Consider the following 57671-nt stretch of genomic DNA (forward strand, 5'->3'; position numbering starts at 1 on the left):
ATTAATAAACGTCCAATAACAGAAAGTAATGTGGATTTACCCGCGCCATTAGGGCCAATGATCGAAGTAATACCGCCACGCTGAATTGTTGTTGTTATATTATCGAGAACGGTTGTGTCTTGATAACGTTTTGATATTTTGCTGATTTCAATCATATTAAAGTCTTCTTAACACCAAATAGATAAAGAACATCCCACCAACAAACTCAATCACAACAGAAAGTGTTCCTGTCATTTTTAAGCCATACTCTAAAACCAGTTGCCCACCGATTAAAGCGATAGTACCTAGTAAGAAGGCTACAGGCATCAAGAAACGGTGCTGACTGCTGCCACTGATATGATAAGCAAGGTTAGCCACAATTAAACCCAAGAAGGTTAATGGGCCAACTAAAGCGGTAGAAACCGCAACTAAAACAGAAATCAGCAACAGGATATAAGTGGTCTGTTTGCGGTAATTAATACCAAGGTTAATGGCATTCGCTTGCCCTAATGCCATCACATCAAAGCTATAACGCATACGCCAAAGTAAAACACCAACAACTACAATAATCGCTAAGGCACAAAAGATAAGATCAGGCGTGGCACGGGTGAAGGTGGCAAACATGCGGCCTTGTAAGATGGAAAACTCATTGGGATCCATCAAGCGTTGTAATAATGTGGCGGAACTGCGAAATAGAGTCCCTAAAATAATCCCAATCATTAGGACTAAATTAATGTTAAAGCGTACAGAGCTAAACAGCCAACGGTAGAGTACAACGGAAAATAGTACAAGCAATGTCGATTCTAAGAAGAACTTTGATAGGTTCAGCATCCACGATGCAGGCATATCACCTTCAAAGAAGACAAACACGGTTTGTAGCAATACAAATAGGGCTTCTAACCCCATAAGTGAAGGTGTCAAAATGCGGTTGTTGGCAATGGTTTGAAACAGAATAGTCGAAACACCTGCGGCAAAAGCTACCACAATCATGGTGAGAATAATGTAAGCGCGGTGAGTCAGAATATAAGAGATATTGCCATTTAGGTTTATCGTCATAAATAACACAATGGATAATAACGATGCCCCTAATAATAACCAGATACGAGACATGGGGGAGAGGCGCGTTTTCTTATGTTCGACAGCGCCAGTACATTTGCTAATTATGGATGAATTAACTTTTTGCATAACGTTGCTGCTTTAGTAGTAAGAAAAGGAAAATAATGGCACCGACAGCCCCTAAAATAACACTGGCCGGAATTTCAAATGGGTAGCGAATAAGGCGACCAATCACATCACACAGTAAAACAATCCCGCCACCACTTAAGCAAACCCAAGGGATAGTTTTACGGATATTATCCCCCATCACTAAGCTCACTAAATTGGGCACAATCAAACCTAGGAAAGGCAATGCACCGACAACAGAAACCACAACACCACTGATAAGCGCGATAATCGATAATCCTATTATCATGACTTTGCGGTAATTCAGTCCCACGTTAATAGAGAACTCTCGCCCCATTCCTGCAACCGTAAAGCTATCTGCAACCCAACACGCCATGATTGCCAGCGCACCGACAAGCCATAACAGCTCATAGCGGCCTTGTAATACACTTGAAAAATCGCCACTTGTCCATGCGTCTAAAGATTGCAATAAATCGAAATAAACCGCTAAAAAGATAGTCAACGCACCGATAACAGCGCTAAGCATAATCCCCACTAAAGGCACTATTAATGTCGTTTTTAAGGTGATCCTTTGCAGAAGCAACATAAACAACAAAGTACCAAGCAGGGCAAAAACAGTGGCGACCATCATTTTGGTGAAGATGCCTGCCGCTGGAAAGAGCAACATGACGACTAATAATCCAAGACTTGCAGATTGCGTTGTTCCGGCAAGAGAAGGTTCGACAAAGCGGTTTTGGGTGAGCAGTTGCATAATCAATCCTGCAACACTAATGGCTCCACCGGCGAGTAATAATGATAGAGTTCTTGGAACACGGCTGATAAAGAAGATATCGCGCATATCGGGATCAGTAAAAAGCGAAGCAGGAGTAATATCTCCTGCGCCGACAAATAGACTGATCATTGAGAGGATAGCGATAACCCCTATCCCCAATGATAAATGGAACGTTTTCATTCAGTTACTTTATTTTTTTGATCCAAGGCCTGATTAATTGTATCCATTAAACGAGAGTAAGTTTGGATCCCGCCAGAGATATAAATGGAACTTGCATCAAGATAGATAACTTGGTCTTTATTCCAAGCATTTACTTTTCTAACTAGTGCATTATCAAGAACTTGTTGAGCTGGTTGTGAATCTTCACGACCAATTGCTGCATCACGGTCAATGACAAACAGCCAATCTGGATTAAGTTTTAACAGTAATTCAGAGTTGACAATGTTGCCGTGTGAACCTGGGCTATCAAAAACATAAGCTGGTTCAAAACCTAATACATCATAGATAAAGCCAAAGCGAGAGCTTGGGCCATAAGCCGAAATTTTACCGCCACTGACTAAAACCACCATTGCTTTACCTGCGTCTGGTGTTTTGGCTTTTACGGTATCAATTTTGCTATTGAAATCAGCCAGTAATTTTTTAGCTTGTTCTTCTTTGCCAAAAATTTGACCTAATGTTGTGGTGCGTTCAGCAAGGCTTTCAACGAAACGCTTCGGATCGATATCCATTGAAATCGCAGGTGCAATTTCACTTAATTTTGCATACGCATCACGAGCACGACTACCACTTAAAATTAAATCAGGCGCTGTTGTGCTGAGCTTTTCATAGTTTGGCTCGAATAAAGCACCTTCATTGATATAGTCGTTCGGATTGGTGTATTTCTCTAAGAATTTTGGTAAATGAACATTCGTTTGTGGAAGACCAACAATAGAAACACCTAATGCATCAATAATATCAAGGGTTTCCATATTCATCACAACCACTTTTTGCGGGTGTGCAGGGATTTCAGTTGTCCCTTGGAAATGTTCAATCGTGAGAGTTTGTTTCTCCGCTGATTGTGCTGTTGATGCGTCTTGAGCGTTATCACAACCTGCGATAACAAGTGAAGAAAGCAGTAAAAACAGTGGGCTTAATGACTTTTTAAACATTCTCTTTCCCATATTGTTGCAACACGAAATAACACGGATCTTTACAGCAGTGGCTTAAATGTCGATCCACAAAGAAGGCGATAATACCATCAAAAACATAAAGAGTAATGATACTAATTCACATTCTCATAATAATAAAGGATTAACTTGACTAAAATGGCGAAATCTTGTGAGAGATCATTAAAGGAAAATAAAGAACAAATTTTGTGACGTGAAAGAACTCTTAAGATTATTTGCTCAATTTGTGAAGAGTGTCAAAAGAGCAGGTCAAGGAGAGACAATTCTGAACCACTAAGAAATATCGTTAGCTAGTATCATTGCGTATACTTCATTCAAGCAGAAACAATCCTTATTTTAATCTTACTTCGGTTTCTGTACTGACACAGTAATGAATGCACAAGAGAAAGCCTTGTTATCTCTAGGGTAAATCGTTGCCAACTCAAGAGGGTTTTATGCAAAAGAAATATATTTACTTATTTTGTTCTGCTGGCATGTCAACATCTCTTCTCGTGACCAAAATGCGAGCACAAGCAGAAAAATATCAAGTGCCTGTGGTTATTGAAGCATTTCCTGAAACCTTAGCGGCACAAAAAGGACAGGATGCGGATCTAATTTTACTTGGTCCACAAATTAGTTGGATGTTGCCTGATATCCAAAAATTACTCCCGAATAAACCGGTCGAAGTGATCGATTCTTTGTTATACGGAAAAGTAGATGGCTTAAGTGTGTTAAAAGCCGCTGTCGCCTCTATTAAAAAAGCATCTGCAACAACAAATTAATTTTATTTTTTATTTTTTTATTATTTCTATTTCAGTCAAAGAGCGAATTTTTCAGCAAGCCGAGCAATTAGCGGCATTTTAAGGGTATTTTTCTATGAGTAAGTTTATTGGTTCACTTGAAAAGGTACTCCTTCCTTTTGCGGTTAAAATTGGAAAGCAACCTCACGTTAATGCGATTAAAAATGGTTTTATTCGTTTAATGCCGTTAACCCTTGCAGGGGCAATGTTTGTACTTATCAATAACGTTTTTCTTAGTTTTGGTGAGGGCTCCTTTTTTTATTCTTTAGGTATCCGCCTTGATGCATCAACAATAGAAACACTCAATAGTTTTAAAGCCATTGGGGGGAATGTCTATAACGGAACATTGGGTATCATGTCATTAATGACACCCTTTTTTATCGGTATGGGATTAGCCGAAGAGCGTAAGGTCGATCCTATCGCGGCTGGGTTACTCTCTATCGCTGCTTTTATGACTGTCACACCTTATAATGCTGGGGGGGCGTATGCTGTTGGCGCCAACTGGTTAGGGGGTGCGAATGTTATTTCAGGTATTATTATCGGTCTTGTTGTGGCTGAAATGTTTACCTTTATTGTGCGTCGTAATTGGGTGATCCGCTTACCTGATAGCGTGCCAGTTTCTGTTTCACGTTCATTCTCGGCCTTAATCCCTGGTTTTATTATCTTATCTGTTATGGGAATTGTTTCATGGGGATTAGGACATTATGAAACACATTTCCACCAAGTTATTTTGGACTCTATCTCAACGCCTTTAGCTTCATTAGGCTCTGTAGTGGGTTGGGCGTATGTTATCTTCACATCATTGTTATGGTTCTTTGGTATTCATGGTTCACTAGCGCTGACAGCGCTTGATAGTGGCATTATGACACCATGGGCATTAGAGAATATTGCGATTTATACAGAGTACGGTTCTGTTGAAGCTGCATTAGCGGCAGGTAAGACATTCCATCTCTGGGCCAAACCGATGTTAGACTCCTTTATCTTCTTAGGGGGGACGGGGGCAACGCTGGGGCTGATTCTGGCTATCTTTATCGCATCTCGTCGCGCCGATCATCGTCAAGTGGCAAAACTGGCATTACCAGCAGGTTTATTCCAAATTAATGAACCGATTATTTTTGGTTTGCCTATTATCATGAACCCAGTGATGTTTATTCCCTTTATTCTTATTCAGCCTATTCTTGCCGCAATTACTGTGACGGCTTATTACTTAGGGATAATCCCACCAGTAACAAATATAGCGCCATGGACGATGCCAACGGGATTAGGTGCATTCTTTAACACTAACGGCAGTATTGCAGCACTGTTATTAGCACTATTTAACTTGGGTGTTGCCACACTGATTTATCTTCCTTTCGTGATTATTTCAAATAAAGCTCAAACTGAAATTGAAAAAGAAGAAAGTGAAGAAGATATTGCCAATGCATTGAAATTTTAAGTGATAGAAAACACAAGTGCAGAGGCTTCTCTGCACTTGCCAGTGTCAAAGAGGAAATATGATGTTAGATATTGAAAATGCCGTTGATAGCAGTGCAACTGATGATGAATTTGAAGAGATCATCATGGGGCTTATCATTAATTCTGGCCAAGCCCGTAGTGTGGCTTATGGCGCATTAAAAAAAGCCAAAGAAGGTGATTTTGATGGCGCTAGAAAATTAATGGAACAGTCTCGTGAAGCATTAAATGAGGCGCATAAAATACAGACTCGTTTAATTGGTGATGACCAAGGTGTTGGCAAAACCAAAGTCAGCTTGGTATTAGTCCACGCGCAAGATCATTTAATGACATCGATGTTAGCCAGAGAGTTAGTGACAGAATTAATCGAGTTACATGAGAAGATAAAATAAGATGAATACTGTGGTGGAGTCATTGAGAGCACAAAGCGAAATACGCATGGTCTATGAAGATCAGCTATTTAATGGCAAAAACTTTCATGTCTTTATTTATAATAAAACAGAAAGTGTCAGTGGATTGCATCAACATGATTATTATGAATTCACCATTGTATTAACAGGGCGCTATTATCAAGAGATTAATGGTAAAAAGGTTTTATTAGAGCGGGGTGATTTTGTTTTTATCCCCATAGGCTCTCATCATCAAAGTTTTTATGATTTTGGGGCAACTCGCATTTTAAATGTGGGTATTAGTAAAGCCTTTTTTGATAAGCACTATCTCTCGTTATTGCCTTCTTATTTTATTGCTTCGCAAGTTTATGAATTAAAAAATGAGTTTCTTTCCTATATTGAATCGGTTATTGGCTCATTAAATTTCCGCCATACCGAATTTAATGAATTTATTGAAATTGTCACCTTTAATGTGGTGAATAGATTACGACACCATCGAGAAAATAGAACACAAGATGATATTCCTTTATGGCTAAGAGACACAGTTAGCGAGATGCATGACAAACAAAAATTTGGCGAAAATGCACTGGTTAATATGGTAATGCTATCAGGAAAATCACAAGAATATTTAACCCGAGCAACTCGGCGTTATTACGATAAAACACCAATGCAAATTATTCATGATATTCGAATTAATTTTGCGAAAAAACAATTGGAAATTACAAACTATTCGATAACAGATATTTCTTTTGATGCTGGTTACAGTAGTCCAAGTTTATTTATTAAGACATTTAAGAAAATAACTTCGTTGACGCCAAATAGTTATCGAAAAAATTTGTGCAGTATTAAAGAAACAAACTAATTCATTATTAAGCGTAAGAAATTAATCAACAATAAAGATTAATTTTATTGAAAATAGAGAGAAAGAAGAAAATAAGCTTATTTTCTTCAGGGCTCTTTACGCCTTAATTTCGCCATTAATACACAAATAACAGCACTATTACGCTGTATGGGAGTATTTTATGAGTCATAAATTAAAAGTTGTTACCATTGGTGGTGGAAGCAGTTATACGCCTGAATTATTAGAAGGTTTTATTAAGCGTTATCATGAACTACCAATCACAGAGTTATGGTTAGTGGATGTTGAAGAAGGGAAAGAGAAGCTTGATATTATTTTTGAGCTTTGCCAACGCATGGTAAAAAAAGCAGGTATTCCTTTAACCATTTATAAAACACTTAATCGCCGTGAAGCATTAAAAGATGCTGATTTTGTCACAACACAATTGCGTGTTGGTCAATTGAAAGCAAGAGAGCTTGATGAATCTATTCCTTTAAGTCATGGCTATTTAGGACAAGAAACCAATGGTGCGGGTGGTCTATTTAAAGGTTTGCGCACTATTCCTGTTATTTTCGATATTATTAAAGATGTTGAAGAAATTTGCCCTAATGCGTGGATCATTAACTTTACTAATCCAGCAGGTATGGTAACAGAAGCGGTTTATCGTCATACCAACTTTAAGAAATTTATTGGAGTTTGTAATATTCCAATCGGTATGAAGATGTTTATTACAGATGTTCTGAAGCTGACGGAAAAAGATGAACTCTCTATCGATTTGTTTGGCTTAAATCATATGGTGTTTATTAAAGATGTCATTGTAAATGGTCAATCCCGTTTTCCTGAATTATTAGACGGTGTGGCTTCAGGAACATTAACTGCAGGCTCTGTGAAAAATATTTTCGACCTACCATTTAGTGAAGGATTGATCCGCTCTCTTAATATGCTGCCATGCTCTTATTTGCTGTATTACTTCAAGCAAAAAGAGATGTTGGCGATTGAGATGGGGGAATACTATAAAGGTGGTGCTCGCGCTAAAGTGGTGCAAAAAGTCGAAAAACAACTGTTTGAATTGTATAAAGATCCTGATTTAAATATCAAACCGAAAGAGCTGGAATTACGCGGTGGTGCTTATTATTCTGACGCAGCCTGTGAAGTGATTAACGCTATTTATAATGATAAACAAGCTGAGCATTATGTGAATATTCCTCATCATGGCCATATCGATAATATTCCAGCAGATTGGTCAATTGAAGTAACGGCTATTTTAGGGCGTGATGGCGCTAAACCTCATCCACGTTTAACGCATTTTGATGAAAAAGTGATGGGATTAATTCATACCATCAAAGCTTTTGAAATCGCGGCGAGTAAAGCGGCTATTAGTGGCGAATTAAATGATGCTTTATTAGCAATGAACTTAACACCACTGGTACTTTCAGATAAAGATGCAGAAGTACTTACGCGTGAAATGTTATTAGCGCATAAGGCACATCTACCGAATTTTGCTAAAGCGATTGCTGTGTTAGAAAAAGTCTCTCATTAATTGCCGGTAGAGAAAAATAAGTAATAAGGAGACAGAATGGCTGGTTTATTAATTGTGAATGCGGATGATTTTGGGCTTAGTAAAGGCCAAAACTATGGCATTGCAGAGTGTTTTCGTCATGGTGTTGTTAGTTCAACAACGGCACTTGTCAATGCCGAAGGAATTGAACACGCAGCACAATTGCGCCATGAATTGCCCGGTTTAGGTGTTGGGCTTCATTTTACTTTGACGATGGGTAAACCGCTGTCTTCTTTACCTTCTTTAACGCGTGAAGGTGTATTAGGAAAATGGGTGTGGCAAATGGCAGAAGAGGGTGATTTACCGCTTGATGAAATTCGTATTGAGCTTAACGCACAATATCAGCGTTTTATTGAGATCTTTAGTTGTGCTCCAGACCATATTGATAGTCACCATCATGTGCATATGTTTAAGCAAATTTTCCCTATTGTGGCGGAGTTTGCCAAAGAAAAATCATTACCGATGCGAGTTGATAGGCCACTTGCACATAAAGAAGGAATTGATACTCGAGGTGTGATTAGTAGTGATGGCTTTGATAGTCAATTTTATGGAGATGAAATCACTCAAGCATTGTTTTTAAAGGTGCTTGATGAATCGAAAGCGCGTCATGAACATTCTATTGAAGTGATGACACATCCTGCTTTTGTGGATAATCCATTGCGTGCAAGTGGTTATTGTTTTCAGCGTTTAACAGAGCTTGAAGTATTAACAGATAGCGCATTAAAGCATGCGATTTTGGAAAGAGGTTATCAGCTAGGAACGTATCAAGATTTAATGTAGTGGGTTTTTAGACAATCGGTGTCTGTGTTATGCCCTGGTGTGGGTCTTTTTGAATTATTTTGCCTCTATTTTTATAAAGTAGAGGCATTTTTATTTTAAATAAAATCAAAACCGATAACCAATACTGGAGATAAATATTTTGCTTGGATGGACTTTTCCTTCCATTTTGAAATAATTGCCTTCATAGCCTAAAGTAAGTGTAATATTTTGTGGTGATGTTAAGGTGATACCTGTTCCCCAACTTACTGATTTAGAAGAATTATCTTTATTGATGTTTTCTGATGTTTGGTAACTCACACCACTTACCCCGATAATACCGTATAGTTCAACAAAAGGTGTTAATGAGTAAGCTGGGCCCATTGTAAGTGATGCATAACGTAATCTGCCATTATGAGATAATGCCTTCTGTGCCATTGTTCCTGAAAATTGAAGAGAGGTTTTTTTATAAGTATTGGGATTAAATTGGTATTTAATATTTATTCCGTTCGCAGTAGGTAAATCTTTTATTTTAATATAAGCGTAGCCAGCAGAGATGAGTGTATCACTATTTTTTGCATGGAGTGATGAGGTGAAAAATAAAAACAAAGGTAAATATATTAATAATATTTTTTTTATCATAATATAAAATCAAATTATAATTTAATAAAAAAGCACATACCATAAAATAATATGTGCTTAAGTTTATTTAAAAACGATAACCAATATTGGCAATAAAGCCATCTAAAATAATTTTACTATCGGCATCTTTAAATTTAAAACGGCTATTTTCATATCCAAGAGAAATAGAAACCATTTCTGCTGGGTTAACGATTAAACCTGCACCCCAACTAAATGCATTTTTCTTTAGTTTTTTTAATTCTGAACTTTCAGATTTAAATTGTATTTGGCTCATACCCGCAGCTCCATAAACACTAATAAAATCATTTAGACGTATTGTAGGGCCTGCCATAACAGAGTAATAACGTGCATTTACGTCTTTAAAGAAAGTATTAACCGGCTTATTTAAGTCGTATTCATTTTGAGCATAAGTAGCTGTTGCTAAAATACCAAATTGTGAATTGATTTCTTGGCGAATAGAAAAAACACCTCCATGCATTGGATTTTGGCCTGCCATTTTGACTTGTGCATAACCTGCTGAAAGTGTGGTTTTCTCTAATTTAAAATCGTTTTGAGCATAAACAGAGGAAGTGGCTAATAAACCAGTTATAAATAAAGTTGATAGTAATTTTCTTTTCATTAGTTATATCCCATAAGTAAAATAATAAGAACACGCTATTAAGCGGAAGGGATTATAATAATGTGTCTGTTTTTAATGGAATAAAAAAGAGCACTCTTATTGAAATAAGGCTTTTTTATTAAAGTGATCCGTTAATTATTATCAATATTATATTGTTAATTATATTATATAAATATAAATCACTATGAGAATATATAAAAGACAAGAATAAAAATAAAGAAAAGGCTCTCTAAATAATGATAGAGAGCCTTTTTAGGTTTATTTAAGCCCTAAATCACTTTGCAAACTAATTACTTGATTTTGTAAATTATCTAATTCAAGTTGCTTTTGCATGACTGATTTTGAAGGATTATTTTGCGCTGCCTTCATTTGTCTATCAATTTCATTGATCTGTTTTTGAATATCATTTTGCCCTTTCGTTTTTTGGCGAATTTGATTTAACAGATTATTCATTGATTGATTTAAAGCTTGTTGACTTGCTTGCTTACTCTTGAGAGAGGCATTAGTTTGTTGCTTTTCTTTCTCGATAGCAGCAAGAACTGCTCTAAACTCAGTATTTAATGCTTTCTCATTAGCAAGAATAGCTTGTTTTTGCTCAATACGATTGTCATAAGTCCCTGAATAATTACAATTAAACTTAGTAATTATACTAACATCACCGGTTGTTGGATCACAATCAGCGGGATTGGTGACACAACCACTTAATAGTAATGTCATACCAACAAGAGAAAGAGGTAAAAATTTCATTATCATCCTTTTTAACGTTAACTAAGTTTTATTGCTGTACGCTGAGTATAAAGGCTATCAAGTTCTTCTTGTAAAGAGGCCACTTGTTTCTTCATCCCATCAATTTGCTTATCAAGTTGAGCGGTTTTTAGGCCATCTTGGCGACTCTGTGCTGCGATATCTCGCCATTCAGCTTCGCGTTTTTTCATATCCGCTAAGCGAGAGCGCAGTGCTACAATATTGGCATCAATACCTTTCAGTTGTTTCTCAGCTGCGACTTTATTGAGACGTTGTTGCTTCATGTCTTGCTCAATTTTCGCCAGTGCTCTCTTATCGTCATTAATAACGGCTCTTGCTGTATTTGATGCTCGTTGTAGATGCTGATTTTCTTTTTTCACATCGTCTATCATCGAATTGAGCATCGATTCTTTAGAAGCATAGTTTTGGCGTTTGTTATCTAAATAGGCATTGGCACCAATACCGACACCACAACCAGCGACTGCCGCAATGAGCATACATGCGCCTTTATTGCTCGAATTTGAGACTAAACAGCCTAATGCACCGATAGCCGCCCCTCCTGCACAAGCTGTAATACCTGATTTACTGAAAAATTCCATATCGCTGTTATTTTTTAAACGGGGATCCGCCCCACTGTTACTTTGACATCCTGATAAAGCAAGTACGGCACTAATGCTAAGTACCGCCATAAGTCGTTTATTCATACACCTATCCCAAAGTCTCTGTTATTGTTTTTTGCACGCTTCAAGCCATTCGTTCCGTGAAACTTTACCGTTAGCCCAATATCCTTGGAGTCCCTGCATATATGTTGAAAGGTACGTATTTAAATTTGATTTACCTCTGGCTTCCATCAATTGGCGTACAACGTCAACTTGAGGTTTTACTAAAGAGGCATCATATGTGGTTGCCATATCCACTAATGTGTCTGCGTAATAACTCACGACAAAGTCGAGGGTTTTCTTATGTTCGTTTACTTGTTCTTGGCGTCGTTCACATGTGGCATCTTTTGTGCCCGCAGGGCAGTTTTTTTCATGCAGTGCAATTAATCGATCATAGAATTCGCCATCATCTTTTAATTTGGTACATAAAAAAGCGCCTAATTGCAGTGAAGTACGGATAGCCTGATCACGTTGCTCATCACGCAGTTGTGCATTTGCTCGAAGTGTATTTTTCAATTCAGCTAACTGTTTTTTCAGCGCTTCATCTTGTATTTGGGTTGAGAGCGTATTCAGGCTATTAATGGAGTTATCGCTATTAGTTTTTGAGTTATTGTTTGCTGGCTTCTCATTCCCTAATTGTTGCCACTCTTTTTCTATCTCTTTAATTTTGTCGCGTGATGTCAACGCAGGGGCAACAATGGCTAAACGAAAACCTGTATATTTATTTTTATTTGCACCAGTGTTGGTGTAATAAGGCTCTTCTTGACGCCATGAACTGCGCATATCGCTCTCTGGGGTGAGATAGCTACCACCACGCACAATAAAGCCACCCGCTTGTCCGTGTAAGCGGTCGAGTTTATTTAATCTAAAAGGCTCAAACATCATTTCAGCGACATTACCTAACATGTCATGTAAACCTAATGGATTGGGTGATAACAAACCGGTGAGTTGTAATGAGCCATTAGCAGATTGACTACCTGCTGACCAAATATAGTTTTTGGTACCTTCTGGCATTGGAAAACGTATATCACGAAACTCGGAGGCTGAGACTTTTAAACCGCCACGTGCCGCAAATTCCCACTCAGTTTCTGTCGGTAATCTTGCAAAACCTTTTGCGCCATCTTCAACAGGTAACGCTTCGGGATGATTGCTTCTTAGCCATTGGTTGTATTGGTCAGCAAATTGCATCGCCTCATACCAACTGATGTTCACTTTTGGTAACCGTAATTTATTTGAAGCAACGGGGCACTCTTTACCATTAATTACGCTCTGCATGGCGTTATATTGCAGATCGGTAACGGGGTATTTCGCCATAAGGTAGTAACGGCCTTTTTCTTTGCCTTTTAATGGAAAGCTACCTGCAATATGTTCTGCTCGAGATTGTTCTAAATAGCCCCATTCATCACCTTCTTGCCCTAAGGTCACACTGTAATCTTGTAATGGCTGGCTTAAGGGTATGGTGACTTGGCGAAAAACCATTGAACCTTCACAAGGGAAAGGCAAGGTAACATCATCAGGCAACGCTTTTGGATTAACGAATTTATCGTCCCATTTGGCAGATGCGGTAAAACTGCTAGATAACAGCGCGAATGATAAAGTTAGAAGCGATAAATTAAATTTCACGTAAGCTCTCCGCAGGTTCAATCGAAACGGCACGCAGTGCGCCAATACTTGCCACGACTAAGGCCACCAGTAAGGCACTGCACATGGCAATCAATAAATCCCAAAACGTTAACTGACAAACAAAGGCTTGTTCAGGTAAATGTGTGCCTAATAATGTGGTGAATAAGGTACTACCGATGCCATAAAGCCCAAGGGCTAAAATAAAGGCAACGCTCGTTAATAACAGTGCTTGCAGTACAATATATAAAGAGACTGCAAATTGACGAAAACCCAACAGGCGTAATACCGCCATATCTTTACGTTTACGGTCAATATTGGCAAGGAATGCGCCAATTAATGAGGCAATACAGCCTAACAGTGATACCCAAGCAATCACGGAAAAAATAACATTAAGCACGTAGCTGATTGCTTTTACAGAGTCTATTTGGCTTTTTTGTGTCATCACATCAATGTGTTGTTGTCTAAACCAATCATCTAGTGGTGCAATGGCATCTAAATTTTTTGCATAAAGACGAGCTTTAGCAAACTGGGTTCTTGGCTTCGCTTCAGTGCCTTCTGTTACGCCAAAAATAGGCGCTTGATAACCATCTCGGTAATCTTCCATTGCCACTAAAACATCAAGAGAAACAAAGGCTGCCGCTCTTGAGAATTTGCTATCACTGATAATGGCGCCAACAGTAAAGGTACGTTTGGCTCGTTCATTAACGCCATTAAGCTTACGGCTAATAAATAAGCGCACATTATCGCCTACATTCGCCTGTAGCTTTTGTGCTGCATTGGCAGAGAGCACTAAGGTGTCTGTATTTTGGGGAATTTCGACACCTTCTAATAAAGGATCGTTTTTTGCTGTTGGGATAATTTCTGCATTATCAATAAAACGTTGACCATCAATCACAATATCAGCTTGAGTGTTTAAGCTGCGTGTTAATGGGATAACAAATCGAACTTCATCTTTGCGTGCAATGTCATTAAACCAACTTTGTGGATAATTGCCATTGCCTAACATACGTATTTCAAGGTTACGCGGATCATTTAAGAGTTGGTTGTGAAGTTGCGTCACAATGCCGTTTTTTAGCCCAAATAGCAGTAACAGTGGAGCAATAACGGAGACTAAAGAGAACACAATACAGAGCGCAACTTTGCGATCATAAATTAAGTCTCGCCAAGCGAGTGAACTGAGTAAGCCAAGGCGATTGGGATTAATGTTATTGTTTGATAAAGACACTACCGCCCCCTTGTAGTTGTGCATGATAGTGGCTAAATCCAAAACGCTCGACTAAAGACCAATCGTGACTGACAACCAGCGCAGAGATACCGAGCTGTTTTACCATTTCAACAATCAATGCATACAACGCTTGCGCATTATGAGGATCGAGAGCGGCTGTAGGCTCATCAGCCAGTAATAAAGCGGGCTCATGAGCGATTGCACGAATAAACGCTGCGCGTTGACGTTCACCAATGGAGAGTTGGCGAGGAAGACGACTAAGTAAAGGGCGTAATTGTAAATAGTCAATGGCGTGATCAAGCCAAGCGGAGTGTGGTGTTAATCCCAGCATCTTACGAGGTAATTGAATATTTTGCATGACGGTTAAAAAGGGAAGTAATCCGCCACTTTGGAGCATAAAACCCAATTTCTCAGCACGTAATGATGCGAGTTGAGCTTGTTCATTACTGAGTACTGCTTGTGTGATAATTAAATCATCACTGAGTTGAAAATGGGTTAATTCATTTGGGTGCAAGATTAACCCTATCATTTCTAATAAGGTACTTTTACCACAACCACTTAATCCGGTTAGTGCGCCGATTTCCCCTTTTTCAAGAGTCAATGAAGGAAGCGCAACACGAAAACCATGTTGCGCATCACCACGCGTAATTGCCATGCCTTCAATCTGGATCATTAAGGCAAGTTTTCTAGTGGAACAGGGTAAACATGATCGCGAGGATCGCTTTGTGGTGCAAGGGATATCCAACGATCAACATCTTCATTATAACGTTGATAATACTGTAATTTCGTATTTAGACGACGAATAAATTTCTCTTGCGCAAGACCATCCCAGCTTTTCCATGTCTCTTCATCTAAGCCAAGCACTTCACTTAAATAAGGGAGATTCTCGACATATTCACCGAGTAAGCCCATTTCACCCAATTTGGTCGCTGAACCTTGTTTGATTTGATTTGGATCGTTACCCATAGTGGCTGCAATCGAGCGTAAATCAGCAAACATATTGTCAGGAGAGATCAAACCTTCATTAGCGGCATTAACGATTTTTTTCATCACATCACTTAAATCGCTAAGCTCACTTTTAGTCAGTAAAACCTGCACTTCTGTCGTTGGGATATTTTGCTGTAATAAATCTCGATCACTTATCCATGCTTTAAAAACAGGAGGTGCTTTTGTGCCTTGCTTCTCACCTAAATAAGCTAAACGCATTGCATAACCTAAATCGTGTGCATCACTTAGTAAGGCATCTGTTTCTTTATTTTTGCTATAGGCAGGATCGGCATTTAATGCACTACCTACGGTGGCTTCACCACGATAAGCCGTTTGAATTTGAGTGGTTACAGCGGTTGCTAAACTATCTACCATACGACCAAAACTATTTACATCCCCTGAGTTGATAGGGTAGTAAAGGGATTTGTGTAAGAATGGATTAAGCGTTAATGCTTCATATTGCGTTTGAGCAGACGCATGATTTTTTGCACCTGATGGAGTTTTTAAATGCAGAGTATAAAGTGCAACACCGCGATAAGCCGCTTCTTGGCGAATTTGTTCCGCATCGAGTTTAGTGGATGAAAGAGGATCATCTCCCGTTAATGCGCCTGCATCGGTGATTAAAATAACGTAACGCGCACCAAAGCGTGTCCAATCAACATCATCAAGAGCTTGCATTACACCAGCATAAGCATCTTCATCAAAACGACTACTTGAGACTTTAGCTTGGCGTAATTCTTTAACTTTATTTAGGAAATCAGGGCCGTCTTTTACATCATTGGGATTTACAAACATTTTGCTGTCGTATTCCAATGCAGGAACGGCTTTGATATTAGAGCGAAATGCCACTAAACCAAATTTAACCTTATCCAACATGTTGTCTTTTTCGACTTGCGCATAAACCTTTTGAATCGCTTCTTTGGTTCTATCAATGTAAGGATCCATTGATATGGTTGAGTCGATAACAAACACGACTGCGGCAGAAAAGCCTTGCATCATATTGTCAGCATCTTTGCTGTTAGGTGTTGTAGGTTTTGCACTGTTTGGCGTTGCATTCGCATTCTGTGCGTCTTTGCTGTCTTTAGTTTGAGAAGAGACAGAGGCCACATTGAGTACTCGCACTTTATAGCCTGCATCAGTAAAGATTTCATCTGAGCCTAATACAGGTAACAGATAGAAATTACTTTTCTGATCAATCATATAATCTGGCTCTTTTGCTAAAACAGCCGGATTCACTTTCTGGTTTTTGATATCTGCTAAAAAGGGTTTGTACTGTTTTTCAGGGGTTGGACTTTCAAGTAAGCTTTCAACTGTTTGCTTATCTTTGAAAAACAGCATTGGGTTACGACCCGCAGGGTTAGTAAATGCGAGTGTTAGCTGCATTTTCCACTCTGATGTGCAACTTGCATTCATCCAACCACTGATATGCCCTAAGCTATCAGGGCCAACTTGTAGCCACTCGTTGGCACCTTGTTTTTGGCGTTGATAAACATAAAAACGGCTAAATGCAGGTTGCTCTTTACCTTTTGCGCCAATAGTGTCAGCTACTTGGCAACCTGGATAAGTTAATACACGTTGATAGAGAGTCTTTTTACCCTCTTGTAGTAACGGTTTTTTCTCTTCAGCACTTGCTGGCGCTGTCAGAATTAAACCGCTAAGAATAAGAGTAAGCCAATGCGCCTTTTTCATGAGACTTTCCTATTTTTTCAAAGCTTCAAGACGCGCTTTTGCGTCACTGTTTTGTGAGTCATGATTAAGAACCGCTTCGTACCAATAAATAGCCGTTTCTTTGTCTGCACTAAAGCAACCTTGTGCCGATGCGGTTTCAGGATCATATTCACGAGCGTAATTCAGTGCGATATCAACATCACCTGATTGTGCTTTATAAGCATATAAACGCTGAGCAACATCACATTGATTGTTCTGTTTCGCTTGTTCAATAGTGGCAAGAATAGTTTTGCTATCCGGTTGGCTCTGTATGCAACTTTGTACAAAGGCTAATGCTGTACCCGATTTCATATTTTCAACACTACATACACTAGGTGTTGCGGGTTCTGGTGTTGGTTGTGGTGCAGGTTCGCCAGCAGGATTTCCTCTTAGCAAGAAGAACCATGTTAAGACACCTGCTAAAATTAAGATCAAGATAATGGCCAAAATTAAGCCAATTTTCGATTTCTTCGGTGCAGGTGGTATTGGTCGTTGTGGTGGTTCATCTGCCTTGATTTCAGGGATAATCGGCTCTATTTCTTCAGGTTCAATTTTGAGTGGCTCTGGCTCCGGCGGAGTTTCTTCAATAATAGGAGCAGGCGGAACTGGCTGATTATCTAATGTCGCCGTTGATTTTAATGCTTCACTCTGACCTTGTGCTTGTGAGGCTAATACGCCATCACGAATACGTAATCGTCCGATATCTTGTGTTTCGTTATCGTCTTTTAACGTAAATTGATACGCCATCTGTAAGTTGCTAACGAGGGGATCAACGAGCGTTTTATCAAGAACGATTTGATAACCATCATCAGCATCTTCAAGTGAAAGTTGGTGGAAAAAGGCATTACCTACCCATTCCCCTTTATCATTTAAGAAATAGCGATCTTGGTTACGCTGAATACTTAAATAAACGGGGGAAGCGTCACCTTCCCAATTACGAATACTTAATACCGCAAAGCCGGGACGAGCAGGTTGTACGGGTTTTAATTCTGGATTAAACACGAATTATGACTCCACGACGGATGATTTCATGGTTTGAATTATTTGGCCTAATAGTGCGTTTTGCTCAGCACTGATCTCTCTTCCCGCAGAATGCCCTGCATTCTCAGTAATAACCGCTGATAAAGCGATAAGCCAATCAATCACAAATAAAAGGGTATAGTTAACAGGGTTGGTCGGTAAGCGGACTAAACGCTCATCATCACCCCATTGCACGCTAGTACTATCGGGTCTTTCAAAGATCTTATGACCAGCATTGATTTTGCTATCAGGCTTCTCAACACCGTTATCTTTGAAATTAAACCAAGTAATAAAATCACCCAGCACATTATAAACTCGAGATGATTGTTGTTCAGCTAAGTCATCACGACGAGCAATGGCTTCTGTCCCTGCAAGGGTTTTTAGCATGCGTTGTTCAACACCAAGGCGGTTGATAGCAGTGATAAGTTCATCAACTAACAGCACCATAATTTCTTGATCGATGCCTAAATAGGTTAACAAAGTACTGTTATCAGGCAGGCTACGCAGATGGTTTATCCATAATGCCATCACTTTTTTAGGGTAAGTAACCTCGTTGCCGTGACCTTTAGGGGCTTCATCTTCTTCTGGTACTAGAGAGATTGGCGCATCACTAAAGAGATCAAAAGCGGGTTGTTCCATAGCTGCAAAGGCGGAAACAGGGGCTTGTGTTGCCTTCTTGTCTGAAAGTGTATCGATAACCTCTTTATCCTGCATATACAGGTCGTAGAGTGATTTGCGAGACGGTAACAGGTAATCCAGTAACGCACCTTGTAAATAAGGGCGACTTTGCATAAAGCGTAAAATAGTGGCGGCATTGCGGCGTTTTACCTGTAATTCCTCTTCACCACCTGATTGATACCATTTTTCAAGATGATGACCGATTAAATCACGCTGAATTTCTTGCAGTTGCTCACTGATACGTTCAAGTTTTAGTGGTTTTAAGGCAACGGTTTCAAGATAATCAGCAAGGCGTTGCATACCACCATCGTTAAGCGACAACATGGCATCCCATGCTTGGTCTGGTTCACGAATATAACGTTGGACAGTTTCATCTTCAGCAAAGGTTTTTTTCATCAGATGTAGCTGAGAAATACTGTCTTCATTTAGAAACGTCTCTTTGCCATTACTGATTTGAATAAACGGTGTTGGTACGCCCGGTTTACGTACTAAAAAGGTGTTATTAAACGCTTCACCGTTGATCCAATCTGATGACATCCATTCATATTGGCCAAAGCGCTCTAACATCGCCATTTTGATCATGCCACCTTTACCCCATGATTGGCGTAATAACGCTTCATTCATGGTTAAGGAGTTGGTAATACGCATATCAAACATGGTCATAGCCCAAATCAAGCCAGAAGGGCGTTTAGCACGAGTTTGTGCATCTTTACCTTGCGTGTTATTGATCCATTCTGTGAGGACTGCACCGACTTCTTTTACATCGGATTGTTTGTTTGATGCGGTACATACCACTAACACATTCATCTCTTGGTTATCGGTATAACGCTCAAATAGATAGGCGACTTTACCCCGTAGAATAAGCTGTGCCAGCGGGTTTGCACTGTCATCGTTAACCTGACGACGCACATCAGCCATAGTTTCAACCCCTAAACGACCGCGATAGCCCGGAAAATCGAGCAGTTCAACGTGTTCAAACAGGGCTTTACTTGGTGCATCTAATAACGGAACGACTAATTCAACCGTCAGCGCAGTTAACTCTGCTAATGAAAGAGTCACAGGGGCATCAATACGATCCCCATGAACAGGACAAATGCTTATCTGGCTATCATTGGCAGTATTGAGACGTTCTAACATATCTACGTTCATAATACTGTCTTTTTGTACTAACACGCCGTCTTGCTCTTTGACTAAAGAAGAGAGCGGAGCCAAAACAAGAGATGCATTACCTAAAGAGGCAAGTGTGGTGCTAAAACGTTGATAAGCGGATGTCAGCTCTGCAATATCGCCCCATAAAACAGAAAAAAGTTTAGCTCGTTGCGCAATGCTGAGATAAGGCGCTAATTCAATCGCTTTAGGCCAATAGGTTGCTGCTAATTTTTTCTGGCTTTTTTCGGCGTGACGTTGCAGATAATCCCATAATGAAACGACATCATCGTGGGTGATACCCGCAACAGCAGTGGCACTACGCTGTGAACTTAAAGAATTGATTAAACGAGAAATTTTTTCTTCATCTAATTCAAAATCAATTTTTTCCTGATTAAAGTCATACAGATAAGCATTAGCAAGAATTTTAACAATTTCAATTTCGCTAAAAAGGTGTAGCTCAACAGGAAATTCTTGCGTACCTTTTGTGGCGTTGCGACTAAAGCGAGTCACTAAGCCTGTTGCCTCTTTACCGCCACCCGGTGGGTTGATATGGTCGATAAAATCAAGGGTTTTACCTGACATACTGGTTCTTAAACGACCTTCTTGTCCTGCAGCAAGGGCTGAAATCAGGTACGATTTTCCTGCTTGAGAAAGACCAAAAAAGCCCACAGACATTGGTCGTTGTGTCGCTAAACTGAGATTTTTTGCCATGTTACGGCTACGTCGTAGACGATAGATAAGGCTATCGGCTTCGGTATTTAAACGAGGTGCATTACCTCTTACTGCCGTTACCCAATCAATGGCTTTACCCGCGCCTTGATAAATGGCATCCCATTTGGCTGTTAACTGTTTTTCATCCATCATATTCATTTACCTAATACACTCCCGCTATCCAGCCAATAGGATGTTTCACCAATTCCACTATCTGCTAACGTATTGAGTTTGAAGCTTAAACCGTTCTTATTAACGCCACCTTTGCCATTAATAAGCTCCATCTCTTCAATACGTAATTTTTCAGATTTATTGTCATCATTATGGCCAGAAGCGCCTCTTTCTTCTCCAAGCTTGATATGCAATACGCTGTCTTCTTGGCTAAGTTGCTGTGCCAATTTTGGATTTTTAATGCGTAAGGTATAAAGTGGAGATGCTGGCCAACGGGCATTATCTAATTGACGGAAGCCTAAACGGATCCCGCCTCTGACTTCAAAATAGGTATCAGGATCGGGCTCAAATTTATCCTGAATATCACGGTAGTAAACGTCATTATCAGAAATGGTGTTGTTATTATCCAACATCCCTAAATAACGTACTGTTGAGTAAGTTTTAAAGTTACCTGTCGAGAAGTAGAAGTTGAGTAAACGTGCATTTTCAGCCATTAAACACAACATTGCACCGACCGCTGCTGTTGATTTTGGATCGTCAATACGGCCTTTTTTGTTGAATGGATACCAACCACCCGTTTTGTAGCCATGTAATGGCAGAATACGAGAAGGCGGTACCGGCTGTAATACTTTTAACAGTGCTTGAATACCCGGTAAGCGAGAAGGGCGACCCGTCAGTAGTAAAACATCACAGGAGTAGTAATAAAGGACTTCACACAGGGCTTTTAAACTACGCGTGATATTAATGCGTTCACCTGAAATAAATTCGGCGTGCAATTGCGCAAAGTTAATTTGTACAGGCACATTTAAAATGGAGAAACTCTCGCCACCACCAAGCTCTTTATTGGTTGCGTCATCAATATAACGACGTACATGCTCTGTCGGTAGAACGTTAAGTAATTCACCAAAAGTGCTGTTAATGCCTTCATGTGGAATTAATGGATCGTAGTTTTCGTATTGGCTTAAAATCTTTAACCCAATCGGATTAAAAATTTGTAGGGTAAGTTGTTGGCGCAATACTTGCTGACCCGCATCTAAACCTTCACTACCAAAAAGAGACGACATCAGGGCATCGGCATCAGAAATACCCGCATCCGTTAATGCGGTGCGTAATGCTGGCAGTACACAAATTTGGATGATATCTAATAAAATATCATCACCCGCAATTTTGAATCCTTCACGGAATAATTGTGTTGGAATAATTTTGACGTTGCTACCTGTGCCCGTATCCAGTTTATAACGAGTGATAACGAGATCGGTTGTTCCACCACCAATATCAATTGAGGCAATTTTTAACGTGCTATCACCCGTTAATGCGCGGTTATCTTCACGCACTTGGCTAGCAAAGAAGGCTTCAGTACGTTCACCAAATTTAATTTGTGTTTCGTTGTAGAGGTAAACTAACTGGCCACAAGTGGCTTCATCCCACTTCACATGGATGTTTGGCATTGGGATACGACATTGCTCATCTTTGCCATCAAAACGCAGTTTTTCGTCAGTTGGATCCCAACTCATTGCTTTCCAAATGAGTCCTAATGCGTTTTCCATGCACGTTTCAAAAATGGCACGCTCTGGTTTTGGCATCGCTGGCGGAATAGTCAAAATGATATTGCGCAATTGACGAGGTGCACTTGCGTGGCTCATTTTAAGGCGTTGAGCAGGGCTGTTCATTTGCGTTAATGCCTGCGCTAACACTTCGGTTAACATCATGGTCATTAATGAACTACGGGTATAGTTTGGCGTAAATACTGGCATGCGAAAGTCAGGCTCTAAACGGAATAACGGCTCACCGTGATCGTTTAGAAGGTATGTCATCGGAACCGCGGTTGCCAGTGGCTCTCTGTCTGTCTGACCAAAAGAGCGACTAAAGCGCCAGCCCGGAGAATACGGGGAATCATCCCATAAGTAGCGTTTAGGGCTTGAAATACCCGTTGAGCCTTCAGTACCTAAGCGTTGCGCAGCCATGCGGTTGGCTTCAGGGCCAACGCGGCCAATCGTCGGCCACATAAAGGCATTATTGCGACCGCTATTTACTGAGAAATCTTGTTTACCAAATTCAGCTTGCGCAAATTCAACACGGCTTTCAAATGGCTCATTATAGATTTGATAAGGGTGGCTTAAATCACGCAGCGTCATTTCATAGAGTTGCGTTAGCCCTTTATTATCATTGATGTGATCTTCAATTAAGATCCCACAGGTGCGTGAGTTACCCACATCAAGAATAAGATCAACTTCAATCGCGGGCTCTTGCGGTTTGGTTTCGTTAATTTTGATTTCAGGTAAGCGTAACTTCTCACCTAAGATATTGAGTAAATTAAGGTAATGTGCCTGATGTTGAAACTCTTTAAGTGCATCTTCAAGTTCATCATGGTACATCTTGGTCACTGCCAGCGCTCTTTCGCTAAAGACTTCCTTTAACCAACCATCAATCCACGGTGTTTCAAGGAAGTTCTCAACTTCATAGCCCAAATAAGCCAACGCAAAAGCGACACCAGAGCGAACATCTTCTTCGTTTGGCGCCAGATAAGCTGTATTGGCGCGATTCGGTTCAATTCGAGTATCAAATGCCACAACAACGCGGTGTGTATGTCCATCTTCATCTGGCTCAGATAGTTGATGGAACATCATTCTTACCCAGTTATCAGGGCCTTGAGAGAATGCGCGTGGTGGATTAAAACGGAAGAATGGCACCGGTAGCCATGTGTCATTTAATAGGGTTAATGACTCTTCAAGGGAGAAGCTAAATTCAGCCTCTCTCGGTGTTTGAGGCTGGTTTTTAGGTGCTGGGTAAAGATAGTTATCATCTCGTTCATTATAGATGAGTCGCATTAACGGGCCGTTTTCACCTTTTTTAACAAACTCACCGTACTCTTTGCGCTGTGGTAGCGTAAAACCGAAATCCAGAAACTGAATATTGCTGTCACGGATAAGGGTAATTTTATCTTTATAATCGGTCAGTGGTGCTAACATGAATTAATTATTCTCCCGCTTCATTGATAATGGGAATGGCTGACTGTTCTCATATTTCCCTTGGCAATCAGCAATATTTTGGCTTCCTGGTTGGCAAATAATATTTGGCATCAAATAGTTTGAGCCATCACTACACAGAGCCTGACCTTGGTTATCTATATTCAGGCCACCTTGATTGACGGCTGCGTTCACAGGGGCTTTACAGGTCACGCCATCACTGCGTGTCATGACGACTTGTCCTTTACCATTATCTAATTGATAGTTCAGGCTCAGTGGTTTACCTGTTTTTTGATCTTGAATACCTGCACCTGCTTTCCATTGGCCATTAAGGAATTGGGTTGAGCCATTGGCTAACGCATTTGCAGGGATAGTCAGTGGTGTTGTGTTATCAGCCGTAGCTGGTGGTGTGACATCTGGTGGTGCATTGGGATCAACAGGAGGGTTAGCCGTGTTGTTCTCATTCCCTGCGTTTTGAGGAGTATCTGTTTTCGGTTGCTCATTTTGTGTTGCGGGATCAACAGGAGGTACATTCGGTTTTTGTGCATTGTCGGGCGTTGCGCCTTCAGGTAAAGCACCTTGGTTATTATCTATTTGAGGATCAACCACAGGTAAACCAGTATTAGGATCAATTACTGTGCCGTTCCCATCAGTGCCATTAATCACATTCCCATTGGCATCAACGGTGCCTAATGTTCCTGTGTGAACTGTACCTGTTGGTATACCAACGGTATGGTCATGAGTCACCACCGTGGGGACTTTGGGCTTTTCAAGCGTAGGTTCGGGCAATTTAGACACTTCAATATCTGGCGTTTTAATATCAACTGTAGGCAGTGCTGGCGTTGAAAAACAGCCTCTTAAGAAGAAAATTGCGAGTAGAAGTAATAATAGAGGTAACAGCCACCATAAGAAACGCCACCAAGGGCGCTTAATGTCAGTAATAATGATTTTTTCTTGCACTGGTGGAGCTACGGTTGATGTTGGTGCGATTGGCGCTACAGCAGGTTTTAAACAAGCAACAGGATCAACCCTAAGTTGTTGATTAGCACTGACAAAACCCCAGAAGGTAATAATAGGTTGGCCATCAACAATAAAAATATGGTTTTCGTCAGGAAATTGGATAGTTTTGCTGAGCAGGGCACCAAAAAGCTGACTTTCTTTACTTCCAGCCCTTTGCTGTTCTTGTTCACTAAAGGCGATTAAATCATCTTGATTCTTTTTCAGTCGCGCATAAGCGGCGGTGCGTTCTTCTTCTGAAGCCGCAGACCAAGGAATAACAGAGCCATCAATCGGTGAATACCAGTCAATGCGCTCGCCAGTTTCATTTGGTTGAGGAATAGCAAGACATTGAGAAATATGAGCCTTTCCTCTTAAACGCAGGGTTTCACGTAGCTGCAGAGCAGAGATATAAACAGCCTGTCCATTTTCTCCCATAGGGAGGTAACTTTCTAATTTACCACTTCGTAAGAATGCTTTATTCACGACGATCATTCCGCTAGGCAAGATTATCTATGGGTAAGTTGGCTTATCCGTAAATAGGCTTTAAGGCTAAAAATAAAGATATAAAATTTATATTCATTTTATATTATCAGAAATTGGGTGTCTATCTAGCGGATTATTTAGAGTTAATTAACTGATTATTATTAAAGGATTTTTTATTTTTCTTGAGTGAAAGGGGAATATTAAGATGACGATTATCATAATTAAATAATGACATTACAGGTTGCGCTATATTTTCTTAAATACATGGATTAAATCACCGATATATTGGCTTTTACATTAAAAAATAATGAAATAGAAGAAAAAAAAGACAAATTATAAAAGAATAAACTATTGATGATCATCTCATTGTTGTGATAATAATCACAAAATAGGTTTATTCTGAATAATGAGAGAATGAGAAAAGAAAAAAACAGGCAATTAAGGAATGGTCTTAAATAGATAAGATATAGAGTTTGTCAGTGCCAATATAATAATAAAATACACGTAATACGTGAAAAATTCACCCTCAATGTGAAACCAAAGAGGGTGAATTAAATATTAGAAACCGTAATCAATCATTATTTACAGTTCTTTGGAATATAATCTTCAATCGCTTTTCGAGTCATTAAAGTAACTTCATTAGCATTACGCGCCGTGAAGACTTTTCCACCAGTGGTACTCGCCACACAGTTACCTGCACCTGTACCTAAAATATCAACCACATTAATGACGGCACGAGGGTGAGCGCGTTTTAATGTACGTGCTGCTGCGCATGGATCTTGATCGCATGATTCTAACCCATCAGATAACAAGACAATAATCGTGTCACGATTGTTGCCCTTGATGAGAGAGCCAGCTCGTTGAATAGATTCGGCTAACGGTGTACCACTATCAGGTTCAATACGTTTAATGTAGTTAAGCAATTTTGAGCGTTCATTACCGCCATAAGCTGGACTTGATTTCACTACACCGCAGTCTGATGCCACAACCGTGGTGACCTTCATATCAGAAGGAATGCTATTAATAATTTTTGTTGCTGCATTTCTTGCCACGGTGATACGACGAGGTTCTGCATCATAGCCCGCGAACAGTTTTCCTGTGCTTGAAATAAAGTCTAAATCGTCTTCCGTTAAACTCATACTCAATGCCATTGAGCCTGAAGCATCAAAAATAATGATCACTTGAGGTGCTAACTCTGGTGGACGTTCAGCTGGGCACATTTGCTTTATTTTACTGGCTAAGCGATTTTCACAGGTTGCATTTGCTGTTTTCTCTGTCACACCCGATTTTTTCAGTTCATCTTGCACACAAGCTTCTAGTGGCGTGAGTTTTTTCACTGGCACAGGTTTAGGCGCAGGTACTGGAGCCGGTTCTGGTACAGGTTCTGGGATAGGCTCTGGCTCCGGTACAGGCTCTGGAACGGGTTCAGGAATAGGCTCTTGCTCAGGGATAGGTTCTGGTTTTGGCGGTATGACAACGGCTGGTTTCTCTTCAATCACAGGAGGAACCACTTTCGGATCAAAACAGCCTTTTAGCCAAGATGCCAGTAAGACCAAAAACAGTAAGAATAACAGCAGTAATAACCAACGTAGCCAGCGATTACGTGTTTTGGCGGGCACATCGGCAAGTGCGGCACCCGCAGCCGCGGCACTTGCACCCGCAGTAACTTGTGCAATAGGGGGGGGCAATGGTGTGGTGCGTGGCCACCATGTAATAACGGGCTGTCCATTAATAACATAGACACTCTCGCTATCAGGAAGCGTTGATGCCGTATCTAAAAGATGGCGCTCTTCATCCGTGATCCTATTTTGTGATGCTAATAGTGCCGTTTGCGTTTTAATATCGTTAAGGCGTTCATCTAAAATACGTCTTATTTCTTGTTGTTCTTGTCCTTGTAACGATGTTAAAGCGACAGGATTACCAGAAACTGGAGAATACCACTCCACCACGTCATCCGATTTTTTCTCTGGCATTGCAAATAGAGAGCGGTACTTAGTCGGAAAATGTTGAGTCAGCAATTGAAGTAATTGCTGTTGATGCGTTAAGGCAAAATCGGCGCGGGTAATATCAGCCGTTAATCGTGAGATTCGATTCATATTTTCGAGAGCCTTATGTGACGGCTATATTCGTTTAAAGAAAGAAATTTAAGATAGTAATATTATTGACTATAACGGTTTTATAAAAAAGGTGAAATTAAAGCGCTCACTTTTTTAATATAAGACAGAATTACTTTTTATTTCTAAATTCGCTCAATTTATTTCTCTATTTTAACAGGGAAAATAATCCATTTGCTTATTTATCTTTACACCCATTAGGATGACGCATTTATGTTAAAGAGGGAGATCGCAAATTGGCAGATCTTCCTTATTGAGTACTGGTGAATATTGATATAGCACATAGAGCATCTTGGGGTTACAGGGTATGTTACCCACACTAAAAAATAGCCAAATCATTCGCTTTTAGGGGAATTTATTCCTCTCTTTACGTTGATATAACAGCAGGTTTCTGATGACAAATAAAATAAATAATAACCAATTACTTAATGATGTAACTCGCTACTGGAATATCCGAGCTGAAAGTTATAGTGAGTCGAATCAACAGGAATTGCTGAGCGAGAAACAACAGAAATGGCGTCATCTATTATTGGGGCATACCAAAGTAGGTGAAACCTTAAAAGTGCTTGATATTGGAACGGGGCCTGGTTTTTTTGCCATTTTATTAGCGTTATCAGGTCATGAGGTTACGGCAATTGATGCAACGGAAGGCATGTTGCTGGAAGCCAAACAAAATGCGCAAACGCACAAAGCAAATATTCAATTTGTTCGCGGTGATGTACACCAATTGCCTTTTGCCAGTGAACAATTCGATTTAGTGGTCAGTCGTAACGTGACATGGAATTTAAAAGCACCTCAAAAAGCGTATTCGGAGTGGTTTCGAGTATTAAAACCGGGTGGTAGTTTAATTAATTTCGATGCTAACTGGTATTTACATCTCTTTGATGAAAGCTACTGGCAAGGTTTTGTGGCGGATAGAGAGCGTTCAATTGAAAAGCAAGTTGAAGATCACTACGTCAATACAGATACCAAAGAGATGGAACGAATTGCTCGCCAATTACCATTAAGTCAAATTAAACGTCCGCAATGGGATATAAACACCCTGTTAGAAATCGGTTTTAGTCGATATATGATAGATACTCGTATTGGTGATTTCGTGTGGAACGAAGAAGAAAAAATCAATTATGGTTCAACACCGATGTTTATGATCCACGCACAAAAACAAAGAATAGATAATTAAAGGAGAATAACGTGAAGCCCTTACTTTCAGTGTTCCCAACGCTATTATTAACACTGGCATGTGCTTTTCCTGCATTAGCAGACAAAAGTAATAATATGTTGGATTATGCCAGCACAAAAGATATTCGTGATATCAACCCGCATCTCTACTCTGGTGAGATGGCAGCTCAAAACATGGTATTTGAATCCCTTGTATTAAATACCGAAAAAGGCGTTGCACCTTATTTAGCGGAGCGTTGGGATATTTCTCCTGATGGAAAGAGCTACACTTTCTTTTTACGCCATGATGTGAAGTTTAGTGATGGTGAGCCCTTTAATGCTAAAGCAGTAAAACTAAACATTGAGGCGGTACTAGACAACTATGAACGTCATGCGTGGTTAGAGTTAGTTCGTCAGATTGATAGCGTTGAAATTGTTGATGAATTCACTGTTAAATTAAATCTAAAAAATCCTTACTACCCAACATTAACGGAATTAGGTTTAACTCGCCCATTCCGTTTTATTTCGCCGAATTCTTTTATTAATGGCAAAACCAAAACAGGTGTTACGAACTATGTGGGCACAGGGCCTTGGATATTAACTGAGCATAAAAAAGACCAATATGCTGAGTTTAAAGTTAATCCCAACTATTGGGGAGAGAAGCCAGTATTAAATGGTGTGATATGGAGAGTGATCCCCGATAGACAAACTATGTTACTTTCTCTGCAAAAGGGGGATATTCAGCTTATTTTTGGTGCAGATGGCGACATGTTAGATATGGATTCATTTGAAGCTCTTATGGCATCAGATAAATTCAAAACTGAAATGAGTGCACCGATCGCGTCTCGTGCCATTGTGCTCAATAGTAGCCGTGCAATGACATCCAGCCAAAAAGTACGCCAAGCATTGCAATATGCGGTCGATAAAGAAGGAATTGCACAAGGTATTTTAGCAGGTAGCGAAAAAGTTGCTGATACTTTAATGGCGCGAAGTGTGCCTTACTGTGATTTTGCTTCGCCAACCTATATTTATCGCCCTACAAAAGCGGCTGATCTATTAGAGGCTGAAGGTTGGGTATTACCAAAAGGTAAGACTATCCGTGAGAAGCAAGGTGAGAAATTACAGTTATTACTCTCTTATAATGTAAATAATGCTGTTGAGAAAGAGATAGCTGAACTTATTCAAGATGACTTTAAAAAGATTGGTGTCGGCTTAACTATTTTAGGTGAAGAAAAACAAGCCTATTTAGATAGACAAAAAAATGGTGATTTCGATTTGCAATATTCGCTCTCATGGGGAACACCTTACGATCCGGCTTCGTTTGTTTCATCATTTAGAATACCTGCTCACGCGGATTATCAAGGGCAAAAAGGATTGGCAAATAAAGCTCAATTGGATGCAATGATTGGTGAGTTATTAATTACACCTAATGAAGCACGTCGTCAGGAATTATATAAAACCTTGTTTACCTCATTAGCAGAGCAAGCAGTTTATATTCCATTAACTTATTCACGTACCAAAGCTATCCATCGTAGTGAATTAGAAAATGTGGGCTTTAATCCATCTCAATATGAAATACCGTTTGAAAAGATGCGCTTTAAGCCTTAATTAATGCATCGATGGGATTAACTAAAATAAGCATGGCTCGTAATATTAACGAGCCACGCTGATCAAACCTTATGCTACGTTATATATTCTGGAGAGTGCTGGCTATCTTCCCACTGGCACTAATGATTTCATTTATAGCCTTTATTCTGTTGGAGTTAGCCCCATCTGATCCCGCGGAAGTCGCGTTACGCGTCAATGAAATAGTACCAACACCCGAAGCCATTGAAGGTATGCGCCATGAGTTAGGGTTAGATAAACCTTTTTTCACGCGTTACTTTTTATGGTTAATGTCAGGTTTACAACTCGATTTTGGTACTTCTTTTCTTACAAGAACCCCTGTTATTCAAGAGATGCTAAGAGCATTACCGCCAACACTTTGGTTAGCCTCAACGGCGCTATTCTTTACGATTATTCTGGCATTACCTTTAGCATTATGGTGTGTGGCTAAACCTCAAAGTTTTACGGATAAATGCATTCGTTTCATTGTGTTTATTTTAACGGCAATTCCTAATTACTGGTTAGGGTTGCTTTTAATTTGGGGAGTCGCTGTTTATTTAGATTGGTTGCCTGTCAGCGGGATGTTATCGCCACAGTCTGTTATTTTGCCTGCATTGGCACTCTCTTTAGGGTATATCGGTACTTATTTACGGTTATTACGGGGTGCGATGTTAAATCAATGGCATCAGCCTTATGTCTTTTATGCCAAAGCGCGAGGATTACCCGATAACCTTATTTTACGTCGCCATATTTTACGTAATTCGCTGTATTCCAGTTTAACGGCATTGGGAATGAGCATTCCGAAGCTTATTGCTGGTACGGTGGTGATTGAAAATATTTTTGCTTGGCCAGGAATCGGACGACTATGTATCAGTGCTATATTTGGTCGTGATTATCCGATGATACAAGCTTATATTTTATTGATGTCACTGTTATTTCTCTTTTTTAATTTTCTGATGGATGTCATTCAAATGATGACTGATCCACGGTTAAGGAGATAGTGATGTGGCAACTGTTTTGGCAACGACTTGCAAAAGATAAAAGTGCACAACTGTGCTTATTGGTGATTATGATTGTGATTATTGCAGGAATATTTGCCCCTTGGTTGGCACCGCATGATCCCACATTAACCTCTATACGTTTGAAATTTAAGCCAATGAGTTTTGATTATCCGTTAGGTACGGATAATTTAGGGCGCTGTATCTTTTCAAGATTATTGTTTGGTGTAAGAACAACGGTATTTTATGCCTTATTAGCCATGAGTATGACATTAATAATTGGTTGGTTAATGGGAATGTTAGCCGGGTTTTTTCATGGCAAAACAGATACATTAATTATGCGGTTATGTGATGTGGTTTTGTCATTTCCAGCAGAAATTATGATCTTAGCGTTAGTGGGAATAATGGGACCGGGTATTGGTAATATCTTAATTGCCATTATTTTAGTGAAATGGGCATGGTATGCCAGAATGATCAGAGGGGTTGTTCGTCAATATTCTCATCGTAATTACATTGCATATGCACAGGTCATTGGCGCACCATCTAGTCATATTTTACGGCGACATCTATTACCTGTTACCTTTGCTGAAACTATTGTCTTAGCATCAACGGATATTGGTAGCGTTATTTTAATGATATCTGCTCTCTCCTTTTTAGGGTTAGGTGTACAACCACCCACGCCAGAATGGGGAAATATGCTCAGTGAAGCAAAAAATGTCATGGTACTACATCCAGAGCAAATGTTACCCGCAGGGATCGCGATTACCCTTGTTGTCACCGCATTTAATTTTTGGGGTGATTTTTTACGTGATGTGTTTGATCCCGATAATCGTCAGTCAGTAGGAGAAAAGCATGAACAACTTACTGACGTTTGAGCATGTTTCTATTTTTCATCAAGAAAGTGGAAAAAAACTGATTGATGATATCTCTTTCTCGATAAAACAAGGACGTACATTAGCAATTGTCGGAGAAAGCGGTAGTGGTAAAAGTTTGATGAGTAAAGCCATTATGGGATTGCTACCTGAACAATTAGCGATGTCAGGAGAGATTTTCTTTGAAGAAAAGAAAATCAGTCATGAAACACTTTCTCAACGTCGAGCTTTATTAGGAACATCTTTAGGTGTGATTGTGCAAAATGGTATGAGTGCCTTCGATCCCTTGATGAGAATAGGAAAGCAATTTTGCCAAACTTTAACCTACCATTTTTCCTATTCTAAAAAGCAAGCCATAGAAGAAACACAGTTGGCATTATCTCATGTTTTTCCTCATCAATTTCAATCTATTATGCAGGCGTTTCCTCATCAATTAAGTGGCGGACAACTACAACGTGTGATGATTGCGATTGCGCTCGCTTTATCACCGAAATTATTAATTGCGGATGAACCGACAACGGCGCTTGATGCACCACTTCGCCAAGATATTTTAAAATTGCTTCATCATGTCGTCACAACTCATCATTCAACACTGATTTTTATTTCTCATGACTTAGGGCTAGTTAATGAAATTGCCGACGATATAGTCGTCATGCAAAGAGGAAAAATGGTTGAATGTGGCGATAAAACAACCGTTTTATCACACCCAACACAAGAATATACGCGTTATTTAATTAATGCACGCCGGCAGCTTTCATTACGCTTTGAGCAATTGATTAATAAAAAAACAGATTAATATCATCATAATAAAAGAGGGTTTATGTTATTAAACGTTGAGAATATTAGTAAGTTTTATACTCAAAAAAATAACACACTATTTGGTGAAAAAGTGAAAGTTATCGACTCACTCTCTTTTAATATTCATTCAAGTGAAGCCTTTGGTTTAGTGGGGGAAAGTGGCAGTGGGAAAAGTACGTTAGCGCGTTTAATTTGTGGATTAGAATTACCTGATAGTGGTGCTATCGCTTTAAATAATAAGCCTGTTACAAAACGACTTCATCGCCAAGGTATAATTAGTATCGTTTTTCAAGATTATATGACTTCCGTTAATCCGACATTAACGGTAGGCGAAATTATTGCTGAGCCAATTAAAATCATTAATCCAAGTATTAGCCATCAAGCATTGAAAACACTTATTTTTGCTTTTTTAGATAAAGTAGAATTACCTAAAAGTTGCTATACACGTTATATATTTGAACTTTCTGGTGGGCAGGCTCAACGAGTCTGTTTATGTCGTGCATTAGCGTCTTATCCAAAACTTATTGTATTAGATGAAGCACTTAGCTCTTTAGATATTCCCACGCAAGTTCAAATATTAGATTTATTAAAACAGTTAAAAGAAGAGTTTACACTCTCTTATCTTTTTATTAGTCATGATATTCAAACGGTGGCTTATTTCTGCGATAAAGTGATGTTTTTTTTACAAGGTAGGAATATTGAACTATGTGAGATAAATAGTTTAGGCAATGTTTCTCATGATTATTCTAAAAAGCTTATTCAATCTGTTATCTAATTAATAAACAGCAATACTTAAAAGTATTGCTGTTTGCCGAATATAATCTATTTAGAGATTATTCATTAAATGTTCTTGAACCGCTTTTGCATCGTTTGCGGCATTGAAATCAATACCAAAATTCAGCGTACCTTCTTTAAGTTCAATACTACGAGGCGTTGCTTTAGAGCAGGTAATATTCTGTATTTTTTCTTTTACTGTTTCTTGTGCGATTTTAGAGCTTTCACAGGTATTTATTACACCTTTTAGTCCCTCACTACAATAACTATCAATCCCTGTTGTTTTTAAATCATCAGTAGTAAATGCAGACCAATCAAAAGCGACTTTTATATTGGCATCGCAGCTTTTATTTAAATCAACAACACGAGATTGAATATTATCTTCAAATTTTTGGTGTAATTCTTTTTCTGCTAATGTCGCTGAAAAAGCAGAAGAGGAAATAAACAGCAGAGAAAGACTGATAGCAATATTTTTCAACATAATTAAATGCTCCAAAAAAGAATATATAAATTTAAATTAACTTATTAAAAATAAAGTAATAACTCGCTATAGCAATAGGAATATTATTGTTTTTCCTTTTTTCATTATTTTTTGAATAATATCTCTCATTATTAGTGAGATATCTTTTTATAAAAGGATGTTTATTGTTGAGATATTAATATTTTTATAAGTGATTTTACTTATTCAATTAGTTAAATGTTCGTTAGTTTTATAACGAACATAATCGATTCAGTACACCATTTAAATAACCCACAAAGCCAAATAAATAAATATCTATTAAAAACATGCAATTACATTATCTATGTAGATCTACATCACAAACTAATCTTATTGTGATTGTTTTTTCGTCATGCTCGAATTAACTTGCTAACTCGAAGTAGCAAAAATTAGCATAGCGTTAGCAAATGATGAGGGTTCGCATGGAACAACAATATTTTATTGGCGTTGATGTTGGCTCAGCCAGTGTCCGTGCAGCGGTATTTGATAGCAATGGAAAGCGTTTGGGCTTTTCTGTTCGCCCTATTGCTCAATTCCGTCCAAAAACGGATTTCGTTGAGCAATCGTCTACCGATATTTGGCAGCAGGTTTGCACTACCGTAAAAGAGTCGGTGGCGTTATCTGCTATTGATCCTATCCATGTGAAATCTATTGGTTTTGATGCCACTTGTTCTTTGGTTGCGGTGGATAAGGACGGTAAAGGGCTTTCTGTTTCACCAAGCGGTAAAGCTGAACAAGATATCATCATGTGGATGGATCACCGTGCTGTACAAGAAATAGTCACTATCAATCTCACCAATGATCCTTCACTGCGATATGTCGGTGGTGAAGTAAGTATCGAAATGGAATTGCCAAAAATTCTGTGGTTAAAAAATAATTACCCAGAGCGTTATGAGAATGTATGGCGATTCTTTGATTTAGCTGACTTTTTAGTTTGGAAAGCAACATCAGGGGATGTCGCAAGCACTTGTACATTAACCTGTAAATGGAACTATTTAGCACATCAGGGACAATTTAGTGAGAGTTTGTTAGCCGATGTAGGTTTGGATGAATTATTAGAAAAAGTACCACAAACCATTCTTGCGTTAGGTGAACAAGCGGGTTGTTTAGATGAGTCGGTTGCCAATGCATTTGGCTTGCACACGGGGGTCATTGTTGCTTCAGGCATTATTGACGCACATGCAGGTGGCTTGGCATTAACGGCATCACAACCTGAAGGTAGTTTGGCAATTATCAGTGGTACGTCTAACTGCCACATGATTGTGAGCCAATATCCAATTATGGTACCCGGTGTTTGGGGGCCTTATTTTGGCGCGATGTTACCCGAATTATGGCTAAACGAAGGCGGTCAAAGTGCTGCGGGTGCGTTAGTTGAATGGTCTATCCGCCGTCATGGATCTTGGGCTGAATTAGAGCAAGAAGCAAATGAAAAAGGTGTTAACTACTATGCCTTATTAAACGAAGCTGTCGCCGAATTGGAAGAGAATGAACAATATCCAACAGCACAGTTTCATGTTTTAGCTGACCATCATGGCAATCGTTCTCCGCGCGCAAATCCTGCAGCCAAAGGCATGGTAAGCGGATTAACGCTGGAAAGTGGTCGAGTTGCATTGGCTCGTTATTATCTCGCGACACTGCAATCTATTGCTTATGGTACACGCCATATTATCGACACGCTTGAAGATGCTGGACATCAAATCAATCGCATCGTGATGTGTGGTGGTGCAACGAAAAATCCATTGTGGCTACGCGAATATGCCAATGCGACAGGTCGTGAAATTCATTTAGCGCAAGAAGAAGATGCAGTGAATTTAGGGGCTGCATTATTAGGTGCAGTGGCATGTAAAGCCTTTGATGATTTCTCTAAAGCTGCCAGTGCAATGGTGCGAGAAGGTGGCATTATCACACCAGATAGCGACACGTTTGCCTTCCATCAGGCCAAGTACCAAGTTTATTTGCAGATGTATCAAGATCAGCAGCGTTATAACGAAATGATGTCAGATTATTGACCACTAATTTTTCCGATTATGAACCGAGTTTACCTTACCAGGGATATCTTATGTTGAACTTAAATCTACCAAAATTACCGACAACCATCACAGCAGGTCAGAAAGAGATCCTGATGGTTACCAACGCAGACTTACGCGAGCCTGCAAACGTAACGTGCTGGCCTGTACAGAAAAAATTTGAAGATAAACTGGCAGCAGCATTAGAAGCCCAAGGTTACAAAATGAAGCGTGCTCATGAAATTAATGAAGCTCGCGGTCATGGTTTTATCAGTAGTCAGCGTGAAGGTTGCGATATGTTTGCTGCAATCGATCCTGATGCACCAGTTATCGTGTTATTAACCGCATGGCAATATTCACACCATATTGCGTCTTCATTAGCACACCATCGTGGCCCTATTTTACTGCTGGCTAACTTTGATGGTACATGGCCGGGTCTGGTGGGCATGTTGTGTTTAGCGGGCACGATGACTAGTTTAGGTAAAAATTATTCACGTTTATGGTCAGAAGAGTTTGATGATGAATTCTTTGTAGATGGTTTAGCAACTTGGTTGAAATATGGTTATGTAAATCATAAGCTTAGCTATCTTACAGATATTGCGCCAACACACAGGGTAATGGCGACAGAAGCCGGCGAAGTGGGTCGTAAAGTCGGCGAATATATAATTAAAAATAAAGAAATAATCGGTTTGTTCGATACATTCTGTATGGGAATGATTAACGGGGTCTTCCCACAACAGGCAATGATCAATATTGGTATGCCAATTGAATCCCTTTCTCAATCTGCGTTACTGGTCGAAATGGCGAAAGTACCGACAGAATTAAGAGAGGCATGTTTACAGTGGTACGAAGATAACGGGATGACGTTTATGTTTGGTCAAGATGACAAAACTGAACTCACTCGTGAACAAGTGATGGAGCAGTGCGCCATGATGATTGCTATGGCGCGTTTCGTAAAACGTTTTGGTCTAACAGCGGTGGGTGTGCAATATCAGCAGGGCTTAAAAGATTGTTGCCCAGCGTCTGACTTTGCTGAAGGTGCGATTGGTTCAACCGCGCGTTTCCCACTGCCAGATGAAAACGGTGAGATTATCTGCCCTAACACACCAATTCCTTGTATCAACGAAGTGGATATGGGTACGGCTATTCCTCAAACGATGTTATGGCGTTTATTAACATCATTAGGATTACCTGCTGAAACCACACTACATGATATTCGTTGGGGTAGTGAGTATGAAGGAACATTCTACTGGGATATGGAAATTTCAGGCTCTGTTCCTTTTGAACACCTCAAAGGTGGCCTAAAAGGTGCAACAGGTTATCGCCAACCTCCGATGTTCTTCCCTAAAGGGGGTTCAACTATCGCAGGTCAAGGTAAAGCAGGGCGCTTATTATGGGGCCGTGCACACTATGAAGGTACTGATGTAATTATGCATATTGGTACAGGTGTGGCTGTGGAGTTACCTGAAGCAGAATTTGAACGTCGCCGTAAAGCAACTAACTACGAATGGCCATTATTGAACTGTACGTTAGATGGCGTAACTCGTGATGACCTTATGGCGGGACATCAAAGTAACCACATTACTGTGGCTTATGTTGATGAAGATAAATTGGCGTTTGTGCTAAAAGCATTTGTTGCTCAAGCACTGACTCAAGGTATCCAAGTGAAAGTGGCAGGCGATGCCATTAACTTACTGTAAGGAATTGATGATGAGTCAGCAAAAATACGTCGGTATTTGGCCTGTTATGCTAACCCCTTTTGATGCCAAAGGGGAGATTGATTGGGCGTCATTAGAGCGCCTTGTAGACTGGTATATAGATTCTGGTGTACATGGACTCTTTGCCGCCTGCCAATCAAGCGAAATGTTTTATTTAAGTGATGAGGAAACTCTAGCACTCACCCGTTTTATCGTTGAAAAAGCAGATGGAAGAGTACCTGTAGTTGCTTCTGGTCATACTGCAACAGCATTAAGTCAGCAAAAAGAACAATTGCAGGCAATGGCTGGCACAGGCGTCGATGGCGTCATAATGATCAGTAATCGCTTGGCTCTAGTCGGGGAGTCGGATGATAAAGCGCTGGAAACACTGCAAGTCTTAACCAATGTGGTACCAAAAGAGATTGATTTGGGTATCTATGAATGTCCTTATCCTTACAAACGCTTGTTATCGGAAGAAATTGTAGAGTGGTGTGCTCAAAGTAATCGCTTTACCTTTATCAAAGATACGTGCTGTTCTCTTCCGATGATAGAACGTCGTTTGGCATTATCAAAAGGGACTCGCTTGCATCTTGCAAACGCCAACAGTCAAACGCTATTAGCTTCCTTCCAAGCTGGATGTCAGGCATATAGCGGTGTAATGGCAAACTTTCATCCAGAGCTTTATGTTTGGCTTTATGAGAATTGGAAGGATAAACCAGAGCAGGCTGCGGTATTAGCAGATTATTTATCAACAGCAGCGATGACCGAAACACTGGATTATCCAGCATGCGCGAAATATCATCAGCGCCTGATTGGTAACTTCAGTACACTGGTCTGTCGTTCCCGTAACAGCAGTCAGTTTGAAAACTCATTTTTCCCTTCTGCCGTCAATAGCATGACTGCATTGGGTGAGAATATGAAGAAGTGGCTTTCGTTAGATTAATTTAGGACACAGGAGTAGGAATATGCCTTTCGTGATGAAGGAAACCCAGTTTGTGCTTGATAATGCACATTCACTTTTTAATCACTGCCATGCTTCAACGATTGTGCGTGTGCCTAACTCTGAGCGTTTGTTAACCGCTTTTTTTGCTGGCGATAAAGAAGGTAGCGGTAATACCGCTATCTGGCTGGTAATGAAAGAGGGTGATCATTGGCAACACGCTCAACCTGTTGTTAAAAATCCGGGTGTTGCGCACTGGAATCCAGTTTTACATGTTGACCCATCAACAGGTAATATCTGGCTGTTTTATAAAACGGGTCCCGACGTACATAGTTGGACAACCCAATACGTTATCTCGAAGGATGGCGGAAATAGCTGGAGTTTACCGAGTGAATTGGTTTCTGGTGATGTAGCACCTAGAGGTCCTGTGAAAAATAAAGTGTTAGTGATGTCGAATGGCGAGTGGTTGGCACCAGGATCGGTTGAGGATGACCAATTCTGGGATGCGTTTGTCGATATTTCGAGTGACAACGGTCAACACTGGTTGCGAGTAGATATTCCAATTGAACATCATAAAGGTGAGCAAGCGGAACATGAAATCTGGCAGGGTTTAAAGGACGATGCCTTATGGGAGACTGATCTACAACGCGTTTTTCAATGGGATGGCGTGATACAGCCAACACTATGGGAATCCCGGCCTGGGCATGTGCATGCCATGATGCGGAGTACGCGCGGTACTATTTATCGTAGCGATTCAACGGATTATGGGCGCAGTTGGTGTCCAGCTTATGCAACAATATTACCAAATAATAATAGCGGCATTGATGTCGTCTCCTTCGCAGATGGTCAACTGGCATTGGTGTATAACCCGAACTCAGGTAACTGGAGTCGTCGTTATCCTATCTCTGTCAGTCTTTCATCCGATAATGGCAGTACTTGGTCTGAACCATTCGATTTACTCGATGGGGAAGGCGAATTTTCATATCCGGCTATTATTGCTGAAAACAATACCCTACACGTGACCTTTACTTGGAATCGAAAAAACATTGTTTATCAGCAATTAATGGCTACTCAATAAAAATGTGGAGAAAGGGTTTTATGAAAAAGAGTCTACTCGCAGCGTTGGCGATTACGATGACACTGGGCATGGGGAACGCAGTTGCCCAACAGTTAACGTATCCTACAAAAAATATTGATGTTGTCATCCCGAAAAATCCGGGCGGTGGTACTGATACTTCAGCGCGTACTATTACTGAATTTGCAAAAGATGTGATGCCAGCCGGCCGTATTTTCGTACCAGTCAATAAACCCGCAGGTAATGGTTTAACTGGGCTGATTGAAGTTGCGAATGCACGTCCAGATGGTACTAAATTAGTGATGACTACCGTTGAATTAGCTATGTTCCCACATCAAGGTAAATCACCGGTTACTTATAAAGACTTCACTCCAATAGCAACAACAATTGCTGACCCTGTCGTATTAGTTGTTAATGCTGATTCACCTTATAAAACGTTACAAGAGTTTATTGATGGTGCTAAAGCAAACCCAGGTAAGTTAAAAGTGGGTAACTCAGGTATGGGCGCAATTTTCCATCTAGCGGGTGTGAATATTGAACGTACCACTGGCACTAAATTTAACCACATTCCTTATAACGAAGGTACAGGTCCTTCAATCGCAGCATTAGTGGGTAACCACATCGATGGCGTATTAACCACACCAGGTGCGGTTAAATCTCAAGTTGATGCGGGTATCTTACGTGTTCTGGGTGTCATGGATGAGCGTCGTTTCCCATTATTCCCAGCCGTACCGACTTTCAAAGAAGCATTGAAATTAGACACTAACGTGAAAATGCGTGCTTGGGCTGTATTAGCAACAACCGCTAATGTGCCTGATAACGTGAAGAAAGAGTTAGTTGATGCATTCTCTGAAGTAGTTCAAAAACCCGAATACCAAGAAGCACTGAAAAAACAAGGTATTATGCCTGTGTTTATTACGGGTGATGATGCTTACCAAATGATGAAAGAAGACCACGAGATGTATGCTGAGTTAATTGCAGCAACCCTGAAAAAATAACTTTCTATTATTATTATAAACCCCCCTACCTGTTACGGCAGGTAGGGTCGGGGAGATCCCGACATGACAAAAATCAATACAATCATCGGTGCGATTTCAGTGGCTTTCGGGGCACTAATTATCTATCTCTCCCGTGATATGAGCATGTTTGATGATTATGGTGTGCCTGGGGAGCGTTTTTGGCCTTATGGTCTTGCCATCTTATTTATTTTACTGGGGATTTTTCAATGGATTAGTATCGTGGTTGATAAAATCAAACATGTACATAAGTCTGTTGACCTGAGTTCTACTGCAGTTAAACGCGCTTATGGTTTAGGCATCTTTATGTTGGTCTATGCCACTGGCCTGCACTTTTTTGGTTTTATTATTCCGTCACTGCTTCTTATCCCGGTCATTATGTGGCTGATGAATGAAAGAAAACCTATTGCACTGGTTGTTATTCCGGTTGTGATGGTTGCCGCCGTTTATGTCTTCTTTGACATTATCTTTAATTCACCTCTGCCAACCTCCGTCTTTTTTGAATAAGCGGTAAAGGAGCTTTGAGATGGAAATATTAGACGCTTTAATGGTCGTTTTCACTCTGGAAACGATAACGATGATCCTGTTGGGTGTATTCGCGGGTATTATTATCGGCGCATTACCAGGCCTAACAGTAAATATGGGAATTGCATTACTTCTCCCATTAACTTACTCCTTTCAAGGAATGACTGGGATCCTCTTGTTATTAGGGATGTATTGTGGTGCCGTTTACGGTGGCTCAATTACTGCGATATTGATTAGTACGCCAGGCACTCCCGCTTCTGCTGCAACGGTATTGGATGGTTATCCAATGGCGAAGAAAGGGGAAGCAGGAAGAGCACTCGGTTTATCTACGATGGGCTCTATGTTTGGGGGAGTATTCAGTACGATTGCCCTAATTGTGGTTGCGCCTCAATTAGCAAAAGTGGCAACAGGTTTCTCTGCGGCTGAATATTTTGCACTCGCGGTATTTGGCATAAGTATTATTACCAGTGTATCATCGCAATCCATTGTGAAAGGATTAATGGGTGGTGCGATAGGTTTAGCTATTGCGACAATTGGGCTTGATCCAATGACATCTGGACCTCGATTCACCTTTGATACTGTGTACCTAATGGGTGGGGTTTCATTTATTCCTATCTTGGTTGGTCTGTTCGCTTTCTCTCAAGGCTTGATCAGTTTTGAAGAAGAATATCGTGAGCGCAAACAAAAGAAGAGTGAAAAAATTAATGCGCGTATTCACCGTGTATTACCGACATGGGCTGATTTTAAACGTGTGTTACCGACTTATTTTCGTTCATCTGCTATTGGTACAACGATTGGTGCAATTCCGGGAACAGGCGGAGATATCTCATCATTTATCTCTTATAACGAAGCAAAACGTTGGTCTAAACACCCTGAAGAGTTTGGTCACGGTTCACCAGAAGGTGTTTCTGCACCAGAAGCCGGTGCAAACTCAGTAACAGGCGGAACCATGGTGCCTTTAATGACCTTAGGTATTCCAGGTGATGGCGCAACTGCCATTATCATGGGTGCATTTATGGTTCAAGGATTGGCATTAGGGCCCCAGCTTTTTACTGACAATCCAGTTGAAGTTAACAGCATCTTTATTGGCTTGATGATGGCGAATATTTTCCTCGGTATCTTAGGTTTCTTATGTATGAAACTCTTTGTTCGAGTGATGGATGTTCCGCGTCGCGTATTAGTACCAATTATCTTTGTATTATGTAGTGTAGGTGCTTATTCTGTGAACCATAGTATCATTGATGTATTCGTGATGATGGGGGCAGGGTTACTCGCTTACATTATGATTAAGCTCGATTTCTCCATGTCTCCTGTGGTTATCGGGATTATCTTAGGGCCGATGGCTGAATCAAATTTACGTCGTGCTTTAATGATGTCTCAGGGTGATTTATCTATTCTGTATACACGCCCAATTACCGCGACATTCTTAGGTATTGCGATACTGACGTTGATCTTACCCATAATTGGACCTTCGTTAAAAGCAATGTGGAAGAAATACCGAGCTAAGCCCGCTCAGTAAAGGTTAACTGGCCCTCATCATCAAGGATGAGGGCAATATCAATATGGAATATTAATGGCAAAAACAGTTGAACAGATTGCAAATGACCTGAATTTGTCTATTACCACAGTCAGATTGGTATTAAATGGCAAAGGTGATCAATACCGGATCAGTGCAAAAACGCAAAAAAAGATCGCGGACTATGTTGAGGTGTTTGGTTATACTGTCAATCATGCGGCTAGAAGTTTAAAGCTTAATAAAACAGATACCTACGGATTGGTTATTCCTCGTCTTTCTAACCCATTCTTCGCTGCTTTGGCTGAAAAATTAGAGATGCATTGTCACCAAATTGGTTGTCAGCTAACGATTAGTTGTACCTATGGTGATATCAAAAATGAAAATAAGCTCGTTAAATCAATGGATGAGCGTAATGTTGATGGTATTTTCATTGTGTCATCAAGCCGTAAAAATCAGCTACATCATGTGAAGCATCGCCAAAAACCATTGGTTTTTTTAGATAGAGATTTCTCTGTCAGTGAGGCTATTTGTGTCGCTTCAGATAACTGTGACAGCGGTGCTCAACTAACAAGAGCGATGATAAAGCTAGATGCGCCAATTCATTTTTTTGCGGGTGATGCATTATTACCCACCATCGCAGCGCGTTTGCGCGGTTATGTGCAAGCCATAAAAGGACATTATGGTGATGATAACCGAGTGACAGTCTCTTATGCTGAGCATAATACAACCAAAGATGGTGAGCTGATGATGAAACAGTATTTAGAGCAACATCAGCAAATACCCTCTCATTTTATTGCCTCATCATTGCCTATTCTTGAAGGTTTATTGAGTGTTATTCGTCAGCGTGAAGGAAGTATTCCGGCTCATCTTCATATTGGTACCTTCGATGATCATGTGATGCTCAGTTTTTTACCTAATAATGTGTGGTCAATGAAGCAAGATGAAGCTTTATTGGTCGAAAAAGCTTTTGAAATCATGACTGCAAAGATAGCAGGCACCGCAGTTAAATCCCCTGCATTAATAAAAACACAGCTTATCGAGCGCCTAGTTTCTACTCAGTGAGTCAATTAAATCGCTTATTCCCCTCACGTTGTGAGTAGATTAGCAGGATTAATTGACTCATCACTGTATAAATAAAACACAATAGGAACATTTGTCTGCTCGTTTTATTGTTATTCTTTTTTTTACTTTTATAAATGCGCGTTACTCTACTTATCTCGTTTTAACAAAAATAGGGGCTCTTGATTATCTGCAATCAGAGGCTCATAATTTAAGCGGATAGTTCCATTTTATTAATATAAAAGGATATTAAAGAAAGATGAACGATGATGTTGACCGATGTCCTGAGTGTGAAGTAAGGGCATATTATACGAATGATTTTGTTCGTGTTTATCAAGCCTATTCAAATACTATTGCTCAGAGCGCAGTCGCAAACGGAACATTTGTTTCGCCCCCTTTTAGTATGACCCGTATGACTTGGGTAAAACCTTCCTTTCTTTGGATGATGTACCGTTCTGGTTGGGGACGTAAAGACGCTAATCAAGCTTCTATTCTTGCGGTTGATATTACGCATGAAGGCTTTCAAGAGATGCTGACACAAGGTGTTGTGAGTCATTTTGATCCAGACCGCTATACTACTGCTGAAGCTTGGAAAGAAGCGTCAGAAAACAGTAATATCCGCATTCAGTGGGATCCTGAACGTGATATTTATTTGAATCGACTCAGTTATCGTACTATCCAAATTGGTTTGCGAGATCAAGCAGTTGAAAAATATTGCAAAGAGTGGATTGTGAATATTACGGATATTACCGATAAGGTACGTAAAATTGATGCTTGTATTGCTAATGGTGATCTCGACACCGCATACAGCCTATTACCAGTAGAAAAATCGTATCACTTTGGTGAGTAATTCATCAAGATGTCACCCCGCTTAGTTGGCGGGGTAATTGTAAGATTGGATCAGGCTTGCACAAGTTCAGGACGAACACCTAGCGTATGGCAAATAGCATAGGTTAATTCTGAACGATTAAGTGTATAAAAATGGAAGTCTTTGACTCCTTCACGGCTTAAAATCTTCACCATATCAATAGCAATCGAAGCACCTACCAGACTACGGGTTTCAGGATCGTTATCTAACCCATCAAACATTTTATGCATCCAACCTGGAATTTTCACATTGGTTAAACCCGCAAAGCGTTTTAGTTGTTTAAAATTCGTGACAGGTAAAATTCCTGGTACAATCTCAACATCAATACCCGTTGAAACACAGCGATCACGAAAACGTAAATAGCTTTCGACATCAAAGAAAAATTGAGTGATCGCGCGATTTGCTCCCGCATCTACTTTTCTTTTTAAGTTAATTAAATCGGCTTGTGCGCTTTTTGCTTCAGGATGCACTTCAGGATAAGCCGCAACCGAGATATCAAAATCACCCACCCCTTTGAGTAAGTGAACTAAATCTGTAGCGTACATATCAGGTTTTTGAGTGTTATCTGGCAAATCGCCTCGTAAGGCAACAATATGGCGGATGCCACTTTGCCAATAATCTTGCGCGATATGTTGTAGCTCTTCACGGCTAGCATCAACGCAAGTTAAATGCGGTGCAGCTTCTAATCCTGTGCGCTCTTTAATTCCTTTGATAATCGAGTGCGTTCTATCTCGCTCGCCTGAGTTTGCACCATAAGTCACAGAAACAAAGCTCGGTTTTAAGGTATTTAAGCGCGCAAGAGATTGCCAAAGAGTATTTTCCATCTCTTCGGTACGAGGTGGGAAAAACTCAAAGGAAACTTGGATCTGACCATCAAGTTCGGCAAGATTTTGATTTAATGCTTCATGTTGGCTTGCGTGATAAAAGCTCATACCTGTACCTCATCAATCATGTCACTGTGTTGTTATTCTTATTTAAGTATCACTACTTATTTACCCATCTAACCATTTAGACGTCTAGATGTAGATTCTCTTAATTAGGTTATTTAGTCAACAACTATTCACCCTATTTTTGATGAGGATAATTCAATAGAAATGAGAGAAAACTTCATGTTGAAGTCTTCTTTATAAAGAAAATCAACTTCACCATACATAAGCTGTATAATTTTTCTTCTATAATTAAATGAATTAACTTATTGAAGGGCGGCGAAATGATCACCTGTAAGCGTGTGTATAACGATAAAGAGGGAACCCATGAAGGTTATCGCGTATTAGTGGATAGATTGTGGCCAAGGGGCGTGAAAAAAACAGATTTTCATTATGATGAGTGGAATAAAGAAGTTGCACCTTCGACCGAATTACGAAAATGGTTTCATGCTGGTGGCGGTGATTTTACTGAATTTACCCAACGTTATATTGAAGAATTGACAGGCGCTCCTGAACATTGGCGACCTCTTCTTGTAATAGCAAAAGAGCAACCGCTAGTATTACTTTATTCAGGTAAAGATGAGCAACAAAATAATGCAACCGTGTTAAAAGCTTTTCTAGAAAAACAATTAGCTCACTGTTAATAATGAACAATTTGAGCGTTTTGGTAAAAAAAGCAAAAAAAAGTGGCGCGGTATTAGGCGCCACAAAAATTGCTAATAAAAACATCGAACAGAGTCAGAGAATATTTTTACTACTCTTATGCAGTGTGTGTATTTGCCGCTAACCATTGACTAATACGCTGTTTTTGTTCGTCATTTAGCCACATGCCGAGTTTGGTACGACGCCAAATAGCATCATCAACTTCGATAACCCACTCATGTTTCACTAAATAACGTAATTCTGCTTCATACAGATTATGACCGAAGTTTTCACCCATACCTGCTAAATCAGTAATACCTTCAAGCAGTAATTCAGTGTTGCTACCGTAAGTGCGAGCAAAACGTAGTGCCAGTGCTTCTGGTAACCAAGGGTGACGTTGACGAATTAAACGAGAATAACCATCACGATCACAACCTTCTAAATTACCACCCGGTAATTGACCATTTTTAGTCCACGGTTTACCCATGTTAGGGAAGTAGCTCACGAGTTTATCAACAGCGTGTTCACCTAATTTACGATAAGTCGTTAATTTACCACCAAATACAGATAACAATGGTGTTTGGCCATTATCATCATGAACATCTAAGGTGTAATCACGGGTGATCGCTTGTGGAGAATCTGATTCATCGTCACATAATGGGCGCACGCCAGAGTAATCCCAAACCACATCTTCTTTAGTTAACTGCTTCTTAAAGTGATCGTTATAGACTTTCAGTAAGTACTGAATTTCGTTGTCATCAATCGCGACATCTTTAGGATCACCTTTATATTCAACATCCGTAGTACCGATGATAGAGAATTCATCCATCCAAGGAATAACGAAAACAATACGGTTATCTTCGTTTTGTAAAATATAAGCTTGTGGTTCGTTATGAGCGCGAGGAATAACAATATGGCTACCTTTAATTAAGCGGATGCCATAAGGTGATTTCAGTTTTAAGCCTTCATCAAACAGCGTTTTAACCCAAGGGCCAGCGGCATTGACAAGTGCTTTTGATTGATAGAGCGATGTTTCACCCGTGCGTAAATCTTGTGCTTCTACCATCCATAAATTATTTTCACGCCAAGCGCGAGTGACTTTAGTGCGGGTACGTACTTCACCACCACGACGAACAATTTCTTGTGCGTTGAGTACCACTAAACGTGCATCATCAACCCAACAGTCTGAGTATTCAAAACCGCGTGTTAATTCTGGTTTTAAAACAGAGTTTGCACCGAATTTAATACCTTTACTGCTTGGTAGGCTGACACGTTTTCCTAAATGATCATAAAGGAATAGGCCAATACGGATCATCCAAGCTGGGCGTAAGTGTGCTTGATGTGGCAGGCGAAAGCGCATTGGAAATGCGATATGTGGCGCTAAGCGTAATAATACTTCACGCTCCGCCAGTGCTTCGCTCACTAAGCGAAACTCATAATGTTCTAGATAACGTAAGCCACCATGAATAAGTTTAGAGCTCGCGGAAGATGTCGCACTTGCTAAGTCTTGAGCTTCCAGCATAAGTACTGAAAGGCCTCGGCCAGCTGCATCCGCCGCAATTCCAGCGCCGTTTATTCCGCCGCCGATGACAATCAAGTCTTGAGTTTTCATAACATCCTCCTACGAATGCGCGAAACAATTCTTTAATGTTCGTTTTCGCTCATAATTGTAATGAAGTTTGATGAAAATGCCAACTATATAACTGATAAAAAACATAACCGCGTGATATGGATAACAATTTATTATCATATCCACATGTTTTGTGTGTTTATTAAAAATAAACAACATTGTTAATGTATTAATAAAAAAAGAGAGTCGGCATATCAGAAAAGAGAGTAAATAGAGTGAGTTAAATTGATTTCAGTAGAAAATAGGTGAAAAAAAAGTACCTAAGAAGGTACTTTTTGAGGAGTTTATTCAATTAACATAATTCGAGTTGAACGTTGTGTTGCTCAACAATTTTTTGGATCCCTGCTGGTGGTTCTTGATCGGTAAATAAGTAGTCGATCAAATTCATATTGCCTAAATTCACCATTGCATTACGACCAAACTTAGAATGGTCTGTCACCAACATTACACAGCGTGAGTTTTCGATAATTGCGCGTTTAGTTCGAACTTCATGGTAATCAAACTCAAGTAGAGAACCATCCATATCGATGCCACTTATCCCTAAAATGCCGTAATCAAGACGGAATTGAGAGATAAAATCAAGTGTGGCTTCACCGACGATACCACCATCTCGTGTACGCACTTCACCACCCGCAAGAATTAAGCGAAAGTCTTCTTTGCCCATCAGTAACGTTGCCACATTGAGATTGTTGGTCACGATACGTAGGTTTTTGTGGTTAATTAAAGCATGCGCAACGGCTTCAGGTGTTGTACCGATATCAATGAACAGTGTTGCACCATCAGGAATTAAGCTTGCGACTCGTTGTGCGATACGTGATTTTTCATCAGACCACATGATTTTACGATCATGATAAGCCGTATTCACTGAGCTTGAAGGTAATGCAGCACCACCGTGATGACGTTGGATTTTGTTCTTTTCCGCTAATTCGTTTAAATCACGTCGGATTGTCTGTGGGCTGACTTCAAAATGCTCCACCAGTTCTTCAGTGCTGACATAGCCTTGTAGGCGTACCAGTTCAATGATGGCATCATGTCGTTGCGTTTGCTTCACAGGTATCCCCTAATGTTAAAAATATCATGTTAATTTTATTATGATCTACGAGATAATTGATGTCGATTATCCCACAAAGCCATCAATAAGCCGATAAGGAAGCCTGCAAAATGTGCAGTATTTCCGATAGAGTCACCTAAAACGCCCATGTAACCCGCAACAATCCACAAAATCGAAAAACCGATTAAGCCTGTTGGAACACCAATACCTTTTTCTGGATTACGTATTCCTGTTAAGCCTACATAGCCAATTAATGCGTAAACAACACCAGAAAGTCCACCAAAATTAGAGTCTGTAAACAGTGATTGTGCCCAATTACTAAAGAGCGCAGAAACGAGCATGATGACAAATAATTTACCCGTACCTAATCGCTGCTCTGTTTGACTTGCGAGATACCACCACATCGCAAGGTTAAAGGCGATGTGCATGAGTGAGAAGTGAACAAATGCAGGGGTGATGTAGCGCCAAACTTCAAAGTTCAGGCTCTCTTTATAAGGCCATGCCAAATGGAGCATAACGTTATAATCGCCTACTACTTGTTGCCAAATAAAAATAAGGATACATAAAATGACCACCAGAACCGTTAATGGGCCTGAGCGTTGCACCATATTTTTTATCGAAAAGGCTGGGCGATATTTTATACCCGTATTTTTCGGATCTCCGGTTTGCCAACTTGCTGCTTGGTAACGTGGGTGAAAAGGCTCACGTAAAAAAGTATTTAGTTCTTTTTCAACCATATCCAACTGATGTTGGTCTTCTAACCAAAGTGAGATCTGCTGATTTTCATTTTTTGTGTGAATTCGCACACCTTTCGTTGTCATATAATTGACAAACAAATCAGCTGCTTGAGGGTTAGAAAGCGTAATAATGTGGATCATTAACAAAACTCATCTGTAGTTATTGCAGAGAAGTTATCGCTTGTGGAAACTCTCTTAGCCATGCTTCAAAACCCCCGTTGATACTATAAACGGTTTCAAAGCCCATATTGACCAGATATTGAGCTGCGCCTTGGCTGCTATGACCGTGATAACACATCACCATCACAGGAACATCAAAGTCAGCATCTTGTAAAAATTGGTTTAGCGTATCATTGGTGAGATGAAATGCGCCGGTAGCATGACCAATGCGGTAACTCTGAGGATCTCTAACATCAACTAAGATTGCTGATTGAGATGTCCAGAGTTGATAGGCTTGTTCAATGCTGAGAAATTGAAACTTATCCATAATTGCCTTATTTATTATATTGTTAATTGATTTATTTGTTCTGAGCGAGAGAACGATACATTTATCATAACGTCAAATAGGTAAAGATGACGTTACACTTTGTAAATGATTATTTTAATAAACAAATCCCCCATGATATCAGTGCAGGTGAGTATCATAGGGGATGTGATACTGAGGGATCAGTAGTAGGAGTGTTCGCCACGTTGGTGTTCAGTTAAATCTTTCACACCTTTCAATTCATCTGGGAACAGGTTTAACAGCTCTTTTTCGATACCATCTTTTAAGGTGACATCAATCATTGAACAGCCGTTACAGCCACCACCAAATTGTAAGATAGCATAACCATCTTCAGTGATTTCCATCAGACTAACGCGACCACCATGACCGGCTAATTGTGGGTTAATTTGTGATTGCAGTATGTATTCAACGCGTTCAATTAACGGTGCATCAGCATCGACTTTACGCATTTTTGCGTTAGGTGCTTTCAGCGTTAATTGTGAGCCCAGTTGGTCAGTGACAAAGTCAATTTCTGCATCTTCTAAGAAAGGTGCGCTGATGTCATCAACATAAGCAGAAAGCTTTTCGAACTTAATTTCAGTATCGTTTGGCTCTACGGCATCAGGTGGGCAGTATGAAACGCCACATTCAGCATTAGGTGTACCTGGATTGATAACGAATACACGAATTTGGGTGTTGGGTTCTTGGTTAGCCAGTAGTTTGGCAAAATGCGCCTGTGCGGCATCAGTAATAATAATCATATCGTCTTGCTCAATAGTTGACTGTTCTGGTTGGTTATCATACGCCCAATTGGCGGTTAACTACAAGGTTCGGCAAATCGCCCATACCTCAACAGAGCGTGCTCCCGCACGAAATAACAAGGGTACAATGCTCTTTAATGTCGCGCCTGTAGTGATAACATCATCAATTAGTGCCAGATTTTTCCCTGATACCGACACTGTGTTATTTAATACAAATGCATTCTTTAAATTTTGTTGCCTTTGTTTGGCATTAAGATGCGTTTGCACCAGTGTAGCACGAGTTCTTATCAGGGTATCCGGTTGATAAGCACAATCTAGCCACCTTGCCAAAGGCTTTGCGATAGCTTCTACTTGCTCAAAGCCTCTAGACCAACGGCGATGATGATGCGAAGGAACGCTAATAATTCTGTCAGGTTTCTGCACCAAATTTTCTCGCCGATGTGAAAGCCATCGCAATAGAAAAAGTCGTGCAAGACATAAAGCTATTTGAGGGCGAGGTTGGTATTTATAAAGGTGTAATAATTTATTTAATGGCGGTTTATAGTCAGTGACCGTCAACATCTGTTTCCATAATGGAGGCGATTGCAAGCAGCGCCCACATAGCATCATAGAGTGAGATGAGGGATGTAAACAGCATGGGCAGCGGTTATGCTGTTTAGGTAAATGTCGAATACAACTCGAACAAATACCTTTAGTATCATAATGTAAGGGTTGGCGACATAACCAACAATATCCTGCTATTGTTATCCACATAATGAAAATCCCTGTACTAAGAGAAGAGAGCATAACAATGAACAAATTGTATTGGCAGACAATGGGTGAAGGAAAAACGCATCTTGTGCTATTACACGGATGGGGATTGAATGCAGAGGTCTGGCAATCATTAATACCGCGACTAAGCCCGCATTTTACACTGCATCTTGTTGATCTCCCAGGATATGGTCGTAGCCAAGGTTTTCCTGTTCTCACATTAAAAGAGATGGCGGACATTGTTTTTGCCAAAGCCCCCGATAATGCCATTTGGTTAGGATGGTCTTTAGGTGGATTAGTCGCTAGCCGTGTTGTATTAGATAATCCTAATAATGTGCAAGCATTGATTACGGTGGCTTCTTCGCCTTGTTTTGGTGCTCATGGGGATTGGCCGGGTATCAAATCTGAAGTGTTAAAAGGGTTTGAGCAGCAGTTAAACGAGAATTTTCATCGCACAGTTGAGCGTTTTTTAGCACTGCAAACATTAGGTACGCAAAGTGCGCGTGAAGATATGAAGGCATTAAAGTCAGTAGTATTAGAGCAACCACTGCCTTCTGTCGAAGTACTTAATGGCGGACTAGAAATTTTGCGTACTGAGGATTTACGAGAAGAGTTAAAAACGTTGAATTGTCCTTTTATTCGTTTTTACGGCTATTTAGATGGTTTAGTTCCTCGGAAAGTGGCTGGATTATTAGATGCTATTTATCCACATTCACCTTCTGTTATTTTCCGTAATGCAGCTCATGCGCCATTTATTTCACATCCAGATGAATTTACTCAAGCGTTAATTGAGGGTTGTGAGATAACGTTATAATTATCTTCAAAGATCTGTCTTTTTATAAGGGCAGATCTTTTTATGCTGATGTTATTTATCCAATGTCAATAGAAGTATGAAACGTGGGGGCATTTTTGATGGTGTCAGAAAGTGGGCAAGTGTGTTCAATAAAATCAATAAATGTCTGTATTTCCTCTTTTGTATTATCAGCTTGAATAAAGTAATGTGTTGAAATACGACTTAAACCGATTTTTACACGCTTATTCTTTCCCATATATCCATCAGGATCGATCTCACCTTTCATCTCAATACGGATATTTTTAAGGTTAATACGGTGAAGCCGTGCAAAACTCTTAGCAACAATTCCTTTACAGGCGCCAATTGAGGCGAGTAACGCTTCAATTGGATTAACGCCACTGTCTTCCCCCCCATAAGCAACTGGCTCATCAACAATTAACGTAAATTGTCGTGAAGCACATTGCATTTGTAAGGGAGAAGATGCGTCATTAGTGATAACAGATGAAAACTCAATAATTGGCATAATATTATCCTTTAAAAAGGGAATGTTATTTTTATCACCCAATAAGTGATATTACTTATCATGCCAATTAAGCGTAGGTCATAGTCTAAAAATAACGAGTTTAGAGCGCATTTTTCGATAAAGTTAATTCTTATTTTATGTCAGCTGTAATAATGCTGCCCCTTTATTAAGGGCAGCAATAACTACATGATTATGCGAGTACGTTTTCGAGATGAAATGACGTTTCTAGGATCGGTGTATTTTTTATTGTGTCTGCAACAGGGCAAGTGCGTTCAATAAAAGCGATAAATGCAGCGATCTCTTCCTCACTATTATCTGCTTCAATAAAGAACTCGGTTGTAATTTTGCTAAAACCAATTTTGGCTTCTTTATTTTTTCCGGTAAAACCATCGGTATCTAATTCGCCTCTGACTTCAATGCGAATATTTTTAAGATTAATTTGGTGCATACGTGCAAAGCTTTTTGCCACGATACCTTTACAAGCACCTAGCGTACCTAATAGTGCTTCCACAGGGTTCATTGCACTGTCTTTACCTCCCAGTGATACAGGTTCATCAAGTAAAAATTGAAATTGGCGCGACGCGCATTGCATTTGTAATCTGCCTTGCTCGCCTGTGGTGATCGTTGATGAAAATTCAGTTATTGGCATAATTTTTATATTCTTATAAAGTGAAATTAAATAGACGTCTTTACGTCTATAGTTAATGGATTATGCCGTGATAGTTAGGAAAGTAAATCATTAAATAGGAAGATGAAAATGATTCATCTTGCGCATTAGATAAAAAAAATCCCCTACATAAAGTAAGGGATTTTCATGATGGTATTTATCAATTTGTTAGACTATTTGATAAAGCTTTGTCTGGCAGGCCGTGGCTTCTGGGCAACTTTTACAGCTGCCCGTAAGACAATCTTCAACATCGACTTCTTGAAGCTTCCCCATCAATGTGAGCCGCTCTAACATTGCTTGCACCAACGGTTCAGGCATATTGAGTTGATGGCTGATAAGACGGGCATCGGCTCGACCATTAAGGGCGATACAATCACGTACTTCTATCAAACTGGCCATCTTACTTTTCCTTTGTCACTTAGTGACAGCTACCTTTTGAACAACATTGTTTAGCCAATGATGGCTTATTGCTTAAGTTAATTGTTAGACGATTACGAGCATTACGCAACAAGATAAATAGAACTAAGTTAAATATAACAACCGTAGCAATGGTGATTGTACTACTTTGTGGATGCTCGCTAAAGGTTGCGGTTTGATAGAACAGCGCAGCCAGTGAGTAAGCAATATTTAATCCCCAAAGAATAGAGAAGGTCATCCAGCCACGACTGGTTTCACGAGCGATAGCACCCATTACTGAAACACAAGGTACATACAGTAAAACAAAGATTAAGTAGCTATAAGCTGCAATGCCTGAGCCAAATTTAGCGCCCATGGTTCCCATTGTGCCAGTATCCATTTCACCATCACCTTTACTAGCTTCAATTGGGTTAGAAAGTGCAGCTAAAGTGAAGGTCTCTTTTAAGCTATCCCATGTTTCACCAAAGGCATCACCAATTTCTCCCCATAGGTCGAATTCTTCAGGATCAAATGGCTCATTAACAATGCTTTCTGCGGTATAGAGGGTATTTAATGTTCCCACAACCACTTCTTTTGCCATCGCACCAGTAACTAAACCAACCGTTGCTTGCCAGTTATCATTGTGAACACCAATAGGTTGCAGTAATGGTGTGATCACTTTACTGACAGACGCTAATGCAGAATCATTGATGTTATCTGCAGGTTTACCAGAGAAGGTAAAGCTATTTAGCGCACCAATAAACATACTCGCAATAATGATGACTTTACCAGCTCGTACAACGAAACCTTTTAGACGTTGCCATGTTTGCATGAGTAACGTTTTTAGGTGAGGAACGTGATAAACAGGCAGTTCCATCACGAAAGGTGACGCTTCACCGCGCATAATGGTGTGTTTTAGTAGTAAGCCGGTGAGGATAGCAACCACAATACCAAGAAGATAAAGTGAGAAAACAACACTCGCACCGTTTTTACCAAAGAAGGCTGCCGCAAATACCGCGAAGATAGCTAAACGAGCACCACAAGACATAAACGGTGCCATTAATACCGTGATTAATCGTTCTCTTGGTGCATCAAGAGTACGCGCACCCATAATAGAAGGTACGTTACAACCAAAGCCGACAATCAGTGGTACGAATGATTTGCCGGGTAAACCCAGAGCCTGCATCAATCTATCCATAACAAACGCAGCACGAGCCATATAACCCGAGTCTTCAAGGATAGATAAAAAGAGATACATCATCCCGATTTGTGGCACTAATGGAAGAACTGTATTGATACCACCACCGACACCTTGAGCAAGGAAAATTGTCAGCCATTCAGGGAAGTTAAAAGTTGCGCCAATCCATTGAATACCATGAATAAAGATAGCTTCAGAGCCACCTTCAAAAGCAGGTTGTAATGCACCACCGATATTAATTGCGAGTACGAACATTAAATACATGACAAATAGGAAGATAGGCACGCCTAACCAACGGTTTAATATCACTTTATCGATATTTTGTGTCAGGAGATTGGGCTTAATGGACTCCATATTAATCACAGCATGACAGATGCGCTCAATATTTTGATAACGGGCATCAGCAATGACTAATTCTGGCTCATTATTATGTTCGTCTTGAATTCGTTGACGAATGGCTTTGATATCTTCACTGGTGACTTGAGCGCGTTGATGGGTATAGATATCCCCTTCTAAACACTGTAATGCCATCCAACGACGTTGCTGTAAATTAAACTCATCATGATTAATTTTTTCAGCAAGTGTCTCGACTTCATTTAATAGCCATAGTGGGTAAGAAGTCAGTAATTCTTGTGGTTTTTTCTTTTCAGCAGGGAAGGTATCAATAGCTTCTTTGAGTTTATCAATACCAGATGCTTTGGTTGAAACCATTGGAATAACAGGGCAACCCAGTTGCTCTGAAAGTGCGTTGATATCAATTTGCATATCTTGGTGTTCTGCAATATCGAGCATGTTTAATGCCACAATACATGGAATGCCAAGCTCAAGCAGTTGCAAGGTCAAATAGAGGTTACGCTCAAGGTTTGATGCATCAACCACGTTAATCAGCATGTCTGCTTCATTACTTAAAATGAAATGGCAGGCAATTTGCTCATCAAGAGATGTCTGTTCTGAAATTGTCGTTAAAGAGTAAGTCCCGGGTAAATCGACGAGCTCAATTTTATGATTTGCAGTTGTGAAACGACCAACTTTGCGTTCAACCGTTACACCTGCCCAGTTACCCACACGCTGACGAGAGCCTGTTAACTGATTAAAGAGTGTTGTTTTACCGGCATTGGGATTACCGATAAGGCCTATAGTGAGAGGAGTCATAATAGTGATGCCAATAGTTGTCTTGCCAGGTTGAATGAGAAATAACGATTATTTTTCGTTATGAACCACTTCGCTAAGATTAATGAGTGCGAGATCTTTTTTTCTCAAAATTAGGGACACTCGGTGCGTTTCTATTTGAATAGGATCACCCAGTGGTGCGATACGAATAACGTTAAACACAGCGCCAGGTAACATACCTAAAGATAATAGTTTCTGTCTGTATGCAGGGCTAATCTGAGGTGAGTAGCTCAAGATTTTATAACTGTGATTTGGGATCAGAGACATAATCGTCCTTCCACGAATATTGATACAAAAAATAATGATACTGATAATTATTAACACGTATGAGAATTCACACAATAATAGTCAGGATAATTATAATAAATATTTTTAATGCTAATGAGAATTATAATTATCCTTATTGGGTATAATTTAGCCTAGTCTGTGCTTATCTGCACTTGATTTAAATCAACCAGAGAAAAGATATTGGGATGAAAATAGGCTGTTTACCTTATCTGTTACTAGACAAAAACAAAATGTGAAGAGTTGAAATGTCAACGTAGCAACAAAATAACAATCAGTTAATAATGTTAACGGGTAATAATATAAAAGTAGATTTCAAGAATATGAAGAACGCGAGCTTAAGTAAAAAGCTCACGTTGTCATGGTGAATACCCGCTAATTAGTGGGTTTGCTGGTGGCTAAAAAGTTGGTAAATATTATTAGGGGTATAACTATCAGCTTCGTATGAAACGACCCAATCTGTTATTAGTGCAGTGTTGATAGGATAGGTTTCACCTTCTTGCATATCCTCAACATAAAATGGCACGTTGAGTAATTTTGCATAAATCGTGTCTCCATCTCTAGACTGTGGCACGAACCACATATGCTCTAGTTCTTTTTCTTCCCCTTCACCATAAGGAATGCCAAACTTGATCATAAACTGCCAAGGGTTTTCGGTCTCTTCAGTTTTGTCTTTTCCTAATAACTTAGAGAGAAAACCACTTTTTTTCTCAACAGGCGGTTGATTGTAGTTATCAAACATAGAAACGAAGTATTCCCAGCGTCGCTTGGCTTTTTCAGACATCTCGTAGGTTTCTTCATTACTGCGCAGTAGCATCATCGCTTGTTGTTCTTCATAACCTCTAAAGAAGGTTTCTAAAACAGGGTTTTCTTCATTGGTTCTA

The 57671-nt window shown here is 39.9% G+C and carries 54 protein-coding genes (2 of these 54 cut by a window edge); 23 read left to right on the forward strand and 31 right to left on the reverse strand.

Annotation, left to right across the window (positions count from 1 at the left end; genetic code table 11):
* The 4 genes in view from GWJ01_RS04290 to GWJ01_RS04305 are tightly spaced (at most 1 nt apart) and all read right to left on the reverse strand, a layout consistent with a single transcriptional unit that may run on beyond the window.
* A protein-coding gene (locus GWJ01_RS04290; protein ID WP_161710740.1) for an iron ABC transporter ATP-binding protein crosses the window boundary here: on the reverse strand, positions 1-155 show its 5' portion. The gene continues 601 nt to the left of window position 1, outside the view; only the first 155 of its 756 coding nucleotides appear in the window; it begins with the start codon at positions 153-155; the stop codon falls past the left edge of the window.
* A 1-nt stretch (position 156) separates the two neighbouring features.
* Positions 157-1164 carry an iron chelate uptake ABC transporter family permease subunit gene (locus tag GWJ01_RS04295; protein WP_109395103.1) on the reverse strand — a complete coding sequence of 336 codons (1008 nt, stop codon included), beginning with the start codon at positions 1162-1164 and terminating at the stop codon, positions 157-159.
* Positions 1151-2113, reverse strand: a complete 963-nt coding sequence (locus tag GWJ01_RS04300) for an ABC transporter permease (RefSeq protein WP_109401630.1) — start codon at positions 2111-2113, stop codon at positions 1151-1153. Before GWJ01_RS04300 ends, GWJ01_RS04295 begins: the two co-directional genes overlap by 14 nt.
* On the reverse strand, positions 2110-3081 hold the full coding sequence (locus tag GWJ01_RS04305) for a siderophore ABC transporter substrate-binding protein (protein ID WP_072064961.1): 972 nt from the start codon (positions 3079-3081) through the stop codon (positions 2110-2112). The genes GWJ01_RS04300 and GWJ01_RS04305 overlap by 4 nt, the downstream gene beginning before the upstream one ends.
* Positions 3082-3533: 452 nt before the next feature.
* On the opposite strand from GWJ01_RS04305, the gene GWJ01_RS04310 reads away from it, so the two are divergent.
* The 6 genes from GWJ01_RS04310 to chbG all read left to right on the forward strand — a co-directional run bounded on the left by GWJ01_RS04310 (position 3534) and on the right by chbG (position 8895).
* The gene (locus GWJ01_RS04310) at positions 3534-3860 is read left to right on the forward strand and encodes a PTS sugar transporter subunit IIB (RefSeq protein ID WP_161710741.1); all 327 of its coding nucleotides are present in this window, start codon (positions 3534-3536) and stop codon (positions 3858-3860) included.
* 94 nt (positions 3861-3954) lie between these two features.
* Positions 3955-5313: a PTS N,N'-diacetylchitobiose transporter subunit IIC gene (gene chbC, locus GWJ01_RS04315; RefSeq protein WP_006534492.1), complete on the forward strand. Its 1359-nt coding sequence runs from the start codon at positions 3955-3957 to the stop codon at positions 5311-5313.
* Positions 5314-5374: 61 nt separating this feature from the next.
* Entirely contained in the window at positions 5375-5722 is a 348-nt protein-coding gene (gene chbA / locus GWJ01_RS04320; protein ID WP_088494268.1) for a PTS N,N'-diacetylchitobiose transporter subunit IIA, read from the forward strand.
* Position 5723: 1 nt separating this feature from the next.
* Positions 5724-6581, forward strand: coding sequence for a transcriptional regulator ChbR (gene chbR / locus GWJ01_RS04325; protein ID WP_109395101.1), 858 nt, complete (start codon positions 5724-5726; stop codon positions 6579-6581).
* Positions 6582-6741: 160 nt separating this feature from the next.
* Positions 6742-8097, forward strand: a complete 1356-nt coding sequence (locus tag GWJ01_RS04330; RefSeq protein WP_161710742.1) for a 6-phospho-beta-glucosidase — start codon at positions 6742-6744, stop codon at positions 8095-8097.
* A gap of 36 nt (positions 8098-8133) precedes the next feature.
* Positions 8134-8895, forward strand: coding sequence for a chitin disaccharide deacetylase (gene chbG, locus GWJ01_RS04335; RefSeq protein ID WP_109401628.1), 762 nt, complete (start codon positions 8134-8136; stop codon positions 8893-8895).
* Between the two features lie 105 nt (positions 8896-9000).
* Here chbG and GWJ01_RS04340 read toward each other — a convergent pair whose 3' ends face one another.
* From GWJ01_RS04340 to GWJ01_RS04400, 13 genes are all read right to left on the reverse strand, one after another.
* Entirely contained in the window at positions 9001-9513 is a 513-nt protein-coding gene (locus GWJ01_RS04340) for an outer membrane beta-barrel protein (RefSeq protein WP_161710743.1), read from the reverse strand.
* Positions 9514-9580: 67 nt separating this feature from the next.
* Complete coding sequence (locus tag GWJ01_RS04345; protein ID WP_109401627.1) at positions 9581-10132, reverse strand: Ail/Lom family outer membrane beta-barrel protein; 552 nt, start codon at positions 10130-10132, stop codon at positions 9581-9583.
* A 258-nt stretch (positions 10133-10390) separates the two neighbouring features.
* A complete protein-coding gene (locus tag GWJ01_RS04350; RefSeq protein WP_227003118.1) occupies positions 10391-10879 on the reverse strand; it encodes a hypothetical protein in 489 nt (162 codons plus the stop codon).
* Positions 10880-10896: 17 nt separating this feature from the next.
* The gene (locus tag GWJ01_RS04355; protein WP_109395096.1) at positions 10897-11580 is read right to left on the reverse strand and encodes a hypothetical protein; all 684 of its coding nucleotides are present in this window, start codon (positions 11578-11580) and stop codon (positions 10897-10899) included.
* Between the two features lie 21 nt (positions 11581-11601).
* Positions 11602-13158: a formylglycine-generating enzyme family protein gene (locus GWJ01_RS04360; protein ID WP_193528585.1), complete on the reverse strand. Its 1557-nt coding sequence runs from the start codon at positions 13156-13158 to the stop codon at positions 11602-11604.
* A complete protein-coding gene (locus GWJ01_RS04365) occupies positions 13148-14383 on the reverse strand; it encodes an ABC transporter permease (protein WP_231135769.1) in 1236 nt (411 codons plus the stop codon). Before GWJ01_RS04365 ends, GWJ01_RS04360 begins: the two co-directional genes overlap by 11 nt.
* Positions 14364-15056 (reverse strand): ABC transporter ATP-binding protein, encoded by a 693-nt coding sequence (locus GWJ01_RS04370; RefSeq protein WP_109401625.1) that lies wholly within the window; start codon positions 15054-15056, stop codon positions 14364-14366. The genes GWJ01_RS04365 and GWJ01_RS04370 overlap by 20 nt, the downstream gene beginning before the upstream one ends.
* Positions 15056-17059, reverse strand: coding sequence for a vWA domain-containing protein (locus GWJ01_RS04375; RefSeq protein WP_109401624.1), 2004 nt, complete (start codon positions 17057-17059; stop codon positions 15056-15058). The genes GWJ01_RS04370 and GWJ01_RS04375 overlap by 1 nt, the downstream gene beginning before the upstream one ends.
* Before the next feature lie 9 nt (positions 17060-17068).
* Positions 17069-18079, reverse strand: a complete 1011-nt coding sequence (locus GWJ01_RS04380; protein ID WP_109401623.1) for a hypothetical protein — start codon at positions 18077-18079, stop codon at positions 17069-17071.
* A gap of 3 nt (positions 18080-18082) precedes the next feature.
* Positions 18083-20788, reverse strand: coding sequence for a putative virulence factor (locus tag GWJ01_RS04385; protein WP_231135768.1), 2706 nt, complete (start codon positions 20786-20788; stop codon positions 18083-18085).
* Between the two features lie 2 nt (positions 20789-20790).
* Positions 20791-23775 (reverse strand): virulence factor SrfB, encoded by a 2985-nt coding sequence (locus tag GWJ01_RS04390; RefSeq protein WP_109401621.1) that lies wholly within the window; start codon positions 23773-23775, stop codon positions 20791-20793.
* 3 nt (positions 23776-23778) lie between these two features.
* A complete protein-coding gene (locus tag GWJ01_RS04395; protein ID WP_161710744.1) occupies positions 23779-25254 on the reverse strand; it encodes an SrfA family protein in 1476 nt (491 codons plus the stop codon).
* Positions 25255-25832: 578 nt separating this feature from the next.
* Entirely contained in the window at positions 25833-27350 is a 1518-nt protein-coding gene (locus tag GWJ01_RS04400; protein ID WP_109395088.1) for a vWA domain-containing protein, read from the reverse strand.
* Positions 27351-27762: 412 nt separating this feature from the next.
* On the opposite strand from GWJ01_RS04400, the gene GWJ01_RS04405 reads away from it, so the two are divergent.
* The 6 genes from GWJ01_RS04405 (at position 27763) to GWJ01_RS04430 (ending at position 33574) form a co-directional block, all read left to right on the forward strand.
* Complete coding sequence (locus tag GWJ01_RS04405) at positions 27763-28548, forward strand: class I SAM-dependent methyltransferase (RefSeq protein ID WP_109395087.1); 786 nt, start codon at positions 27763-27765, stop codon at positions 28546-28548.
* Positions 28549-28559: 11 nt separating this feature from the next.
* Positions 28560-30134 (forward strand): nickel ABC transporter substrate-binding protein, encoded by a 1575-nt coding sequence (gene nikA, locus GWJ01_RS04410; RefSeq protein ID WP_109401619.1) that lies wholly within the window; start codon positions 28560-28562, stop codon positions 30132-30134.
* Between the two features lie 71 nt (positions 30135-30205).
* Positions 30206-31132, forward strand: coding sequence for a nickel/cobalt ABC transporter permease (gene opp1B, locus GWJ01_RS04415; protein ID WP_109395085.1), 927 nt, complete (start codon positions 30206-30208; stop codon positions 31130-31132).
* Positions 31133-31134: 2 nt separating this feature from the next.
* A complete protein-coding gene (gene opp1C / locus GWJ01_RS04420; protein ID WP_109395084.1) occupies positions 31135-32004 on the forward strand; it encodes a nickel/cobalt ABC transporter permease in 870 nt (289 codons plus the stop codon).
* Positions 31982-32797, forward strand: coding sequence for an ABC transporter ATP-binding protein (locus tag GWJ01_RS04425; RefSeq protein ID WP_161710745.1), 816 nt, complete (start codon positions 31982-31984; stop codon positions 32795-32797). Before opp1C ends, GWJ01_RS04425 begins: the two co-directional genes overlap by 23 nt.
* Positions 32798-32821: 24 nt before the next feature.
* On the forward strand, positions 32822-33574 hold the full coding sequence (locus GWJ01_RS04430) for an ABC transporter ATP-binding protein (RefSeq protein ID WP_109401616.1): 753 nt from the start codon (positions 32822-32824) through the stop codon (positions 33572-33574).
* A gap of 51 nt (positions 33575-33625) precedes the next feature.
* On the opposite strand, the gene GWJ01_RS04435 is transcribed toward GWJ01_RS04430, so the two are convergent.
* Positions 33626-34054: a hypothetical protein gene (locus tag GWJ01_RS04435; protein ID WP_109395081.1), complete on the reverse strand. Its 429-nt coding sequence runs from the start codon at positions 34052-34054 to the stop codon at positions 33626-33628.
* Between the two features lie 440 nt (positions 34055-34494).
* On the opposite strand from GWJ01_RS04435, the gene GWJ01_RS04440 reads away from it, so the two are divergent.
* The 9 genes from GWJ01_RS04440 to GWJ01_RS04480 all read left to right on the forward strand — a co-directional run bounded on the left by GWJ01_RS04440 (position 34495) and on the right by GWJ01_RS04480 (position 44756).
* Entirely contained in the window at positions 34495-36081 is a 1587-nt protein-coding gene (locus tag GWJ01_RS04440) for an FGGY-family carbohydrate kinase (RefSeq protein ID WP_161710746.1), read from the forward strand.
* 50 nt (positions 36082-36131) lie between these two features.
* The gene (locus GWJ01_RS04445; protein WP_075671193.1) at positions 36132-37778 is read left to right on the forward strand and encodes a signal transduction protein; all 1647 of its coding nucleotides are present in this window, start codon (positions 36132-36134) and stop codon (positions 37776-37778) included.
* Between the two features lie 10 nt (positions 37779-37788).
* A complete protein-coding gene (locus GWJ01_RS04450) occupies positions 37789-38718 on the forward strand; it encodes a dihydrodipicolinate synthase family protein (RefSeq protein ID WP_099659213.1) in 930 nt (309 codons plus the stop codon).
* A 22-nt stretch (positions 38719-38740) separates the two neighbouring features.
* Positions 38741-39793 (forward strand): sialidase family protein, encoded by a 1053-nt coding sequence (locus tag GWJ01_RS04455; protein ID WP_088494293.1) that lies wholly within the window; start codon positions 38741-38743, stop codon positions 39791-39793.
* Positions 39794-39813: 20 nt separating this feature from the next.
* A complete protein-coding gene (locus GWJ01_RS04460; protein ID WP_231135766.1) occupies positions 39814-40788 on the forward strand; it encodes a tripartite tricarboxylate transporter substrate binding protein in 975 nt (324 codons plus the stop codon).
* 63 nt (positions 40789-40851) lie between these two features.
* Positions 40852-41313 carry a tripartite tricarboxylate transporter TctB family protein gene (locus GWJ01_RS04465; RefSeq protein ID WP_075671202.1) on the forward strand — a complete coding sequence of 154 codons (462 nt, stop codon included), beginning with the start codon at positions 40852-40854 and terminating at the stop codon, positions 41311-41313.
* Between the two features lie 19 nt (positions 41314-41332).
* Positions 41333-42850, forward strand: a complete 1518-nt coding sequence (locus tag GWJ01_RS04470) for a tripartite tricarboxylate transporter permease (protein WP_109395076.1) — start codon at positions 41333-41335, stop codon at positions 42848-42850.
* 54 nt (positions 42851-42904) lie between these two features.
* On the forward strand, positions 42905-43909 hold the full coding sequence (locus GWJ01_RS04475) for a LacI family DNA-binding transcriptional regulator (protein WP_109395075.1): 1005 nt from the start codon (positions 42905-42907) through the stop codon (positions 43907-43909).
* A 256-nt stretch (positions 43910-44165) separates the two neighbouring features.
* Entirely contained in the window at positions 44166-44756 is a 591-nt protein-coding gene (locus GWJ01_RS04480) for a DUF4291 domain-containing protein (RefSeq protein WP_109401610.1), read from the forward strand.
* 50 nt (positions 44757-44806) lie between these two features.
* On the opposite strand, the gene metF is transcribed toward GWJ01_RS04480, so the two are convergent.
* Complete coding sequence (metF, locus tag GWJ01_RS04485) at positions 44807-45706, reverse strand: methylenetetrahydrofolate reductase (RefSeq protein WP_098941645.1); 900 nt, start codon at positions 45704-45706, stop codon at positions 44807-44809.
* A 278-nt stretch (positions 45707-45984) separates the two neighbouring features.
* On the opposite strand from metF, the gene GWJ01_RS04490 reads away from it, so the two are divergent.
* The gene (locus GWJ01_RS04490; protein ID WP_109401608.1) at positions 45985-46344 is read left to right on the forward strand and encodes a DUF488 domain-containing protein; all 360 of its coding nucleotides are present in this window, start codon (positions 45985-45987) and stop codon (positions 46342-46344) included.
* A gap of 116 nt (positions 46345-46460) precedes the next feature.
* Here GWJ01_RS04490 and glpD read toward each other — a convergent pair whose 3' ends face one another.
* From glpD to gntX, 6 genes are all read right to left on the reverse strand, one after another.
* Positions 46461-47954 carry a glycerol-3-phosphate dehydrogenase gene (glpD, locus tag GWJ01_RS04495; protein WP_109395073.1) on the reverse strand — a complete coding sequence of 498 codons (1494 nt, stop codon included), beginning with the start codon at positions 47952-47954 and terminating at the stop codon, positions 46461-46463.
* Positions 47955-48264: 310 nt separating this feature from the next.
* Complete coding sequence (locus GWJ01_RS04500; RefSeq protein ID WP_006534541.1) at positions 48265-49023, reverse strand: DeoR/GlpR family transcriptional regulator; 759 nt, start codon at positions 49021-49023, stop codon at positions 48265-48267.
* A gap of 38 nt (positions 49024-49061) precedes the next feature.
* Positions 49062-49901, reverse strand: coding sequence for a rhomboid family intramembrane serine protease GlpG (gene glpG / locus GWJ01_RS04505; protein WP_109395072.1), 840 nt, complete (start codon positions 49899-49901; stop codon positions 49062-49064).
* A 19-nt stretch (positions 49902-49920) separates the two neighbouring features.
* The gene (gene glpE, locus GWJ01_RS04510; protein WP_161710747.1) at positions 49921-50247 is read right to left on the reverse strand and encodes a thiosulfate sulfurtransferase GlpE; all 327 of its coding nucleotides are present in this window, start codon (positions 50245-50247) and stop codon (positions 49921-49923) included.
* A 179-nt stretch (positions 50248-50426) separates the two neighbouring features.
* Positions 50427-51005, reverse strand: coding sequence for a Fe-S biogenesis protein NfuA (gene nfuA, locus GWJ01_RS04515; RefSeq protein WP_109395070.1), 579 nt, complete (start codon positions 51003-51005; stop codon positions 50427-50429).
* Between the two features lie 60 nt (positions 51006-51065).
* On the reverse strand, positions 51066-51758 hold the full coding sequence (gntX, locus tag GWJ01_RS04520; RefSeq protein ID WP_109401607.1) for a DNA utilization protein GntX: 693 nt from the start codon (positions 51756-51758) through the stop codon (positions 51066-51068).
* Positions 51759-51795: 37 nt separating this feature from the next.
* Between gntX and bioH the strand changes: the two genes are divergently transcribed.
* Entirely contained in the window at positions 51796-52569 is a 774-nt protein-coding gene (bioH, locus tag GWJ01_RS04525) for a pimeloyl-ACP methyl ester esterase BioH (protein WP_109401606.1), read from the forward strand.
* Positions 52570-52624: 55 nt separating this feature from the next.
* Here the strand turns inward: bioH and GWJ01_RS04530 are convergent, their stop codons facing one another.
* The 6 genes from GWJ01_RS04530 to GWJ01_RS04555 all read right to left on the reverse strand — a co-directional run.
* On the reverse strand, positions 52625-53071 hold the full coding sequence (locus tag GWJ01_RS04530) for an OsmC family protein (protein WP_109395067.1): 447 nt from the start codon (positions 53069-53071) through the stop codon (positions 52625-52627).
* 190 nt (positions 53072-53261) lie between these two features.
* Positions 53262-53720, reverse strand: a complete 459-nt coding sequence (locus tag GWJ01_RS04535; RefSeq protein ID WP_109395066.1) for an OsmC family protein — start codon at positions 53718-53720, stop codon at positions 53262-53264.
* Between the two features lie 186 nt (positions 53721-53906).
* Positions 53907-54137, reverse strand: a complete 231-nt coding sequence (locus tag GWJ01_RS04540) for a FeoC-like transcriptional regulator (protein WP_109395065.1) — start codon at positions 54135-54137, stop codon at positions 53907-53909.
* Between the two features lie 19 nt (positions 54138-54156).
* The gene (gene feoB / locus GWJ01_RS04545) at positions 54157-56484 is read right to left on the reverse strand and encodes a Fe(2+) transporter permease subunit FeoB (RefSeq protein ID WP_161710748.1); all 2328 of its coding nucleotides are present in this window, start codon (positions 56482-56484) and stop codon (positions 54157-54159) included.
* Between the two features lie 48 nt (positions 56485-56532).
* Positions 56533-56769, reverse strand: a complete 237-nt coding sequence (gene feoA, locus GWJ01_RS04550; protein WP_036914344.1) for a ferrous iron transporter A — start codon at positions 56767-56769, stop codon at positions 56533-56535.
* Between the two features lie 397 nt (positions 56770-57166).
* Positions 57167-57671, reverse strand: partial view of a DUF4026 domain-containing protein gene (locus GWJ01_RS04555; RefSeq protein ID WP_109401604.1) — the end only. It continues 941 nt past the right edge of the window; only the last 505 of its 1446 coding nucleotides appear in the window; the start codon falls outside the window, past its right edge; the stop codon is at positions 57167-57169.

The sequence above is a fragment of the Proteus sp. G2618 genome (genome assembly GCF_009915995.1).
GTDB classification, from domain to species: domain Bacteria; phylum Pseudomonadota; class Gammaproteobacteria; order Enterobacterales; family Enterobacteriaceae; genus Proteus; species Proteus terrae.

What these genes read in the sequence shown, in the direction of transcription:
- GWJ01_RS04295 (WP_109395103.1), bottom strand. Translation starts at nt 1,164, where the DNA reads ATGCAAAAAGTTAATTCATCCATAATTAGCAAATGTACTGGCGCTGTC.
- GWJ01_RS04300 (WP_109401630.1), bottom strand. Translation starts at nt 2,113, where the DNA reads ATGAAAACGTTCCATTTATCATTGGGGATAGGGGTTATCGCTATCCTC.
- GWJ01_RS04305 (WP_072064961.1), bottom strand. Translation starts at nt 3,081, where the DNA reads ATGTTTAAAAAGTCATTAAGCCCACTGTTTTTACTGCTTTCTTCACTT.
- GWJ01_RS04310 (WP_161710741.1), top strand. Translation starts at nt 3,534, where the DNA reads ATGCAAAAGAAATATATTTACTTATTTTGTTCTGCTGGCATGTCAACA.
- chbC (WP_006534492.1), top strand. Translation starts at nt 3,955, where the DNA reads ATGAGTAAGTTTATTGGTTCACTTGAAAAGGTACTCCTTCCTTTTGCG.
- chbA (WP_088494268.1), top strand. Translation starts at nt 5,375, where the DNA reads ATGTTAGATATTGAAAATGCCGTTGATAGCAGTGCAACTGATGATGAA.
- chbR (WP_109395101.1), top strand. Translation starts at nt 5,724, where the DNA reads ATGAATACTGTGGTGGAGTCATTGAGAGCACAAAGCGAAATACGCATG.
- GWJ01_RS04330 (WP_161710742.1), top strand. Translation starts at nt 6,742, where the DNA reads ATGAGTCATAAATTAAAAGTTGTTACCATTGGTGGTGGAAGCAGTTAT.
- chbG (WP_109401628.1), top strand. Translation starts at nt 8,134, where the DNA reads ATGGCTGGTTTATTAATTGTGAATGCGGATGATTTTGGGCTTAGTAAA.
- GWJ01_RS04340 (WP_161710743.1), bottom strand. Translation starts at nt 9,513, where the DNA reads ATGATAAAAAAAATATTATTAATATATTTACCTTTGTTTTTATTTTTC.
- GWJ01_RS04345 (WP_109401627.1), bottom strand. Translation starts at nt 10,132, where the DNA reads ATGAAAAGAAAATTACTATCAACTTTATTTATAACTGGTTTATTAGCC.
- GWJ01_RS04350 (WP_227003118.1), bottom strand. Translation starts at nt 10,879, where the DNA reads ATGAAATTTTTACCTCTTTCTCTTGTTGGTATGACATTACTATTAAGT.
- GWJ01_RS04355 (WP_109395096.1), bottom strand. Translation starts at nt 11,580, where the DNA reads ATGAATAAACGACTTATGGCGGTACTTAGCATTAGTGCCGTACTTGCT.
- GWJ01_RS04370 (WP_109401625.1), bottom strand. Translation starts at nt 15,056, where the DNA reads ATGATCCAGATTGAAGGCATGGCAATTACGCGTGGTGATGCGCAACAT.
- GWJ01_RS04375 (WP_109401624.1), bottom strand. Translation starts at nt 17,059, where the DNA reads ATGAAAAAGGCGCATTGGCTTACTCTTATTCTTAGCGGTTTAATTCTG.
- GWJ01_RS04385 (WP_231135768.1), bottom strand. Translation starts at nt 20,788, where the DNA reads ATGATGGATGAAAAACAGTTAACAGCCAAATGGGATGCCATTTATCAA.
- GWJ01_RS04390 (WP_109401621.1), bottom strand. Translation starts at nt 23,775, where the DNA reads ATGTTAGCACCACTGACCGATTATAAAGATAAAATTACCCTTATCCGT.
- GWJ01_RS04400 (WP_109395088.1), bottom strand. Translation starts at nt 27,350, where the DNA reads ATGAATCGAATCTCACGATTAACGGCTGATATTACCCGCGCCGATTTT.
- GWJ01_RS04405 (WP_109395087.1), top strand. Translation starts at nt 27,763, where the DNA reads ATGACAAATAAAATAAATAATAACCAATTACTTAATGATGTAACTCGC.
- opp1B (WP_109395085.1), top strand. Translation starts at nt 30,206, where the DNA reads ATGCTACGTTATATATTCTGGAGAGTGCTGGCTATCTTCCCACTGGCA.
- opp1C (WP_109395084.1), top strand. Translation starts at nt 31,135, where the DNA reads ATGTGGCAACTGTTTTGGCAACGACTTGCAAAAGATAAAAGTGCACAA.
- GWJ01_RS04425 (WP_161710745.1), top strand. Translation starts at nt 31,982, where the DNA reads ATGAACAACTTACTGACGTTTGAGCATGTTTCTATTTTTCATCAAGAA.
- GWJ01_RS04430 (WP_109401616.1), top strand. Translation starts at nt 32,822, where the DNA reads ATGTTATTAAACGTTGAGAATATTAGTAAGTTTTATACTCAAAAAAAT.
- GWJ01_RS04435 (WP_109395081.1), bottom strand. Translation starts at nt 34,054, where the DNA reads ATGTTGAAAAATATTGCTATCAGTCTTTCTCTGCTGTTTATTTCCTCT.
- GWJ01_RS04440 (WP_161710746.1), top strand. Translation starts at nt 34,495, where the DNA reads ATGGAACAACAATATTTTATTGGCGTTGATGTTGGCTCAGCCAGTGTC.
- GWJ01_RS04445 (WP_075671193.1), top strand. Translation starts at nt 36,132, where the DNA reads ATGTTGAACTTAAATCTACCAAAATTACCGACAACCATCACAGCAGGT.
- GWJ01_RS04450 (WP_099659213.1), top strand. Translation starts at nt 37,789, where the DNA reads ATGAGTCAGCAAAAATACGTCGGTATTTGGCCTGTTATGCTAACCCCT.
- GWJ01_RS04455 (WP_088494293.1), top strand. Translation starts at nt 38,741, where the DNA reads ATGCCTTTCGTGATGAAGGAAACCCAGTTTGTGCTTGATAATGCACAT.
- GWJ01_RS04460 (WP_231135766.1), top strand. Translation starts at nt 39,814, where the DNA reads ATGAAAAAGAGTCTACTCGCAGCGTTGGCGATTACGATGACACTGGGC.
- GWJ01_RS04465 (WP_075671202.1), top strand. Translation starts at nt 40,852, where the DNA reads ATGACAAAAATCAATACAATCATCGGTGCGATTTCAGTGGCTTTCGGG.
- GWJ01_RS04470 (WP_109395076.1), top strand. Translation starts at nt 41,333, where the DNA reads ATGGAAATATTAGACGCTTTAATGGTCGTTTTCACTCTGGAAACGATA.
- GWJ01_RS04475 (WP_109395075.1), top strand. Translation starts at nt 42,905, where the DNA reads ATGGCAAAAACAGTTGAACAGATTGCAAATGACCTGAATTTGTCTATT.
- GWJ01_RS04480 (WP_109401610.1), top strand. Translation starts at nt 44,166, where the DNA reads ATGAACGATGATGTTGACCGATGTCCTGAGTGTGAAGTAAGGGCATAT.
- metF (WP_098941645.1), bottom strand. Translation starts at nt 45,706, where the DNA reads ATGAGCTTTTATCACGCAAGCCAACATGAAGCATTAAATCAAAATCTT.
- GWJ01_RS04490 (WP_109401608.1), top strand. Translation starts at nt 45,985, where the DNA reads ATGATCACCTGTAAGCGTGTGTATAACGATAAAGAGGGAACCCATGAA.
- glpD (WP_109395073.1), bottom strand. Translation starts at nt 47,954, where the DNA reads ATGAAAACTCAAGACTTGATTGTCATCGGCGGCGGAATAAACGGCGCT.
- glpG (WP_109395072.1), bottom strand. Translation starts at nt 49,901, where the DNA reads ATGATCCACATTATTACGCTTTCTAACCCTCAAGCAGCTGATTTGTTT.
- glpE (WP_161710747.1), bottom strand. Translation starts at nt 50,247, where the DNA reads ATGGATAAGTTTCAATTTCTCAGCATTGAACAAGCCTATCAACTCTGG.
- nfuA (WP_109395070.1), bottom strand. Translation starts at nt 51,005, where the DNA reads ATGATTATTATTACTGATGCCGCACAGGCGCATTTTGCCAAACTACTG.
- gntX (WP_109401607.1), bottom strand. Translation starts at nt 51,758, where the DNA reads ATGTGGATAACAATAGCAGGATATTGTTGGTTATGTCGCCAACCCTTA.
- bioH (WP_109401606.1), top strand. Translation starts at nt 51,796, where the DNA reads ATGAACAAATTGTATTGGCAGACAATGGGTGAAGGAAAAACGCATCTT.
- GWJ01_RS04530 (WP_109395067.1), bottom strand. Translation starts at nt 53,071, where the DNA reads ATGCCAATTATTGAGTTTTCATCTGTTATCACTAATGACGCATCTTCT.
- GWJ01_RS04535 (WP_109395066.1), bottom strand. Translation starts at nt 53,720, where the DNA reads ATGCCAATAACTGAATTTTCATCAACGATCACCACAGGCGAGCAAGGC.
- GWJ01_RS04540 (WP_109395065.1), bottom strand. Translation starts at nt 54,137, where the DNA reads ATGGCCAGTTTGATAGAAGTACGTGATTGTATCGCCCTTAATGGTCGA.
- feoB (WP_161710748.1), bottom strand. Translation starts at nt 56,484, where the DNA reads ATGACTCCTCTCACTATAGGCCTTATCGGTAATCCCAATGCCGGTAAA.
- feoA (WP_036914344.1), bottom strand. Translation starts at nt 56,769, where the DNA reads ATGTCTCTGATCCCAAATCACAGTTATAAAATCTTGAGCTACTCACCT.